General features: G+C 65.2%; 48 protein-coding genes and 1 tRNA gene (2 of these 49 cut by a window edge). 23 read left to right on the forward strand and 26 right to left on the reverse strand.

Translation table 11 applies throughout. The features are described 5' to 3' along the window. From NTH_RS12205 to NTH_RS12230, 6 genes are all read left to right on the forward strand, one after another. On the forward strand, positions 1 to 120 hold the 3' portion of the coding sequence (locus tag NTH_RS12205) for an ABC transporter substrate-binding protein (RefSeq protein WP_338530264.1). 1,101 nt of this gene lie to the left of the window's left edge; 120 of the gene's 1,221 nt are visible here — the last part of the coding sequence; its start codon lies beyond the left edge, outside the window; it ends in the stop codon at positions 118 to 120. A 43-nt stretch (positions 121 to 163) separates the two neighbouring features. Next, positions 164 to 1,843 (forward strand): ABC transporter permease, encoded by a 1,680-nt coding sequence (locus tag NTH_RS12210; protein WP_338530265.1) that lies wholly within the window; start codon positions 164 to 166, stop codon positions 1,841 to 1,843. Between the two features lie 2 nt (positions 1,844 to 1,845). Continuing rightward, a complete protein-coding gene (locus NTH_RS12215) occupies positions 1,846 to 2,499 on the forward strand; it encodes an ATP-binding cassette domain-containing protein (protein WP_338530266.1) in 654 nt (217 codons plus the stop codon). A 400-nt stretch (positions 2,500 to 2,899) separates the two neighbouring features. Beyond that, positions 2,900 to 5,368 (forward strand): ATP-dependent helicase HrpB, encoded by a 2,469-nt coding sequence (gene hrpB / locus NTH_RS12220; RefSeq protein ID WP_338530267.1) that lies wholly within the window; start codon positions 2,900 to 2,902, stop codon positions 5,366 to 5,368. A 47-nt stretch (positions 5,369 to 5,415) separates the two neighbouring features. Continuing rightward, on the forward strand, positions 5,416 to 6,771 hold the full coding sequence (locus NTH_RS12225; RefSeq protein ID WP_338531894.1) for an ActS/PrrB/RegB family redox-sensitive histidine kinase: 1,356 nt from the start codon (positions 5,416 to 5,418) through the stop codon (positions 6,769 to 6,771). A gap of 25 nt (positions 6,772 to 6,796) precedes the next feature. After that, positions 6,797 to 7,363 (forward strand): ActR/PrrA/RegA family redox response regulator transcription factor, encoded by a 567-nt coding sequence (locus tag NTH_RS12230; protein ID WP_422392391.1) that lies wholly within the window; start codon positions 6,797 to 6,799, stop codon positions 7,361 to 7,363. A 177-nt stretch (positions 7,364 to 7,540) separates the two neighbouring features. Here the strand turns inward: NTH_RS12230 and mbfA are convergent, their stop codons facing one another. Next, a complete protein-coding gene (gene mbfA, locus NTH_RS12235) occupies positions 7,541 to 8,524 on the reverse strand; it encodes an iron exporter MbfA (RefSeq protein WP_338530269.1) in 984 nt (327 codons plus the stop codon). 275 nt (positions 8,525 to 8,799) lie between these two features. On the opposite strand from mbfA, the gene NTH_RS12240 reads away from it, so the two are divergent. Together NTH_RS12240 and NTH_RS12245 are read left to right on the forward strand one after the other, a co-directional pair. Then, on the forward strand, positions 8,800 to 9,399 hold the full coding sequence (locus NTH_RS12240; RefSeq protein WP_338530270.1) for a c-type cytochrome: 600 nt from the start codon (positions 8,800 to 8,802) through the stop codon (positions 9,397 to 9,399). 18 nt (positions 9,400 to 9,417) lie between these two features. Beyond that, entirely contained in the window at positions 9,418 to 10,278 is an 861-nt protein-coding gene (locus tag NTH_RS12245; RefSeq protein WP_338530271.1) for a DUF6692 family protein, read from the forward strand. Between the two features lie 273 nt (positions 10,279 to 10,551). Here the strand turns inward: NTH_RS12245 and NTH_RS12250 are convergent, their stop codons facing one another. The 4 genes from NTH_RS12250 to NTH_RS12265 are packed head-to-tail and all read right to left on the reverse strand — an operon-like array spanning position 10,552 to position 14,271. After that, on the reverse strand, positions 10,552 to 11,679 hold the full coding sequence (locus tag NTH_RS12250) for an ABC transporter permease (RefSeq protein ID WP_338530272.1): 1,128 nt from the start codon (positions 11,677 to 11,679) through the stop codon (positions 10,552 to 10,554). Next, entirely contained in the window at positions 11,676 to 12,593 is a 918-nt protein-coding gene (locus NTH_RS12255; RefSeq protein WP_338530273.1) for an ABC transporter ATP-binding protein, read from the reverse strand. Before NTH_RS12255 ends, NTH_RS12250 begins: the two co-directional genes overlap by 4 nt. 2 nt (positions 12,594 to 12,595) lie before the next feature. Next, on the reverse strand, positions 12,596 to 13,546 hold the full coding sequence (locus NTH_RS12260; protein WP_338530274.1) for an HlyD family secretion protein: 951 nt from the start codon (positions 13,544 to 13,546) through the stop codon (positions 12,596 to 12,598). Next, positions 13,543 to 14,271 carry a CerR family C-terminal domain-containing protein gene (locus tag NTH_RS12265; protein ID WP_338530275.1) on the reverse strand — a complete coding sequence of 243 codons (729 nt, stop codon included), beginning with the start codon at positions 14,269 to 14,271 and terminating at the stop codon, positions 13,543 to 13,545. Before NTH_RS12265 ends, NTH_RS12260 begins: the two co-directional genes overlap by 4 nt. A gap of 95 nt (positions 14,272 to 14,366) precedes the next feature. On the opposite strand from NTH_RS12265, the gene NTH_RS12270 reads away from it, so the two are divergent. From NTH_RS12270 to NTH_RS12285, 4 genes are all read left to right on the forward strand, one after another. After that, positions 14,367 to 14,840, forward strand: a complete 474-nt coding sequence (locus NTH_RS12270; protein WP_338530276.1) for a CYTH domain-containing protein — start codon at positions 14,367 to 14,369, stop codon at positions 14,838 to 14,840. Next, positions 14,837 to 15,745 (forward strand): CHAD domain-containing protein, encoded by a 909-nt coding sequence (locus NTH_RS12275; RefSeq protein ID WP_338530277.1) that lies wholly within the window; start codon positions 14,837 to 14,839, stop codon positions 15,743 to 15,745. Before NTH_RS12270 ends, NTH_RS12275 begins: the two co-directional genes overlap by 4 nt. Before the next feature lie 76 nt (positions 15,746 to 15,821). Next, complete coding sequence (locus NTH_RS12280; protein WP_338530278.1) at positions 15,822 to 16,652, forward strand: lipo-like protein; 831 nt, start codon at positions 15,822 to 15,824, stop codon at positions 16,650 to 16,652. 1 nt (position 16,653) lies between these two features. After that, positions 16,654 to 17,868: a cation:proton antiporter gene (locus NTH_RS12285; protein ID WP_338530279.1), complete on the forward strand. Its 1,215-nt coding sequence runs from the start codon at positions 16,654 to 16,656 to the stop codon at positions 17,866 to 17,868. A 128-nt stretch (positions 17,869 to 17,996) separates the two neighbouring features. Here the strand turns inward: NTH_RS12285 and lepA are convergent, their stop codons facing one another. The 4 genes from lepA to NTH_RS12305 all read right to left on the reverse strand — a co-directional run bounded on the left by lepA (position 17,997) and on the right by NTH_RS12305 (position 22,758). Then, the gene (gene lepA, locus NTH_RS12290) at positions 17,997 to 19,805 is read right to left on the reverse strand and encodes a translation elongation factor 4 (RefSeq protein ID WP_338530280.1); all 1,809 of its coding nucleotides are present in this window, start codon (positions 19,803 to 19,805) and stop codon (positions 17,997 to 17,999) included. Positions 19,806 to 19,873: 68 nt separating this feature from the next. Beyond that, a complete protein-coding gene (locus NTH_RS12295; RefSeq protein WP_338530281.1) occupies positions 19,874 to 20,263 on the reverse strand; it encodes a nuclear transport factor 2 family protein in 390 nt (129 codons plus the stop codon). A 58-nt stretch (positions 20,264 to 20,321) separates the two neighbouring features. Next, complete coding sequence (locus NTH_RS12300; protein WP_338530282.1) at positions 20,322 to 21,326, reverse strand: cytochrome d ubiquinol oxidase subunit II; 1,005 nt, start codon at positions 21,324 to 21,326, stop codon at positions 20,322 to 20,324. A gap of 67 nt (positions 21,327 to 21,393) precedes the next feature. Continuing rightward, entirely contained in the window at positions 21,394 to 22,758 is a 1,365-nt protein-coding gene (locus NTH_RS12305) for a cytochrome ubiquinol oxidase subunit I (RefSeq protein WP_338530283.1), read from the reverse strand. Between the two features lie 228 nt (positions 22,759 to 22,986). On the opposite strand from NTH_RS12305, the gene NTH_RS12310 reads away from it, so the two are divergent. Both NTH_RS12310 and NTH_RS12315 read left to right on the forward strand, forming a co-directional pair. Continuing rightward, complete coding sequence (locus tag NTH_RS12310; protein WP_338530284.1) at positions 22,987 to 25,491, forward strand: hybrid sensor histidine kinase/response regulator; 2,505 nt, start codon at positions 22,987 to 22,989, stop codon at positions 25,489 to 25,491. 166 nt (positions 25,492 to 25,657) lie between these two features. Continuing rightward, on the forward strand, positions 25,658 to 26,317 hold the full coding sequence (locus NTH_RS12315; RefSeq protein ID WP_338530285.1) for a hypothetical protein: 660 nt from the start codon (positions 25,658 to 25,660) through the stop codon (positions 26,315 to 26,317). 948 nt (positions 26,318 to 27,265) lie between these two features. Here NTH_RS12315 and NTH_RS12320 read toward each other — a convergent pair. Next, entirely contained in the window at positions 27,266 to 28,216 is a 951-nt protein-coding gene (locus NTH_RS12320; protein ID WP_338530286.1) for a 2-hydroxyacid dehydrogenase, read from the reverse strand. 153 nt (positions 28,217 to 28,369) lie between these two features. Here NTH_RS12320 and NTH_RS12325 point away from each other — a divergent pair, with 153 nt between their 5' ends. The 5 genes from NTH_RS12325 to NTH_RS12345 all read left to right on the forward strand — a co-directional run bounded on the left by NTH_RS12325 (position 28,370) and on the right by NTH_RS12345 (position 34,100). Beyond that, the gene (locus NTH_RS12325; RefSeq protein ID WP_338530287.1) at positions 28,370 to 29,071 is read left to right on the forward strand and encodes an HAD family hydrolase; all 702 of its coding nucleotides are present in this window, start codon (positions 28,370 to 28,372) and stop codon (positions 29,069 to 29,071) included. Positions 29,072 to 29,371: 300 nt separating this feature from the next. Continuing rightward, positions 29,372 to 31,582 (forward strand): S8 family peptidase, encoded by a 2,211-nt coding sequence (locus tag NTH_RS12330; RefSeq protein ID WP_338530288.1) that lies wholly within the window; start codon positions 29,372 to 29,374, stop codon positions 31,580 to 31,582. A gap of 85 nt (positions 31,583 to 31,667) precedes the next feature. Next, positions 31,668 to 32,819, forward strand: coding sequence for an Mrp/NBP35 family ATP-binding protein (locus tag NTH_RS12335; RefSeq protein WP_338530289.1), 1,152 nt, complete (start codon positions 31,668 to 31,670; stop codon positions 32,817 to 32,819). Between the two features lie 75 nt (positions 32,820 to 32,894). Further along, positions 32,895 to 33,704, forward strand: a complete 810-nt coding sequence (paaG, locus tag NTH_RS12340; RefSeq protein ID WP_338530290.1) for a 2-(1,2-epoxy-1,2-dihydrophenyl)acetyl-CoA isomerase PaaG — start codon at positions 32,895 to 32,897, stop codon at positions 33,702 to 33,704. Between the two features lie 24 nt (positions 33,705 to 33,728). After that, positions 33,729 to 34,100, forward strand: a complete 372-nt coding sequence (locus NTH_RS12345) for a glycoside hydrolase (RefSeq protein WP_338530291.1) — start codon at positions 33,729 to 33,731, stop codon at positions 34,098 to 34,100. A 24-nt stretch (positions 34,101 to 34,124) separates the two neighbouring features. On the opposite strand, the gene NTH_RS12350 is transcribed toward NTH_RS12345, so the two are convergent. Both NTH_RS12350 and NTH_RS12355 read right to left on the reverse strand, forming a co-directional pair. Further along, positions 34,125 to 34,595, reverse strand: a complete 471-nt coding sequence (locus NTH_RS12350; RefSeq protein WP_338530292.1) for a CoxG family protein — start codon at positions 34,593 to 34,595, stop codon at positions 34,125 to 34,127. A 223-nt stretch (positions 34,596 to 34,818) separates the two neighbouring features. Next, the gene (locus tag NTH_RS12355; RefSeq protein ID WP_338530293.1) at positions 34,819 to 36,312 is read right to left on the reverse strand and encodes a PLP-dependent aminotransferase family protein; all 1,494 of its coding nucleotides are present in this window, start codon (positions 36,310 to 36,312) and stop codon (positions 34,819 to 34,821) included. Positions 36,313 to 36,483: 171 nt separating this feature from the next. On the opposite strand from NTH_RS12355, the gene pgi reads away from it, so the two are divergent. Next, positions 36,484 to 38,118 (forward strand): glucose-6-phosphate isomerase, encoded by a 1,635-nt coding sequence (gene pgi / locus NTH_RS12360; protein ID WP_338530294.1) that lies wholly within the window; start codon positions 36,484 to 36,486, stop codon positions 38,116 to 38,118. Positions 38,119 to 38,138: 20 nt separating this feature from the next. Here pgi and NTH_RS12365 read toward each other — a convergent pair whose 3' ends face one another. Genes NTH_RS12365 through NTH_RS12385 form a run of 5 tightly spaced genes read right to left on the reverse strand, consistent with a single transcriptional unit; the run spans position 38,139 to position 43,406 of the window. Further along, a complete protein-coding gene (locus tag NTH_RS12365) occupies positions 38,139 to 38,966 on the reverse strand; it encodes an ABC transporter ATP-binding protein (protein ID WP_338530295.1) in 828 nt (275 codons plus the stop codon). After that, entirely contained in the window at positions 38,963 to 39,817 is an 855-nt protein-coding gene (locus NTH_RS12370) for an ABC transporter ATP-binding protein (RefSeq protein ID WP_338530296.1), read from the reverse strand. The genes NTH_RS12365 and NTH_RS12370 overlap by 4 nt, the downstream gene beginning before the upstream one ends. Positions 39,818 to 39,819: 2 nt before the next feature. Then, positions 39,820 to 40,746: an ABC transporter permease subunit gene (locus tag NTH_RS12375; protein ID WP_338530297.1), complete on the reverse strand. Its 927-nt coding sequence runs from the start codon at positions 40,744 to 40,746 to the stop codon at positions 39,820 to 39,822. A 2-nt stretch (positions 40,747 to 40,748) separates the two neighbouring features. Beyond that, the gene (locus NTH_RS12380) at positions 40,749 to 41,753 is read right to left on the reverse strand and encodes an ABC transporter permease subunit (RefSeq protein ID WP_338530298.1); all 1,005 of its coding nucleotides are present in this window, start codon (positions 41,751 to 41,753) and stop codon (positions 40,749 to 40,751) included. A 60-nt stretch (positions 41,754 to 41,813) separates the two neighbouring features. Further along, the gene (locus NTH_RS12385; RefSeq protein WP_338530299.1) at positions 41,814 to 43,406 is read right to left on the reverse strand and encodes an ABC transporter substrate-binding protein; all 1,593 of its coding nucleotides are present in this window, start codon (positions 43,404 to 43,406) and stop codon (positions 41,814 to 41,816) included. A 236-nt stretch (positions 43,407 to 43,642) separates the two neighbouring features. Here NTH_RS12385 and NTH_RS12390 point away from each other — a divergent pair, with 236 nt between their 5' ends. Next, complete coding sequence (locus NTH_RS12390; protein WP_338530300.1) at positions 43,643 to 44,197, forward strand: DUF924 family protein; 555 nt, start codon at positions 43,643 to 43,645, stop codon at positions 44,195 to 44,197. Positions 44,198 to 44,412: 215 nt separating this feature from the next. Beyond that, complete coding sequence (locus NTH_RS12395) at positions 44,413 to 46,509, forward strand: long-chain-fatty-acid--CoA ligase (protein WP_338530301.1); 2,097 nt, start codon at positions 44,413 to 44,415, stop codon at positions 46,507 to 46,509. Positions 46,510 to 46,609: 100 nt separating this feature from the next. On the opposite strand, the gene NTH_RS12400 is transcribed toward NTH_RS12395, so the two are convergent. The 9 genes from NTH_RS12400 to NTH_RS12440 all read right to left on the reverse strand — a co-directional run bounded on the left by NTH_RS12400 (position 46,610) and on the right by NTH_RS12440 (position 56,709). Continuing rightward, on the reverse strand, positions 46,610 to 47,047 hold the full coding sequence (locus NTH_RS12400; RefSeq protein WP_338530302.1) for a universal stress protein: 438 nt from the start codon (positions 47,045 to 47,047) through the stop codon (positions 46,610 to 46,612). 10 nt (positions 47,048 to 47,057) lie between these two features. Beyond that, on the reverse strand, positions 47,058 to 48,341 hold the full coding sequence (locus NTH_RS12405) for a TRAP transporter large permease (RefSeq protein WP_338530303.1): 1,284 nt from the start codon (positions 48,339 to 48,341) through the stop codon (positions 47,058 to 47,060). A 9-nt stretch (positions 48,342 to 48,350) separates the two neighbouring features. Then, complete coding sequence (locus NTH_RS12410; RefSeq protein ID WP_338530304.1) at positions 48,351 to 48,980, reverse strand: TRAP transporter small permease; 630 nt, start codon at positions 48,978 to 48,980, stop codon at positions 48,351 to 48,353. A gap of 62 nt (positions 48,981 to 49,042) precedes the next feature. Beyond that, positions 49,043 to 50,062: a TRAP transporter substrate-binding protein DctP gene (gene dctP, locus NTH_RS12415; protein ID WP_338530305.1), complete on the reverse strand. Its 1,020-nt coding sequence runs from the start codon at positions 50,060 to 50,062 to the stop codon at positions 49,043 to 49,045. 546 nt (positions 50,063 to 50,608) lie between these two features. Beyond that, positions 50,609 to 52,246, reverse strand: coding sequence for an ABC transporter ATP-binding protein (locus NTH_RS12420; protein ID WP_338530306.1), 1,638 nt, complete (start codon positions 52,244 to 52,246; stop codon positions 50,609 to 50,611). A 1-nt stretch (position 52,247) separates the two neighbouring features. Further along, positions 52,248 to 53,387, reverse strand: a complete 1,140-nt coding sequence (locus tag NTH_RS12425; protein WP_338530307.1) for an ABC transporter permease — start codon at positions 53,385 to 53,387, stop codon at positions 52,248 to 52,250. Then, on the reverse strand, positions 53,380 to 54,303 hold the full coding sequence (gene oppB, locus NTH_RS12430; protein ID WP_338530308.1) for an oligopeptide ABC transporter permease OppB: 924 nt from the start codon (positions 54,301 to 54,303) through the stop codon (positions 53,380 to 53,382). Before oppB ends, NTH_RS12425 begins: the two co-directional genes overlap by 8 nt. 189 nt (positions 54,304 to 54,492) lie before the next feature. Beyond that, positions 54,493 to 56,079 carry a peptide ABC transporter substrate-binding protein gene (locus NTH_RS12435; protein ID WP_338531895.1) on the reverse strand — a complete coding sequence of 529 codons (1,587 nt, stop codon included), beginning with the start codon at positions 56,077 to 56,079 and terminating at the stop codon, positions 54,493 to 54,495. A gap of 554 nt (positions 56,080 to 56,633) precedes the next feature. Further along, positions 56,634 to 56,709, reverse strand: a tRNA-Thr gene (locus NTH_RS12440). 225 nt (positions 56,710 to 56,934) lie between these two features. Here NTH_RS12440 and NTH_RS12445 point away from each other — a divergent pair. Continuing rightward, positions 56,935 to 57,108: the 5' portion of a (2Fe-2S)-binding protein gene (locus tag NTH_RS12445; protein ID WP_338530309.1), read on the forward strand. 312 nt of this gene lie beyond the right edge of the window; 174 of the gene's 486 nt are visible here — the first part of the coding sequence; its start codon is at positions 56,935 to 56,937; its stop codon lies beyond the right edge, outside the window.

A 57,108-nucleotide genomic window follows, 5' to 3' on the forward strand; every position in this document is an offset into this window, starting at 1 on the left:
GATCTCGGCATCGCCACCCTGTCCCCCGCCGAGCTCGGCCCCGCTTTGGCCGAGCCTCACCCAAGCTGGATGGAGCGCATCGAGGAAGAATGGAAACGGCGCTACACGGCGGGAAACTGAAGCTGACGCCGCCTGGCCTCGGCTCGCCCCAGTCGCGCCGGCCATGCTGACCCGCCTCGGCCCGCCGCTTACCATCCTTCTGCTCACCGGGCCGCTTCTGTTCGGGCTGGCCGGCACGCTCTTGCCGGCCTTTGGCTTTCTGCCCGTGCTCGGCGGCATGGAGCTCACGCTGCGGCACTTCGAGGCGCTGTTCGATGCGCCCGCGATATGGGCCTCGGCGGGCATCAGCCTTGCCGCCGGCCTCGTCACAGCCGCCATATCGCTGCTTGTCGTCATGGTCTTCGTCGCGGCCTGGGCCGGTACCCCGCTTTTCGCCCGCATCCAGCACATGGTCTCGCCGCTCCTGTCGCTGCCGCACGCGGCGGCGGCATTCGCGCTGGCTTTTCTCATTGCGCCCTCGGGGCTTCTCGCCCGCCTCATCTCGCCGGCATTGACGGGCTGGCACCACCCCCCCGACCTCTTGATTGTGCACGATCCCATGGGGCTTGCCATGATGGCCGGCCTCGTCGCCAAGGAAATCCCTTTCCTGATGCTGATGACCCTGGCCGCCCTGCCCCAGGCGCGGGCGGCGGAAACGCGCCGCCTCACCACGGCGCTGGGCTATGGCCGCGTGGCCGGCTTCGTCTACGGCACCTGGCCCATCGTCTACCGCCAGATCCGCCTGCCGGTCTTCGCCGTCATCGCCTTCGCCACCTCGGTCGTCGACGTCGCCGTCATTCTCGGCCCCACCCGCCCGGCGCCGCTGGCCGTGCGGCTGGTCGAATGGATGTCCGATCCCGAGCTCTCCTTGCGCTATCTGGCCTCCGCCGGGGCGGTGCTGCAGCTGGCGGTGACGGGCTTCGCTCTGGCCTCCTGGCTGGCGCTGGAAAAGCTCGCCGCGGCGCTCACCAGGCGCGCCGCCGGCAGGGGCCGCAGGCTGCGCCGGGACGCGCTGGCGCGCTATGCCGCGTTCATGGGCATGCTGGCTTCGGCATTGGCCGTGTTCGCCGGGCTGGCCGCGCTGGCGGTCTGGTCCTTCGCCGGCCTCTGGCAGTTCCCCGACGTCGTGCCCCAGAGCCTCACGCTGAAATCATGGCTCCGCACGCTGCCGCGCACGGCCGAGCCGCTTCTGACCACCCTTCTCGTCGGCCTCGCTGCCACCTTCATCGCCGCCGTCCTCGCCATCCTTTGCCTGATGCGCGAGGACGAGACGGGCAGGCGGGCGGGGCAGGGCGCTCTGGCCCTCATCTATCTTCCGCTCGTCGTCCCGCAGGTCGCATTCATCTTCGGCCTCCAGTTCCTGCTGATCATGGGCGATCTGCTTGCCACGCTGCCGGCGCTGATCCTTGCCCATCTCGTCTTCGTCATGCCCTACGCCTATCTGTCCCTCAAGGACCCGTGGCGCGCCTTCGACAAGCGCTATGACTGGCTGGCGGCGGGCCTCGGCAAGTCGCGCTGGCAGCGCTTCTTCCACGTCCGCCTGCCGATGATGCTGCGCGCCGTCCTTACCCTTCTCGCCATCGGCTTTTCCGTTTCCGTCGGCCTTTATCTGCCGACCGTGCTCATCGGGGCAGGCCGTCTCACCACGATCACCACCGAGGCGGTGGCGCTCGCCTCCGGCGGCAATCCCCGCATCATCGGCGTCTACGCCTTTTTCCAGATGCTGCTGCCGGCCGCGGGCTTTGCGGTTGCAACGCTCGTGCCGGCCCTGATATTCCGTCGTTTCCACGGGATGCGGGTATAGCGGTGTTGGACAGTTTGCGCGAAAAGGGGCTGGTGCTGGATGGCGTATGCATCCGCCTCGGCGGGCGAGTGCTCGTATCGCTCACGCGGGCCGTTGCCCCCGGCGAGGTGCTCACGGTCATGGGTCCTTCCGGCGCGGGCAAGTCCACCCTGCTTGCCTATATAGGCGGCTTCCTTGACCGGGCTTTCACCGGCGAGGGAAGGGTGCTGATAGACGGCGAGGATATTGCCGGCCAGCCGGCCGAGACCCGCCGCGCCGGCATCCTGTTCCAGGATCCCCTGCTTTTCCCGCATATGAGCGTGGCCGGCAATCTCCTGTTCGCCATTCCAGAAGCCGTCACCGGCCGCGACGAGCGCCGCGCCCGCGCCGAGGAGGCGCTTGCCGGCGTCGGGCTCGCCGGCATGGGTGGCCGCGATCCCGCCACCCTTTCCGGCGGCCAGCGCGCCCGCGTCGCCCTCGCCCGCGTGCTCCTGTCGGGCCCGCGCATGCTGCTGCTCGACGAGCCCTTCTCCAAGCTGGATCAGGAACTGCGCCAGCAAACGCGCGAACTGGTCTTTGCCAAGGCTCGCGAAAGCCGCCTGCCGGTTCTCCTCGTGACCCACGATCCCGCCGACGCTAAAGCCGCCGGCGGCGACGTGATCACCATAGAAGCATGATCCAAAAAATGGACACCGGTTCTTCGAACAAGGCTCCATCGAGGAGATGGATCATCATCAACGTTGGAGGGTGCCCACCTCCGTCGTCCCGGAAGCCCGAAGGGCTATCCGGGACCCATTGGAAGAACGGCATGGAGCACGGCCCGGTCCTCGCCCCGGCGCATGTCAGCGCTGACGGTCCCTTCTGCGGAGTCCGGCCGCGCCAACCCAATGGGTCCCGGCTCTCCCTGCGGTCGGCCGGGATGACGGCAGCGGGCATCCAGTTGATGACGAGGTGGGGTGCCCATCGCCGCCCCCATGCGAAAGATAATCATCCTCCTCAACGCCGGAATCAGGGGCGGGTTCGCCAAACAGGGTCGATAACCAAGCGGGGCCCCCGCCGTCGTCCCGATCTGCAAGCATGAGCGCGCTCGACCTGCCCACCCTGCCGGTCAGCGCCGTGCTGCCGGCGCTGCGGCGTGCGCTGGACGAGAGCCGCCGCGCCGTGCTCGTCGCCCCGCCGGGCGCGGGCAAGACCACGCTTGCTCCGCTCGCCCTGCTCGATGCGCCGTGGGCGCAGGCCGGCCGCATCGTGCTTCTGGAGCCGCGCCGCCTTGCCGCCCGCGCCGCCGCCCGCCGCATGGCCGCCCTTCTGGGCGAGGAGGTGGGCGGCACCGTCGGCTACGCCATGCGCATGGAGCGCAAGCTTTCCGCCCGCACCCGCATCCTCGTCGTCACCGAGGGCGTTCTGGCCCGCATGATCGTCGAGGATCCCTCGCTGGAGGACGTCGCTGCCGTGCTGTTCGACGAGTTCCACGAGCGCTCGCTCGACGGCGATTTCGCCCTGGCGCTGGCCCTCGATGCGCAAGGCGCGCTGCGTCCGGATTTGCGCCTCCTGGTCATGTCCGCCACGCTGGACGGGGCCCGTGTCGCAAGGCTGCTGGATGGCGCGCCGGTCATCGAAAGCGAAGGCCGCAGCTTTCCCGTCGATATTCGCCATCGGGACCGCAAGCCCGACCAGCCGGTCGAGCAGGCCGTCGCCGAGGCCGTCCGCGATCTGGCGGGCGAGACCGGTGGCGGCATCCTCGCCTTCCTGCCCGGCCAGCGCGAGATCGCCCGCACGGCGGAGGCGCTGGCAGGCCGTCTGCCTGAATCCGTCGACATCATCCCCCTGCATGGCGGGCTCGATGGCGCGGCGCAGGATGCCGCCATCCGACCGGCGCCCCCGGGCCGCCGCAAGGTGGTGCTGGCAACCGCAATCGCCGAGACGTCGGTCACCATCGACGGCGTTGCGGCCATCGTCGATTGCGGGCTCTCGCGCCTTCCCAGATACGAGCCGGCCACCGGCCTGACCCGGCTCGAGACCGTGCGCGTCTCCCGTGCCTCGGCGGACCAGCGCGCCGGCCGCGCCGGCCGCACCGCGCCGGGCATCGCGCTGCGCCTGTGGCGCAAGGAGCAGACGGCGGCGCTGCCCGCCTTCACCCCGCCGGAGATCCTCGAAGCCGACCTTTCCGGCCTCCTGCTCGACTGCGCCGCGTTCGGCGTCTCCGACCCGCGCACGCTCGCTTTCCTCGATCCGCCGCCGGAGCCGGCGCTGGCCGAAGCCCGCGCCCTGCTGGGCGCCCTGGACGCGCTGGACGATCGCGGCCGCCTCACCGAGACGGGCGAGGCCATGCGCAGGCTCGCCTTGCCGGTGCGCCTGGCCCATATGGTCGCCATGGCGGCCCGGCAGGGCCATGCCCGCCCCGCCGCGCGCCTCGCCGTGCTGCTGTCGGAGCGCGGGCTGGCCGGCACCGGCGTCGATCTCGACGAGCGCCTTGCCCGCTTTTCCGCCGACAAGTCGCCGCGCGCCCGCGCCGCCCGCGATCTTGCCGAGCGTCTTGCCCGCAATGCCGGCGGCGGCAATACCGGCGCATCCGGGGAAGGTCCCGGCGCCGGCGCGCTGCTCGTCCATGCCTGGCCCGACCGTGTCGCCGGCGCGCGCGGCGAGGCCGGCCGCTACGTGCTTGCCAATGGCCGGGGCGGCCAGCTCGACCCCGCCGACCGGCTCGCGCGCGAGCCTTATCTGGTCGTCGCCGATCTGCAGGGCAAGGCGCAGAATGCCCGCATCGCGGCCGCCGCCGCCATCGCCGAGCCGGACCTTGTCGAAGCCCTCGGCGACCGCATCCGCACCGAGGTCGAAACCATCTTCGACGCCGGCAGCAAGAGCCTGCGCCAGCGCGAAACCCGCCGCCTCGGCGCCATCCGCCTTGCCGAACGCAACCTGCCGCCGCCCACGGGCGAAGCCGCCAACCGGGGCATCGCGGAAACCGTGCGCGCCAACGGCCTCGCCATCCTGCCCTGGGGCAGGGAGGCGCAGGGCCTGCGCGCGCGCCTTGCCTTTCTGCACGCGGCCGAAGGCGCGCCATGGCCGGATGTGGGCGAGGAGGCGCTGCTGTCGTCGCTGGAGGATTGGCTTGTGCCCTTCCTGACCGGCCAGCCGCGCCTTTCCGCCATCTCCCCCGCCATCCTCGTCGAGGCGCTGACGAGCCTCGTGCCCTACGATCTGCAGCGCCGCCTCGGCCAGCTTGCCCCCAGCCATTTCACCGCGCCCACCGGCAGCCGCGTGCCGATCCGTTACGAGAACGGCGAAGCCGTGCTCGCCATCCGCGTGCAGGAGCTTTTCGGCCTTCAAAAGCATCCGGTGATCGGCGGGCGCACGCCGCTGACGCTGGAGTTGCTTTCCCCCGCCCACCGCCCCATCCAGAAGACGAGGGACCTGCCGGGCTTCTGGTCCGGCTCCTGGGCCGATGTCCGCGCTGATATGCGCGGCCGCTATCCCAAGCACCATTGGCCCGAGGACCCGGCCGCCGCCGCACCCACGAGCCGCGCCAAGCCGCGTCAAAAATAGCACTTGGCGAAGAGGACATGCCGGCGCATAAGCCGGTGATGCACGCAATGCAGGAAGAACTCGGCACAAACCAGACCCGCCGCAGCCAGAGCCTGAGGCTCAACACGCTGATCAGGCTGCGCTGGCTCGCCATTGTCGGCCAGAGCGCGGCTGTGCTGGTGGTCGCCTACTGGCTGGAGTTCCCGCTGCCGGTCGGCCCCTGCTTCGTGCTCATCGCCGCTTCCGCCTGGCTCAATCTCTATCTGACGTTCCGCTATCCCGCCGCCCACCGGCTGGCGCCGATGGCGGCGCTGTGGATACTCACCTTCGACGCCTCGCAGCTTGCCGGCCTGCTGTTTCTCACCGGCGGGCTCACCAACCCCTTCTCGCTTCTGATGACGGTGCCGGTGGTCATCTCGGCCACCTCCCTGCCGCTCATGTGGACGGGGGTTCTGGGCCTTTACGTCGTCGTCATGGTCAGCCTGCTCGCCGTGTTCCATCTGCCACTGCCCTGGTATCCGGGCACCGAGCTCGCCATGCCCTTGGTCTATGTGGCGGGCATGTGGATGGCGATCGTCTCCTCCATCGCCTTCACCGCCCTTTACGCCTACCGCGTGGCCGAGGAAGCGCGGCTTCTGGCCAATGCGCTGGCCGCGACGGAGCTGGTGCTCCAGCGCGAGCAGCACATCTCCGCGCTCGATGGCCTGGCCGCCGCCGCCGCCCATGAGCTGGGAACGCCGCTCGCCACCATCTCCCTGGTGGCCCGCGAGATGGAAAAGGCGCTGGGCTCAGACCCGCGCTATGCCGAGGACGTCACGCTGCTGCGCTCCCAGAGCGAGCGCTGCCGCGAGATCCTCAAGCAGCTCACCAGCCTGTCCTCCGAGAGCGAGGCCCATCTGGCGCGCCTGCCGCTCACCTCGCTCATCGAGGAGGTGGCCGCCCCGCATCGCGATTTCGGCATCGAGATCAGGCTGGAGCCGGAGGAGACGCGCGGCCGCGAGCCGGTCGGCCGCCGCAATCCCGGCGTGCTCTACGGCATCGGCAATCTGGTCGAGAACGCCGTCGACTTCGCCCGCGAAACGGTCACCATCCGCTGGCGCTGGAACGCCGAGGAAGTCGGCATCACCATCATCGACGACGGTCCGGGCTTCCCCGCCGAGATCATGGACCGCATCGGCGAGCCCTATATGACCAGGCGCCCGGCGAGCGGGTCCAGCGGCGGGGGGCTGGGCCTCGGCCTGTTCATCGCCAAGACCCTGCTGGAGCGCTCGGGCGCCGTCATTCATTTTTCCAACGCCGGCGGCGAGGGCAAGGGCGCCACCGTCGACGTGCGCTGGCCGCTGGATGCCTTTCTGGCCAATAACAGCTTCCAGCCTTATGCCAATGGTGGCCGCGACGCTGGAAAATCCGGCGATAATGGCTAAATAGGCTGCAGAAAGCGAGACGATGATGAGCGAAGACATCCTTGAACAGGGCGAGCCGATCCCCGGCGACGAGCGCAGCCTTCTTATCGTGGACGACGACCGCCCGTTCCTGGCCCGCCTGGCGCGCGCGATGGAGGGCCGCGGCTTCGAGGTCGAGACCGCCGAATCGGTGCAGGAGGCCGTCGCCAAGGTGAAGGCGACCGCGCCGGCCTTCGCGGTGGTCGACATGCGGCTGGGCGATGGCAACGGCCTCGACGTCGTGCAGGCGATCCGCGACAGGCGCGACGACGCCCGCACCGTCATCCTCACCGGCTACGGCAATATCGCCACCGCCGTCACCGCCGTGAAGCTGGGCGCCGTCGACTATCTGTCGAAGCCCGCCGACGCCGACGACATCTATACCGCGCTCACCCGCCGGCCCAACGAAAGGGCCGAGCCGCCCGAAAATCCCATGTCCGCCGACCGGGTGCGCTGGGAGCATATCCAGCGCGTTTACGAGATGTGCGACCGCAACGTCTCCGAAACCGCCCGCCGCCTCAACATGCACCGCCGCACCCTGCAGCGCATCCTGGCCAAGCGCGCGCCGCGGTAGGGCGCCGGGTTTTCCTTGCCGGCCTCCGGCGATCCCGCGCTCGATCCCTCCCCCTTCGGCAAGCTCAGGATCGGGAGGGGTGGAGGTACTGCGCCGCCATATGCAATTGCCCCGCCCTTGGCTTGAGGTGAGGAGTGCCGGGCAAACCGAACGGTAACCCTCCACGCGCGCGCGCCCTCACGCGTTCCCGATCAGCATCCCCGCGGCGAACACCAGCGCCCCGCCCAGCACCACCTGAAAGGTCGCCCGGCTCCACGGCGTTTCCATGTAGCGGTTCTGGATAAAGGCGATCGCCCACAATTCGATGAAGACGACGATGATGGCGAGGGTGGTCGCGGTCGAGAAGTCCGGGATGAGATAGGGCAGGGCGTGGCCCAGCCCGCCAACCGTCGTCATGATGCCCGTCGTCAGCCCGCGCTTGATCGGCGAGCCGCGCCCCGAGATCACCCCGTCGTCCGAAGCCACCTCGGTAAAGCCCATGGAGATGCCCGCGCCGATGGAGGCGGCAAGCCCCACCAGGAAAGTCTGCCACGTATCCCCCGTGGCGAAGGCGGCGGCGAAGATCGGCGCAAGCGTGGAGACCGAGCCGTCCATCAGCCCGGCCAGCCCCGGCTGCACATAGGTGAGGATGAACTGCCGGCGCTCCGTCTTTTCTTCCTCGGCGCGCGCGCCCTCGGGCAGATGCTCCTCGCCCAGCCGCTGGGCCAGCGTCTCGTGCCCCTTTTCCGCCGCCGCCAGATCGCCCAAAAGCTTGCGCGTCGCCGCGTCCTGCGTCCGCTTGGCGGCCTCCACATAGAAGCGGTGCGCCTGCTCCTCCATCAATTCGGCCTGCGCCCGCACGGTTTCGAGGCCCAGGGGCCGCACCAGCCAGTCCGGCTTGCGCTCGTAATAGCCGCGCACATGCTCGCGCCGTATCAGGGGAATGCGCTCGCCGAAGCGCTTGCGATGCATCTCGATCAGCGCCCCGCGATGCCGGTCCTCCTCCTCCGCCATCGCCTCGAAAACCTTCGCCGAATGCGGATAATCCTCCCGCAGCCCGTCCGCATAAGCCCGATAGATCCGCGCGTCGTCCTCCTCCGAGGAGATCGCCAGCGCCAGCACCTCCTGCTCCGAAAGAGACGAAAAGGCCCGCCGGCTGAAACTGAAAAAACGTGTGAACATGAGGGTCGCAATCCAGATAGTTTAGAATAATTCTAAACTAGAGAGCGGCTGAGGGAAGGTCAAGGAGGGCGGGATAGTGGTGTATCGGCCGGTCGTTCTTCCATTCCCGCATCATTCGCCGAGCCTCGCCTCGCTTCGATAAGCCCGTTCCGTGCTCCAAGGTCTGCAGGAACTTCGGGGGCAGGTTTCGGTTGAGAGGAAAGTACCCCGTAAGGGCGTGAGCGCGGCGTCGCCCTATCAGAACGAGGTTCCTCCACGAACGCGGGAGAGCAGACATGAAAAAGCACCCGGCTATTGTTGGCGTTGTCGGCGGGATTGTTGGCACGATCCTGGTGGCCATCGTCGTGTGGCTGACCGTCGTCTACACGGGAGCCTACAATGTGGCTGCTTCGGATCCGCATTTCGATGCGGTCCGGTGGAGTTTCGACACGACCATGCACCGTTCCGTGGCCAACCGGGCCGGCGGGGCAGACCTTCCCGAAAACGCTTCCGAGGCCCTTCTGGCCGAGGGCGCAGGGCATTACGCGGAAAGCTGCGCCCATTGCCACGGCGGGCCCGGCCAGGAGCCGGCCGCATGGTCCCGGGGGATGCGGCCCGAGCCGCCGCACCTTGTTGAAGCCGCCATCGAATGGACGGGCGAGGAAATCCACTGGATCGTTTCCAACGGCATCAAGATGACGGGCATGCCTGCCTTCGGCGAGCATCACTCGGCAGAGGAAATCACGGCGATTGCCGCCTTCGTCAGCGCTCTCCCTGGCCTCTCCGCCGACGATTATTCAAGATTGACCGGTTCCGCTCATGGACATGCGGAAGAGACGCCGTCGCCCGCCGCAGGCGAGCCGTCAACTGGAGCGGCCGAACCCCATAGCGAATAGCGCGAACAGGAAGGCAAGATGTCCTATATCCGCTTCGGCCTCATGATCCTCACCTCCACGGTGGCGATGTTCATCCTGATGTATCTCAACACCTACGCCTGGGAGCATGTGTTCTTCAGCGAGACCCGCACCTACATGGCGATCCTGATGGGCGCGACGATGGCGGTGATCATGCTCGCCTACATGCTGGGCATGTACTCCAGCAAGCAGCTCAACATCGCGATCTTCGCGGGAGCGGCGATCGTCTTTGCGCTTTCCCTGTGGCTCGTCCGCAGCCAGGCGATGGTCTCCGGGCCGAGCTACATGCGCGCCATGATCCCCCACCACTCGATTGCGATCATGACCTCCGAGCGGGCGCAGATCCGGGACCCGCGCGTCCGCAAGCTCGCCGACGAGATCATCGAGGCGCAGCGGCGCGAGATCGCCGAAATGCGCTACCTCATCGCGCAAACCTCCTCTGGAAATGAGGCGGAGAACATCTACCACGACCCGCCCGCCGAACCGGGCACCGTGGAGGATGCCCTTTCGAACACCCTCATCAGCCGGCTCGACCTTGCCCCGATGCCCGAGGCGGAGGCCGACCGGGTGCTCGATGCGGATGCCCGCTGCACTTTCAGCCGCAGCCCCGAATCCGAGCCGGTGCTCTGGACCGCCCGGGACGGCGGCGGAGCGGCAGTGAAGCTGAACGGGGTCCTCGTCACGCTCCAGGCAGCCGGCGACCCGCAGGCCGGCATCGCAGAATATTCTTCGCCCGGAACCAGGATCATCGTGCGCCCGCTCGGCGAAGAGGCCGATTGGCGCGCGGATGCGGAACTGGTCTTCCAGCTCGACCAGGGCCTGACGGTGGGGTATCGTGGTTTCTACGCTTGCCGGAGCTGATGAGGAAGGAAGCGCGCGCGCCGGAAGTGCGTATGGTCGCGGCTTCACCGGCCCCTTGCCCAACGGGCGTCACGATCCAGGCGCGCGAGTCAAAGTGCAAGCCAACTGCAGTCAAATGCGCGTCGAGCACGGCGCGCAACCGGCCGAAGCACCTCATCAGTCGACAAGGTCGTATCGGCACGCTGATCCTTCGTAAGCAACATCTCCGCCACTGCGTCATGCGCCGCGCCTTTGGATCAAAGGAGTAAGTTCGACCGTCGAGCCGAAACACCCTCAATCCAGCGTCCGCCGGAACCGCAACAACGCGATTCCCGCATAGATGAAGATGAACAGCGCCAGCACCCCCGTCTCGAAGGCCACGGCGGGCAGTTCGGCGCCTTTCAGCATCACCGCGCGGATCACCCTCAGGAAGTGGGTGAGGGGGAATATCTCGCCCAGCCACTGCGCCCATAGCGGCATGCCGCGATAGGGGAACATGAAGCCCGAAAGAAGCAGCGAGGGCAGGAAGAAGAAGAAGGTGAGCTGCATCGCCTGCATCTGCGTTCTGGCCACGGTTGAGATCGTGTAGCCGAGCAGCACCAGCGCCAGCACGAAGATGAGCACGGCGGAAAGCAGCAGCGTGAAGCTGCCGATGAAGGGTACGCCGAAAAGCAGCTTCGCCGCCGAAAGCACCACCGCCACCTGCACCGCGCCCACCACCAGATAGGGCAGCACCTTGCCCAGCATGATTTCGAGCGGACTTGCCGGCATGGCGAGAAGGTTTTCCATGGTGCCGCGTTCGCGCTCGCGGGTCAGCGCGATGGCCGTCATCATCACCATCGTCATCTGCAGGATGACGCCGAGAAGCCCCGGCACGATATTGTATTGCGATATGCCCTCCGGGTTGTAGCGCCGGTGCACCACCACTTCGAGCGCGCCTTGCGGATCCCCCGCCGCCATGCCGCGCTCGCGGGTCAGCGCCTGCTGCGCCACCGTGCCCAGCGTCGAGATCGCGCCGCTGGCCACCGATGGATCGGTGGCGTCCGCCTCGATCAGGATCTGCGCCTTCCCGCCCCGGTCGACCTGCCGCGCGAAATCGGAAGGGATGGTGACGACGAACACCACCTCGCCGCGCGCCATAAGCCTCTCGGCCTCCGCCGCGCTTTCCACCACATGGTCGAAGCGGTAATAGCCCGTGGTCTCCAGCGCCGAGACCATCGCCCGGCTGTAATGGTCCTGGCTCACCGAGACCAGTGCCGAGGGCAGGGCCTTGGGGTCGTTGTTGATCGCATAGCCGAAAAGCACGAGCTGCATCAGCGGCACGCCCAGCATCATGCCGAAGGTGATGCGGTCGCGCCGCATCTGGATGAATTCCTTGATCAGCATGGCGCCCAGCCGGGCGAATGAGAATACGGCGTTCATTGCATATTGTCCGTGGCATCCGCCATGAACTGGATGAAGACGTCCTCGAGGCTCGTCTCGCCCGCCGCAACGCGCACGCCCTCCCGCTTCTCGATCTGCCTGAGCGAGGCCGACAGCGCGGCAGCATTCGCGCCCACCACATGCAGCGTCGCGCCGAAGGGTGCCACCTGCTCGACGCCGGGCAGCGCCGCGATCTCCCGCGCCAGCGCCTCCAGCCTCGGCCCGCTGACGATGAAGGTGGCCAAGCCCGCGTCCCTCACCACCTCGTCGACGGTCCCCGTGGCCAGCATCTTACCGTAGGAGATGTAGGAGATGCGGTGGCAGCGTTCGGCCTCGTCCATGTAGTGGGTCGACACCAGGACGGTCAGCCCGTCCGCCGCCAGCCGGTGTATCTCGTCCCAGAAATCGCGCCTTGCCTTGGGGTCGACGCCCGCCGTCGGCTCGTCGAGCAGCAGCAGCTTCGGCTCGTGCATGATGCAGGCCGCGAGCGCCAGCCGCTGCTTCCACCCGCCCGACAGCGTGCCGGCAAGCTGGTTGCGGCGCGAGGTCAGGCCGAGATCGTCCAGCGTGCGCCGCACATGGTCGCCGGCCGGCTTCAGCTCGTAAAGCCGCGCCACGAAGGACAGGTTCTCCGCGATCGTCAGGTCTTCGTAGAAGGAAAAGCGCTGCGTCATGTAGCCGACCTCGCGCTTGATCTTCAGCCCGTCGCGCGCAAGGTCGTATCCCAGCACCTGGCCGCCGCCGCCATCGGGGGTCAACAGCCCGCACATCAGCCGGATCGTCGTCGTCTTGCCCGATCCGTTGGGGCCCAGGAAGCCGACGATCTCGCCCCGTTCCACCTGCATGGACACATGGTCGACAACGGTCTTGTCGCCGAACCGCTTGACCAGATCGTGGACGTCGATCGCCGGCATGGCTATTCGCCCGCCAGGCTTACGTCGACGATCTGCCCCGGCTGCAGCCGCCCGGTCGCCTCGTTCGCCGGCTTGGCCTCGACGAGGAACACCAGCTTCTGCCGCGTCTCGATGGAGTAGATCACCGGCGGCGTGAATTCGGGGTCCGGCGAGATGTAGGATATGGTGGCCGAAAGGTCGGGCGGGCAGCCGTCGCAGCGCACGTTCAGCCGGTCGCCGACCGCGATCGAGGAAAACGCCACCTCCGGCACGTAGAGCTTCAGCTTCACCGCCCCGTCCGGCAGCATGGAGATCACCGGCGCGGACGGCCCGGCCAGGTCGCCCGCATTGCGCACGATGTCGTCCACGCGGCCGGCCGACGGCGCCTTCAGCATGCGCTCCGACAGCCGCCAGCGCGCCTCGTCGAGCGCCGCCTTCGCCTGGTCGCGCTGCTTTTCGGCCGCTTCGATGGCCTGCTTGCGGGCCGGCAGGCGGGCGACCGCCAGATTGGCCTCGGCCTCCCCCACCCGCGCGCTGGCAAGCTCTGCTTCCGTGCGCGCCTTGTCGCGCTCGGCCTGGGTGGCGATGCCGCGCTGGAACAGGTCCTCCGTCCGCGACTCCACGCGCTCGGCCTCGCTCTGTTGTGCCCTGGCCGAGGCGAGCGCGGCCTCCAGCACCGCGATCTCCTCCTCGCGCTTGCCCTGGCGCAGATCGGCGAGCCGCGCATCCGCCTCCGCCAGGGCCGCTTCGGCCCGGGCGACGGCGATCTCGGCATCCCGTCGTTCCATCTCCGCGACCGGCTGGCCCGCTTCCACCCGCGCGCCGCGGCGGACATTGACGGCCCGCACCTGCCCCGTCTCCAGCGGCGCCAGCAGCACATATTCGCCCTCGACATAGCCCACGGCCAAAGGCGCCGCCGGCCCGCATGCGGTCAGGAAAGAGGCGATCACGGGCAGGGTGCACAGAAAGCTCATGGCCTGCCTCCGCGCGCCTTGAGCATGGCGTCGAGATTGGCGCCCACCACCTCCACGACGCTTCCCGCTTCCCGCCCGCCGATTTCCGGCCAGCCCATGCGGCGGGTGACCGCCTCGCGCGCGATGCGGAAATAGACGATCTGGCCGATCAGCGTGAACACGGTAAGGCGGGTGCGCTCGCTTTCGGCGGGCTCGCCCGTCGCCGCTTCCCACAACTGGCAGAACCGCTTGTGCACCGGCTCGAAGACGCCGGCATAGATGGTATCCAGCGCCGCCGTCGGATGGGCGAATTCGCGGATCAGGAACTGCACGATATCGCCCGGCTCGGGCCGCACCAGAAGAAAGCCGACCATCCGCTCCAGCGCCTGCCGCAGCAGCGCCTCCGCCTCGGCCCGCGATTTCGGCGACGCCGTCTCCAGGCCCGCCGGCCCAAGGGCGCTTTCGGCGGCCCGGCCGATCAGGCTCACGATATAGTCCGCGCAGGCCGCCCGCAGCCCTTCCTTGCCGCCGAAATGATAGGCGATGGAGCCGATATTCGCGTCCGCCGCCGCCGCGATCTGCCGCGTCGACGTCGCCTCGAAACCGTTCTTGCCGAAAAGCCGCAGCGCCGCACGGATCAGCGCCTCCCGCGTCCGCTCAGCGCCGCTCTGGCGGGCGGTGCCGGCGGAGGCGGGCGGGCTGCCGGTGCTGCCGCCGGCGGGTTTTTCTGAGGGTCGTTTTGTCATCATTCGGTGATTTAATCATTCGATTGATTAAAGTCAACCGTTGATCATGGCCCGCTCAGATGGCAATGAGTGATCCACCGGCTGCGGAGAGACCCATGCCAACCGAGAGCGAGCGCAAGTTTTTCGTCGTCGACGACGGCTGGAGGGCGGAAGCCGCCGAGGCTTCCAGGATCCGCCAGCTATATCTGTGCACCGGTCCCGACCGCTCGGTGCGGCTTCGCTTCCGCGCGGGCCGCGCGCCCATGCTCACCTTCAAGTTCGGCGCCCATGCCCGCGACCGCCAGGAATACGAATATCCGGTGCCGGCGCAGGAAGCCGAGGAGATGGCGCGTTTTGCCGTCGGCAATGTCATCGAGAAGACCCGGCATCTCGTCCGCCACCGCGGCTATGTCTACGAGATCGACGAGTTCTCCGGCGCGCTGTCGGGCCTCGTCCTGGCCGAGCTGGAGACCGGCGACGAGGTCGGCGAGGCCGATCTTCCCGCCTGGCTCGGCATGGAAATCACCGGCAATCCCGCCTACTACAACGTCTCGCTCGCCCTCAACGGACTTCCGGAGCCTGGCACATGAGCTATCGCATCGACCCGGCGCTGCCCGTCGCCAGGGAGGTTCATCGCATTGCCGATGAGGAGATCGCCGCCATCATCGCCGGCCTGGAAACCATGCCCGGCGGTCGCCAGATGGCGGTCCATGCCGCCCGCAAGCGGCTCAAGCGGCTGCGCGGCCTGATGAAATTGGTCGGCGGCGGCAATGAAGCGTTCCACGACCGGTACAACAGGCTCTTCCGCGACCTGTCGCGGGCGCTGTCCCATGCCCGCGACGCCGACGCGCTGGTCGAAACCGTCGACCGCTTTCCGGACGAGGGCAAAGCCGGCGGAAGCGATCTGCAGGTCGTCCGCGAGCACCTGGCGAGCCGCCGCGACCGCATCGTTAACGAGACGAGCGCCTTCGACGAAGCCCGCGCCACCACGCTTGCCGGCCTGCGCGCGGCCCGCGAGGCCTTTGCCGGGCTCGATCTCCCGGACGACCCGGACGAGGGCGCGGCCCTGCTCGCCCGCGGCGCGCGCGATATGGTCCGGAAGGCCAAGCGGGCGCTCAGGCGCGCGCGCAAGCGAGGCGGGGCCGACGACTTTCACGAACTGCGCAAGGCGCTGAAATATCACTGGATGCATCTCGGCCTGCTGGACGACATGTGGCCGGGCGCCTCGTCCGTCCGCCGCAAGCGGGCCAACGCCCTGGGCGACCTGCTGGGCGAACTCAACGACATCGCCAACATGTACGAGGTGCTGGACGCCGAGGAGCAGGCCATCGGCGCGCCGGAAACCGTGGCGCGGTTCCGCCGGAAGCTGGAGAAGCGCGAAAAGGTGCTGCGCAAGGCCATTCTCGCCCGCGCCGGCGCACTATTGGAAGGCGAGGGCAAGAAGCTGAGGAAGAAGATAGGGCGCGCCATGGCAAAATCCGGAAAAGCCGCGTGAGCGGGGTTGTGGAGGACGCCCGGCCTTGCCAATGTCGGCGCCGTTGCCTCTCCTGGTGCAAGACCTGGCCTCGTCGATGACACAACAGACCGACAGCCTGCTGGACCGTTTCGGCCGCTTCCTGGCCCGCCGCCTGCAGGTGGAATCCTCCGGCTATCAGCCCTACACGCCGTCCGATCCGCAAACCCTGCACCGCACGCTGCAGCCGGGCGACGTGCTGCTGGTGGAGGGCAATCTGCGCATTTCGGCGGCCATCAAATACCTGACCCAATCGACCTGGAGCCATTCGGCGCTCTATGTCGGCGATGCGCTGGAAGAGCTGGGCGACGGCTCCGAGCGGCCGCGCCTCATCGAGGTCAATCTCGGCGATGGCTGCATCGCCGTTCCCCTGTCCAAATACCGCACCTACAACACCCGCATCTGCCGCCCGAGCGGGCTCACGCCCGACGACCGCAAGGCGATCGTCGATTTCATGGTGGCAAGCCTCGGCCTGCGCTACGACATGCGCAACATCTTCGATCTCCTGCGCTATTTCCTGCCCGCGCCGCCCGTGCCGGTGCGCTGGCGGCGGCGCATGCTCGCGCTGGGCTCTGGCGATCCCACCCGCGCCATCTGCTCCTCGCTCATGGCTCAGGCGTTCCAGGCCGTGCAATACCCCATTCTGCCGGACATAAGGCCCGTCCCCGGCCAGGCCTCGGCCGAATCCACCTATTCCCGCGCCGAGATCCTGCATATCCGGCACCATTCCCTCTTCACCCCCCGCGATTTCGACCTTTCTCCCTATTTCGAGATCGTCAAGCCGACCCTCGTCTACGGTTTCGACTACAAGAAGCTGCAATGGGCCGAGCCCGTGGAGCCAAAGGCGGTGGAGGCCGAGCCGGGAGCCGAAGGCGGGGAAGTGGCCTGACATGGAAAGCCACGGCGCGCTCGCGCTCACCTTCGCCCTGTTCGCCGTCTATGCGCTCTTCGGCAGAAAGCTGGAAGCGTCCGTGCTTTCCGGTCCGCTCATCTTCACCGGCCTCGGCCTTGCCTTCGCCTTTGTCGATTGGGCGCCGTTCTCGATCGCCGGCAACGCCGTCATCCAGTTCCTGGCCACGGTCACCCTGGTCATCATCCTGTTCCGCGACGCGGCCAATATCCGCATATCCGGCATCATCGCCGAGCGCGCCATCGCGGGCCTGTCCATGCGCCTCCTGGTCGTCGGGATCCCGCTGACGATCGCCGCCGGTGCCGCCGCGGCGATGCTCGTCTTTCCGGGCCTGGGGCTTTACGGCGCCATCATCCTCGCCATCGTGCTCACGCCCACCGATGCCGCGCTCGCCCAGCCCGTTTTCGGGAACCGCGACCTGCCGGAAGTCCCGCGCGAGGCGCTGGACGTGGAATCGGGCCTCAACGACGGCCTCTGCCTGCCGCTGCTGCTCGTGGCCCTGGCGCTGGCCACCGGCGCGGAAGGTCAGCCCGGATTTGCCGGCCACGTCTTCTTCTTCGCCGGGGAGTTGGTCTTCGGGCCATTGGCCGGTGGACTGATCGGCCTTGCCGGCGCCTGGGCCACTTTGCGCTACGTGGCGCTGGGCGATTCCGACCCGGCCACCCGCACGCCCATCATGGTCGCGCTCGCCGGGCTGGCCTATTTCACGGCAGAGATGGTCGGCGGCAACGGTTTTCTGGCCGCTTTCACCGCCGGCCTCGCCTTCGGCTGGCGGCTGCCGGACGACCTGGTGGAACGGACCTCGCGCTTTGCGACAACCGAGGGCTCGCTGCTGACCAACGTCACCTTCCTCCTCTTCGGTGCCGCCATCCTGCCGCGCGCATTCGGCGCATCGGCCGGCCCGGCGCTGCTTTACGCTGCGCTCAGCCTGACCGTGGTTCGCATGTTGCCCGTATGGATCGCTGCCATCGGAACTGATATCGGCCCGCGCGCCAGGCTGTTCATGGGCTGGTTCGGTCCGCGTGGCCTGGCATCGGTGCTCTACCTGGTCCTGGTGGTCGACCAGTCGGGCTTTGCCGATGCCGGCACAGTTACCGATATCGCCGTCTTCGCGATTTTCCTGTCCATTCTCCTCCACGGCATCTCGGCACCCTTCGCGGTGCCGATCTTCTTCGGAAGGGGGAAAAGCGGGTAAGCCCCGCTAGCGCTATAACCGCCGCCGCGCCCCGCGCGCCGTGACCGGCTCCGTTTCCAAGCAATTGCGGACGGAAAACCGGTTTCCACTTTTCCCGGAATCGCTCTGTGGCGAAGGCGGCGCGCCGCTCAATCGCTCATCTTCAGCGCCTGGATGAAGGCCTCCTGCGGGATCTCCACCTTGCCGAACTGGCGCATGCGCTTTTTGCCTTCCTTCTGCTTTTCCAGAAGCTTGCGCTTGCGGGTCACGTCGCCGCCGTAGCATTTGGCGGTCACGTCCTTTCTGAGGGCGGAGATGGTTTCGCGGGCGATGACCTTGCCGCCGATGGCGGCCTGGATGGGGATCTTGAAAAGGTGCTGGGGGATGAGGTCCTTCAGCTTCTCGCACATGACGCGGCCGCGCTTGTCGGCCTGGGAGCGGTGGACCAGCATGGACAGCGCGTCGACGGGCTCGCCATTGACGAGGATCGACATCTTTACGAGGTCGCCCTCGCGGTAATCGGTGAGTTGGTAGTCGAAGCTGGCATAGCCGCGGCTGATGGATTTGAGCCTGTCGTAGAAGTCGAACACCACCTCGTTGAGCGGCAGGTCGTAGACCAGCATGGCGCGTGAGCCGGCATAGGAAAGGTCGGCCTGGATGCCGCGGCGGTCCTGGCAGAGCTTGAGGATGGCGCCCAGATGCTCGTCGGGGGTGAGGATGGTGGCGCGGATCCACGGCTCCTCAATGGAGGCGATCTTCATCACGTCCGGCATGTCGGCCGGGTTGTGCAGCTCGATCTGCTCGCCGCTGATCAGGTTCATGCGGTAGACGACGCTGGGGGCGGTGGCGATGAGGTCGAGGTCGAACTCGCGCGAAAGCCGCTCCTGGATGATCTCCAGATGCAGGAGGCCGAGGAAACCGCAGCGGAAGCCGAAGCCGAGGGCGGCGGAGCTTTCCATCTCGTAGGAAAAGCTCGCATCGTTGAGGCGCAGCTTGCCGACGGCGGCGCGCAGATCGTCGAAATCGTCGGCATCGACGGGGAACAGGCCGCAGAAGACGACCGGCTGGGCCGGCTTGAAGCCGGGCAGCGGGCGCGTGGTCTGGCGCTTTTCCTCGGTGATGGTGTCGCCCACGCGGGTGTCGGCGACCTCCTTGATGGAGGCGGTGATGAAGCCGATCTCACCGGGGCCGAGGCTTTCCACCATGACCATCTTGGGCGTGATGACGCCGACGCGGTCGACCTGGTACTTGGCGCCGGTGCCGAGCATGCGCACGGTCTGGCCCTTCTTCAACTCGCCGTCGATGATGCGCACCAGAACGATGACGCCGAGATAGGCGTCGTACCAGCTGTCGACCAGCAGCGCCTTGAGCGGGTCGCCCGCCTCGCCCTCCCGGGGCGGCGGCAGGCGGTTGACGATGGCCTCCAGAACGTCTTCCACGCCAAGGCCGGTCTTGGCGGAAATCATGAGGGCGTTTGAGGCGTCGAGGCCGATGACATCCTCGATCTGCTGCTTGATGCGCTCGGGCTCGGCGGCGGGCAGGTCGACCTTGTTGAGGACGGGGACGATCTCGTGGTCGTTGTCGAGCGCCTGGTAGACATTGGCCAGCGTCTGGGCTTCCACGCCCTGGGAGGCGTCGACGACGAGCAGCGAGCCTTCGCAGGCGGCGAGCGAGCGGGAGACCTCGTAGGCGAAATCGACATGGCCGGGCGTGTCGATGAGGTTCAGCACGTAATGCTGGCCGTCCCTGGCGTCGTATTCGAGGCGCACGGTGTTGGCCTTGATGGTGATGCCGCGCTCGCGCTCGATGTCCATCGCGTCGAGAATCTGCTCCTTCATCTCGCGATGCTCCAGCGATCCCGTCATCTGGATCAGCCGGTCGGCGAGCGTCGACTTGCCATGGTCGATATGGGCGACGATGGAGAAATTGCGGATTCGGGAAAGGGGCGTCTTGGTCATGCCCGCGCGTATAGAGCATTTGGCCAGCGCTTGGGAAGGCGGAATCGAGCCCGCCTTCCCGGCCGCTCTCAGGCGTCTTCCGGCAATTCGTGCGGGTAGGAATGGTGCTCGTGGGCGATGCGCCACTCGCCCTCCTCCCTGCGCAGGCCGAGGGTGAGGCGGACGCGGTTGCCGACGACGCCGACGATGCCGCAGGCATAGGCGATGTCGCCGCCCACCTCGACGCGCATCTCCTCGATGTCGAAGGAGCCGGGGCCGCCGGGGCTGTAGCGGAAGAAGAGCTCCCAGGTCTTGCGGTATTCCTCCATGCCGCGCGCCTGCAGCGGCATCGGCACGTCGAACATCAGGATGTCGGCCGTGTGGCGGGCGAGCACGCCCTCCATGTCGCCCTCGCGCACGGCCTTCGTCCAGTCCTCGATCAGCGCGCGCACGCGCGCCACTTCCTCGTTGCGGTCCATCGGCATCCTCCGAATGTTGATGGACCAAGGACGGCCGACGGGCCGCCCCGCCGACAGCTCAGTCGTAGGAAAGATGCGTCGCCTTGCCGCCGAAGACGCGGTAGGCATAGATCGTGTAGCCGAGGATGATCGGCAGCACGATGACCGTGCCCACCAGGATGAAGCCGAGGCTCTCCGACGCCGCCGCAGCCTGCCAGATGGTGATGCGGTCGGGCACCACATAGGGATAGAAGGAATAGGCAAGGCCGGCAAAGCCCAGCGCGAACACGAATGCGAGGGCCACGAAGGGCTTCAGCGAATGGGCATCGTCGGGCGCCGGCAGGCGGTAGCTCATGCGCCAGAGCCACAGGAACAGGCCGGCGGATATGATCGGCAGCGGCGCCAGCCAGACGATCTCCGGCAGCGAGAACCACTTTTCGAAGATGCGCGGGCTGGTCAGCGGCGTGGCGGCGGAAACGGCGGCCATGCCGCAGGCGGTGAAGACCAGCGCGCGGCGCAGCCAACGCACGGCCTTTTTCTGCAGATCGTCTTCGGTCTTGTAGATCAGCCAGGCGGCGCCCATGGCCGCATAGGCGGCGGCAAGGCACACGGCGACCAGAAGCGCGAAGAGGATGGCGGACAGGCCCTGCTCCAGGCCGAGCACGTAGATGCCGAGCATGTAGCCCTGGGCAAGAGCCGCCAGCGCCGACCCGGCGAAGAAGATGCAATCCCAGCGGCGCTTGCGGTAGGCCGGCACCTTGGCGCGGAAATCGAAGGCGACGCCGCGCAGGATGAGGCCGAAAAGCAGCAGGAAGACGGGAATGTAGAGGGCGGTGAGAATGGTGCCGTGGGCGATCGGGAAGGCCACCAGAAGCAGGCCGACGGCGAGCACCAGCCAGGTCTCGTTGGCGTCCCAGAAGGGACCGATGGCGGCGATCATCACGTCCTTCTCCTCCTTTTCGGCGGCGACGAAGAGGATGCCGATGCCGAGGTCGAAGCCGTCGAGGATGACGTAGAGCAGGATCGACAGGCCCATCAGGCCGGCGAAAATGAGGGGAACCAGCGTCGGCCAGTCGATGTTCATGGGTCTACTCCGGTCCACTGAGGAAGAGGGGTGGCGGCTGTCGCATCCATGCCTTTTCCGGTCATCGTCATTCTCCCGCCCTCATCGGCTGGTCGAGGGCCCTGTCCTGCACGACGGGATCGGGCTGGCGTTCGCCTTCCCGCGCGGCCTTCACCGCCAGATAGATCAGCACGCCGATATAGACGATCAGGAGAACGGCGTAGAGCGCCAGGTAGCCGGCCAGCGTGAAGGCCACCTGGCCGCCGGTGACCGGCCCGACCGCCTGCTCGGTCTTCAAGACGCCATGGACCAGCCAGGGCTGGCGCCCGATCTCGGTCGTATACCAGCCGGCAAGGACCGCTACCCAGCCCGACACGGCCATCGGGACCAGGGCATAGGCGACCGGCCGGGGCAGCCGGTTTCTGCGGAACAGGTACCAGGCGGCGGTCCACGACACGACCAGCATCAGCACGCCGATGCCGACCATGATGCGGAAGGCGAAGAAGACCGGCGCGACGGGCGGGTGCTCGCCCTCGAACTGGTTGAGGCCCGGCACGACGCCTGCCGCGCTGTGCCTGAGAATGAGCGAGGCAAGGTCCGGGATCGCGATCTCGAAGCGGTTTTCGCGCGCAGCCTCGTCGGGCCAGGCGAAAAGAACGAGCGGCCTGTTGGGGCCGGTTTCCCAATTGGCCTCCATGGCGGCGATCTTTGCCGGCTGATGCTCGAGCGTGTTTAGGCCGTGCTGGTCGCCCACGAAAATCTGGATGGGGATGAGGATGGCCCCCAGGGCGACGCCGGTGCGCAGCGTCTTCCACATGGATTCGGAACGGTCGCCCAGGAGATAGCGGAGCGCCGACAGGCCGGCGATCAGGAACGCCGCCGTGAGGCCGGACGCCAGCAGCATGTGGACGAGGCGGTAGGGGAAGGAAGGATTGAAGATGACCGCCCACCAATCAAGCGCGTGGGCCACGCCGTCGCGCATCTCGAAACCGGCAGGCGTCTGCATCCACGAATTGAGCGCCAGTATCCAGAAGGCCGAAAAGGTGGTGCCGGTGGCGACGAGCGCCGTCGCCAGCGTGTGCACACGGTTCGACACGCGGCGGAAGCCGAACAGCATGATGCCGAGGAACACCGCTTCCAGAAAGAATGCGGTCAGCACCTCATAGGCCAGGAGCGGGCCGGCGATATTGCCGACGGTCTCCATGTAGCCCGGCCAATTGGTGCCGAACTGGAAGCTCATGGTCACGCCCGACACCACGCCCAGCGCGAAGGAAAGGGCAAAGACCTTCACCCAGGTGAAATAGGCCTGCATCCAGGCGTGATCGTTGGTGCGGTTGTAGCGGAGCTTGAAATAAAGGAGCACCCAGCCGAGCGAAATGGTGATTGCCGGGAACAGGATATGAAACGAGATATTCGCTGCGAACTGGACGCGGGAGAGCAAAAGCGGGTCCACCGGGACCTCCCTTCGTGATTGTCGCGAGCAAGGGTAGGCTGCCGGGCGGCCAGCGTCAAAGCGGCGCGCGGTCGCTGCGTCATCCCGCCGCCTTGCGCGCGCCGGGCGCCGGCGGCGCACGCCGGCGCCATCGGCTCCTTAACCGAAACTTCACCTCAAGGGCACAAATTCCGACAGCCGGTTTACGCTGGGGAAGGTGGGCGTGTCCGGGACGATTGGGGGACGAGCATGGGTGATTATGAAAGCGCCGCGACCGGATGGTCAGCGCTGGTGGCGCAGGATGGCGGCGCCTCGCCGGGTCTGGTGGCGCTCTTTTCCAGCATTCTGATCCTGGCCTGCCTGGCTGTGATGCAGGTCTGGCGCATGCATGTCGGCACGCGCGGCGCGGGCGCGGAACGCGACGCCGGCGACATGATCGCGGCGGCGGTGCGGGGCCTGCGGCTGCGCTATATCGTGGTGATGGGTGCGCTCATCATACCCGGAGCCTTCTTCATCCTTGGCTCGCATGTCACCAATGCCCGCTTTTCCAACGCCACTTCCTTTGCCGATCTGGTCGCCGAAGCGGCCGAAACGACCAATGTCGCCGTCCGCACCGCGCTTCAGATGGCCGACCCCGCGACCGTGAACTCGGGCTGGACCGAAAAGGCGCTGGCGGTACACGCGCAGCAGCTCGAACGGATCAGCGGGAAGATGGAGGCGGTATGGCCGCGGCTCGACGCCGACATGCAGGAGCGCCTGACCGTGGCTACGCCCTACGGCCCCAGAACGCCTCTGGCCATGCTCAAGGAATTTCACGACCAGGTCCGCGAGGCCTCGCAGGCGAGTGCTGAAGAGCGTGCCCAGGCGGGCAAATACCTCACCGGCGTCACCCACCTGGTAGTCGAGCCGGCGCTCGATCAACTGTCGGCAGCGGTTCGCCAATACAACCGGGAACTGGCCAACCGGGTCAAGCTGACGATCAACATCGTGGCGGTCGTGCTGCTCGCGTTCGCCGCCGGCATCCTGCTCCTCATCTTCCTGCCGATGGAACACTCGATCCGCGACGCGCTTGCCCGGCTCAAGAAGGCGCTGGAGGACGCCAAGTCCGCGGACCGGGCGAAATCGGAATTCCTGGCCAATATGAGCCACGAGATACGCACGCCCATGAACGGCGTGCTGGGCATGTCGGAACTGATGGCAAGCACCGAACTGGATCCGCGCCAGCGGACCTACAACGACGTCATCCTGAAATCCGGCAACGCGCTTTTGACCATCATCAACGACATCCTGGATTTCTCCAAGATCGACGCCGGCCATGCGCATCTGGAGGCAGCGCCCTTCAACCTTGCCGAAACGGTCGAGGATGTGGCGACGCTGGTCTCTTCGCGCGCTTCGGAGAAGGACCTGGAACTGATCGTCCATGTCGACCCGTCGCTGCCCGAGTGGGTGGTCGGCGACATGGGCCGCATCCGGCAGATCCTGACGAACCTTGCCGGCAATGCCGTCAAATTCACCGAGAGGGGCCATGTGCTGATCGACGTGTCGCGCGACGGCGACCAGATCCTGTTTCAGGTGATCGACACCGGCATCGGCATTCCGGAGGAAAAGCTGGCCAGCGTTTTCGAAAAGTTCAGCCAGGTGGACTCGTCCTCGACGCGCCGGCATGAGGGGACGGGCCTCGGCCTTGCCATCGCCTCGCGCCTGGTCGACCTGATGGGCGGCAGCGTCGGCGCCACCAGCACGGTCGGCGAAGGGTCGAATTTCCACTTCCGGCTGCCCCTTGCCGCCCACCAGGGCTGCGACCCGAGGCCGGTGCGCGTGCCTGCCGACATGGAGGGCGCGCGGATCCTGATCGTCGACGACAATGGGATCAACAGAAAGATACTCGCCGAGCAGATGCGCAATTGGAACCTCGACTGCTGCGCGGTGGAAAGCGGCGCGGTGGCCCTGGCGTTCATCGAGGAGGCCGAACGTGGCGGTGCGGGCGTCGACCTGATGGTACTCGACTATCAGATGCCGCAGATGAGCGGGGCGCAGGTGCTGCGCGAAATGCGCGCCCGCGGGCTTCTCGAACGCATCGGCGTCGTGCTGCTCACCTCCGTCGACGATACGATCGCGCTCCGCGAGCTGAAATCGTCCGGGGCGGAGGCCATCCTGACGAAGCCCACCCGCTCGGCGCTGCTGCGCGAAACGATCGAGGAAGTGCTGGCCGGAATGCAGGAGCCGGGCAGGCAGCCGAAGGACCGGCGGCCCCATCCCGAACCGGAAAGGCCCGCTCCCGTGATCCCGCATGGGCCGAAGCTTGTGGAGATGCAGGAAAGGGAGCCGGCGGTGGCGGCGAGGCCTGAGACAGGCGACGTTGAAATACTGGTCGCCGAGGACAATGAGGTGAACCAGCTCGTCTTCGAGCAGATCCTGGGCGGCATGGGGCGCCAGTTCGCCGTGGCCGAGAACGGACGCGAGGCCGTGGACGCCTGGCGCCGGCACCGGCCGGCGCTCATCCTGATGGACGTCTCCATGCCCGAGATGAACGGGCATGAGGCAACGCGCGCGATACGGCGCGCGGAAGAAGCCGAAGGAGTGCCGCGCACGCCCATCATCGGACTGACGGCGCACGCGCTCGAGGGGGACCGGGAGCGCTGCCTGGAAGCGGGGATGGACGACTACATGACCAAGCCGGTGTCGCCGGCGCGGCTGGAAGCCAAGATTCGCGAATGGCTGGCGGACGAGCGCCGTGCGTCCGCGGGCGAATAGGCCCGATCGGGTGCGGGGCGCTCCCACTCGAGGGCGGGCAATTGCATAGGGTCATGGTTCTTGTTGCCCGCTTCGCCGGCGACCCCCACCCACAATCCCGGCGAATCCGGTCCAGCCGGAACCTCGCGCCCGCCCGATTGTTGACTGGGAAAGCGCGGAGGTTCCCATGGCAAGGCCTGCTCAAAAGGACATCGTGAAGGCGCTGATGGCGCGCCACGGCCGCACCTATTGCGAAGAGCTCGGCATCCCGCTGGAAAAGAACACGCCGTCGCCGCTGTTCCAGTGGCTGGTCGCCTCCCTTCTCTTTTCCGCGCGCATTGGCGCCGGCCAGGCGGTGAAGGGCGCCAAAGCGCTCTTCGATGCCGGCTGGCGCACGCCGGAAAAGATGCACGCGGCGACATGGCGCGAGCGCGTGACGGTTCTCAACGAGCACGGCTACGCGCGCTACGACGAGAGCACCTCGCGCATGCTGGAGGACGCTTCCGGCCTGCTGATCGAGCGCTATGGCGGCGACCTGCGCTGCCTGCGCGAGGAAGCGCGGGGCGACGTGAAGAAGGCGCAGAAGCTGCTGACCGCCTTCAAGGGCATCGGCCCCACCGGCGCCGCCATCTTCCTGCGCGAGGCGCAAGGCGCGTGGGACGAATTCCACCCCTTCGCCGACAACAAAGCGCTCAAGGCCGGCAAACAGCTCGGCCTCGGCGCCGACGCCCAGACGCTCTCCCGCCACGTCTCCAGAAACGAATTCCCCACCCTCCTCACCGCCCTCGTCCGCGCCGATCTCGCCGGCGATCTGGATGCCCTGGCGAAAGGCAAGGCGGAAGCGTAGGGCGCCAGGCTTCGGCGCTTGGGGCGGTGGAGTGACCCGCAAGCGCAGGCCCGGCAAGGTGGATGTCTCGCAGGAAGCGTCCGACCCGGCCTGAAGATGAGCGATTGAAAGGCAGCGCCAAGCGCCCTCCCAGTAGCCCTCATGGTGAGCCTGTCGAACGACGAGGGCGCTTGGCGCGGTTGCACCAAATATGAGGTCCTTTCTTCCCTGCGCCTTCGATGGCGTGGATAAATCCGCGCCTCCAACGCCTTTTCCGGCCGGCCAACCCATTGTTTCCACTGCCTTTCCCATCCCTCCACACGCCCGCCCGTCATTTTCTTATCCCCACCCGCCCGGCCTGCCTTATCATGCTCCCCATCGCCCTTGCGGGAACCGGGTCCGGACCGGGGATCAGGGAGGGCGGCGGCAGCCTCCCCCTCCGGGTCGGTACCGGAGGCATGTGAGGGCCTGCAGCAGGCCGGAGTCCTGTGTCCTGAGCGTGTCGAAGGACGCAGGGCGCGGAGAAGCCGCGGGAGGTTCGGTCCAGGCGTCTCAGTGACGAGCCTGGGCGCCCCAAAAGGGCAATGGGAACCTTCCTTGACCGGTCATGCAGGACAGCGGCCGGCGGGGCGCGTTGATCGCGCCACATAAACTACACAGAGAGGCACGGACAACGCGCCCCGCTTCCCACCCTGTCGAAGGGATCAATGGCCAGACGCGAAAGCGGGCGTGGCGGCGATGACGCTTGGCCGTCCTTTCCGTCACCCGGCCGGCGGGAGAGCCGGGCCTATAAAGAGGCGCGGCCGGGCGGCACGGAAGGTGCCGTCGCTACCGAGGATCGATCAGAGGAGGACTAGCCATGCTTTTCCGATTGTCAGCCAAGGGGTCGCCGATAGGCTGCGGCTTCCGGGACGACGTGAATGGACGTGCCGCAACCCCTCCGGCGGTGGAGCGAAAGTGAAGGACCCCTCAATACCCCGCCGCCCGGTCCACCACATTCGTCAACGGCTCGCCCCGCTCGAAGGCCTCCATCTGCGCCAGCATGGGCCGGGCAAGGTGGGCGGGGTCGGAGGTGGCGGCCGCGTGCGGGGTCACGAACACCCGGTCGTGGGTCCACAGCGGGCTTTCGGGCGAAAGCGGTTCGGCCTCGAACACGTCGAGGCTCGCCTCCTTCAACTTGCCCTCGTCAAGCGCCCGCAGGATGTCGGCCTCCCGCTGCAGCTTGCCGCGCCCGGCATTGATCAGGCACGGCCCGCCCAGCGGCCCGTCCTGCCGCAGCCGCGAGATCAGGCCGAAATCGACAATGCCGGCCGTCGCCGGCGTCAGCGGCAGGAGAACGACCAATATGTCGGTGGCGTTCAGGAAAGGCGTCAGCCCGCCCTCGCCGTGAAAGGTGCTGACCCCCTTCATCGCGTGCTCCGTGCGGCTCCAGCCATTCACCTTGAAGCCCAGCGCCAGCAGCGCCTTGGCCGCCGCGCGGCCCAGCTGGCCGAAGCCCATGATGCCCACATTCACTGCGTCGGCCGGCGGCTGCGGGCGCTCATGCCACACTTTGCCGGCCTGCTGGCGGCGGTAGAGCATGCCCTGCCGCTGATGGTCGAGCACGCGCCAGCTCACATATTCGCACATATATTGGGTCAGGTTGTCGGCCACCACCCGCACCACCGGCACGTCCGGCACCTGGTCGTCGGCGAAGATGTGGTCGACGCCCGCGCCGATGGAAAAGATCGCCTTCAGATTGGGCAGATGGGCAAGGACGCCCGGCCGCTGCTTCCAGACCACCGCATAGTCGATGGAGGGATCCTCCGCGCCGTCCGGCTCCAGCACCACCTCGCGCTCCTTCGACAGAGGCTCGTACCAGCGCTGCGGGTTGAACCCGGTCACGGACAGAAGAATGCGGCCCTTGCCGGCTTTGTTCATGGCTCTTTCCTTCCTCGCTGCGCGCGCCGCGCCCGGCCGTGCTGCCTTTATCGCTATTACGCCGCCGCTTTGGCTTCAAGGTCCGGCGGCGAGTGGCCGATTGAGCCAGGGCCCGCCTTGCGCTACAGCTTCGCCGTTTCAGGGGAGGCGCGCATGCGGCTGACGACGATCGGCTTCGACGCAGACGACACGCTCTGGCAGAACGAGCAGTTCTACCGGATGACCGAGCAGCGCTTCGCCGCGCTGCTCGCCGGCCACGCCGATCCGGAAAACCTTTCCGCCCGGCTGCTCGAGGCCGAAAAGCGCAATCTCAAGCTCTACGGCTTCGGCATCAAGGGCTTCATCCTGTCGATGATCGAAACCGCGCTGGAGGTCACCGAGGGCAGGGTGCCGGCCAAGACCATCGCCGATATCATGGAGGCGGGCCGCGAAATGCTGGTCCACCCCATCGAGACGCTGCCCCATGTCAGCGACACGCTGGAGCGGCTGGCCACCGACTACCGGCTGGTGCTGATCACCAAGGGCGACCTGTTCGACCAGGAAAGGAAGCTCGCCCAGTCCGGCCTCGGCGATCATTTCGACGGCGTCGAGATCGTCAGCGACAAGAATCCCGAGACCTACCGCGCCATATTCGCCCGCCACGGCGATGGCCCCGAGCGCGCCATGATGGTCGGCAATTCCCTCAAATCCGATGTGCTGCCGGCGCTCGACGCCGGAAGCTGGGGTGTCTTCGTGCCGCACGAACTGACCTGGGCGGTAGAGCACGCCGAAAGGCCCGGCGGCGCGGCGCGCTTCCATGAGATCGGCCATCTGGGCCACCTGCCGCCGCTGGTCGAGCGCATCGCGCGGGATTGAGCGGGTTGCTGCGGCTCTACCTGCGCTTGCTGGCGCCGGCCGCTGATTTGCCTATAGTGTCTCCCGTGCTTTGGCTGGATTCGGGGCCGGCCGGAGCCACGGGAGAAGCGGCAGGGAATGATCAACCGAAAATCTGCGCACCTGGCTGCCGTCGCGGCGGCATGCCTGTCCGTTGCCGGCTGCGGCGGCGGTTCCGACAGCACAAGCTCCGCCTCTCCGCCGGCATCCAGTCCGCCGCCCGCGTCCAGCCCGCCGCCGGCATCCAGCCCGCCGCCCTCATCGGACTATCCGACCTTCCACATGGCCGCTGCAACGGTTCACGCCGGCACGGCGGAGTTCCAGGCGGTCGATCCTTCGGCAGCGGCTGAAGCCTCGCTGCGTTCGACCCTCGGCGTGCCTCCCTTGTGCAGCGGCGTCGCCAACGCCAACTGCGCGAGCGCCCACAACTATCTTCTGCAGAACATCCACATCGCCCACACCGCCACGCTCCCCAATGGCGACAGGGTTCGCGGCAAGGGTCAGCTGATCGCCGTCGTCGATAACGGCTTCCTCCTCACGCATCAGGAACTGGCCGGCAAGTCCATCAAGACCTATCCCGGCACCGCCATGGGCGTCGACGATCACGGCACCGCCGTCGCGGCCATAGCCGCCGGTCTGGCAAACGGCACGGGCATGATGGGCGTCGCGCCCGAGGCCGACCTGCATTTGTCCTCGTGGGAAGACCACAGCGGGCCCGGCCAGAACGTGTTGACCTTCCTCGCCGCCACCACAGACGACGCCCGCCTTTCCGGCGCGGTGGCGCAGAACAATTCATGGGGCTGGGCGACGGAGAAGGCTGCCTCCCAGGAACTCACGGATTATTCCGGTACGAGCTCGGCGCAGTATGCCCAGCATATCACCGGCCGCCTAGGCGGAACGGCGGCCGAGTGGCAGAACCTCTTTGCCGCCTATGACCGCTTCCAGCAGTCCGGCGTGATCGTCTTCGCCAATTCCAACAATTCGAGCCTCGGCGATGCCTCCGCCTGGGCCTCCCTGCCGCTTTTCGTGCCGGAACTTCGCGAAGCGTGGATCGCCGTCAGCAATGCGCTTTTCGCGGTCGATTCCAGTACGGGCGACATCCTGAAAGCCGACCTCCTGTCGGCCCCATGCGGCTCGGCAGCCCCGTTCTGCCTCACCGCCGACGGTTCCGTCTACAAGCCCACTGCCAGCAGCGACACCGCCTATTCCGTGGCAACGGGCACGTCTTTCGCGGCGCCGCAGATTTCGGGCGATGTCGCGCTTCTGGCGCAGGCTTTTCCCAACCTGTCGCCGGCCGAGATCACCGTGCGGTTGCTGGCGACGGCGCGCAACGATTGGGCCGGTTTCCAGAGCACCAGGGCCGGCACCTCCACCTTCGCGCCCGGCGTCACCCACGACTATTCAAGCGATTTCGGCCACGGCGTGCCCGACATGGAAGCCGCGCTCTCGCCGGTTGGCGGACTTTCCATCGCCAGCGGCAGCAATCTCGCCACCGCCACGATGAGCCCGCTCGACGGCGGCGTCGCCACATCGGGTCCGATGATCGGCAATGCCGTCGCACGGGCGCTGGGCGACCGCGAGATCATGGTGGTCGACCGGCTGGGCACGGATTTCTACGTGCCCGCCACCGCCTTGACCGCCGATGCGCCCGGCTTCGCCGCTACCGACCCCCGGCATCTGGCCCGCAATGTCGACCAGGTCGCGGCCAGTTTCGCCTTTGCGGAAATGCAGGCGCCGGCTCTTTCGATCCTCCACGATGCCGCCGTGCCAAAGCTTTTTTTCTCCCAATCGCTGGCAAATCTGGATGGAAATAGCGCCTTTTCACAGATTTTTCCGCTGGGACAGCGCGATTTCCTCCAGTTTTCAGGCAGTTTCCGCCAATCTGAGGCCGGTTCCGACGCCGGATTCTCCGTCGCGCGCCTTACCCGCCACCAGGGTTTTGCGACCGAACTTTCCTTCGCATTCGGCCACAGCACGAGCAATTTCTTCGGATGGGACGCGCCCGGCCCGTTCCTGTCGGGCGATGCCTCCGGCAATTTCTCAAGCGGCCTTTCGGTCAGCCTTCCGGTGGATGGCCTGTGGACGCTTTCGGCCTATGCGGAGCTCGGCTCCGCCTTCGTCAACGACGATGCTGCGATGCTGGTCGATTACGGCTCGTTCGCCTATGCCGCCGGTGGCGTGACGGCCCGGCGGCGCAGCCTGTTCACGGCCCGCGACACGATCGATTTCTACGCCGGCATGCGCCCAAAGGCGGTTGCCGGAAAGGCGGACTTGCAGGTGCCGGTCGGCCGGGGCACCGACGGCAGTCTCCACTACGAGAATGTCGCCGTCGACCTGGCCGATGCCGACATTCCACTCCGGCTGGGCTTCGTCTATCGCAATATGACCGAGCAGGATTTCGAGCTGCTGCTGGGCTTCAACACCGACTTCACCGCCACCAATGAGGTCGAGCCCGTGTTCTCGCTGTCGGCGGGACTGCGCAAGCAGTTCTGAGACTGCTTCCCGGAATTGCCCTGCGCCTTGGTTATTGCGCAAAACATGCCTATCTGGCAGGCATGCGCAGAATGAGTGAGCAATCATGACCGAAGTCACCCGCCAGGCCGTTCTCGACAAGCTGTCCACGATCAAGGGCCCGGACCTCGAAGGCGACATCGTATCGCGCGGGCTCGTGTCGGAGATCTTCATCGCCGACGGCAAAGTGTTTTTCTCCATCACCGTGCCAGCCAACCGGGCGCGGGAACTGGAGCCGATGCGGCAGGCCGCGGAAAAGGCGGTCAAATCCATCCCCGGTGTCAGTGGCGCCATGGTCGCGCTGACGGCGGAAAGGCAGGGCGGGGGCATGGGTTCGTCCGAAACGTCCAGGCCCGCGCCGCGCGCAGAGCCGCCGCCGCCACGGCTCCAGCCCCAACCGCAGCCGGCGGGCAAGACAGGCGTGCCCGGCGTGGAGGCCATCATCGCCGTGGCCAGCGGCAAGGGCGGCGTCGGCAAGTCGACCACCGCCGTCAATATCGCGCTTGGCCTTGCCGGGCTTGGCAAGAAGGTCGGCATTCTCGATGCGGACATCTACGGCCCGTCAATGCCCCGCCTGCTCGGCCTGAAGGGCAAGCCGGAAACGATGGATGGCAAGACGCTGAAGCCGATGGAGGCGTTCGGCGTCAAGGTCATGTCCATCGGCTTCCTGGTCGAGGAGGAAACGCCGATGATCTGGCGCGGTCCGATGGTCATGTCGGCACTGCGCCAGATGCTGCGGGACGTTGCCTGGGGCGAACTCGATATACTCGTGGTCGACATGCCGCCGGGCACCGGCGACGCCCAGCTTACCATGGCCCAGCAGGTGCCGCTTGCCGGCGCGGTCATCGTGTCGACGCCGCAGGATCTGGCGCTGATCGACGCGCGCAAGGGCCTGAACATGTTCCGGCGGGTCGATGTGCCGCTGCTCGGCATCGTCGAGAACATGAGCTACTTCCTCGCGCCCGATACCGGCAAGAGATACGACATATTCGGTCATGGCGGTGCGCGGACCGAGGCCGGGCGCCTTGGCGTCCCCTTCCTCGGCGAGGTGCCGCTGACGATGGATGTGCGCGAAACCTCCGACGCGGGCACGCCGGTCGTGGCGTCCAACCCCGAAGGGTCGCAGGCGAAGGTCTATCGCGCGATTGCCGAAAAGGTCGCGGCGCGGCTCGAGGAGGAGGGCGCGAGCGCATCCACTCCGGCGATCGTGTTCGAATGAGCCTGGATAAAGCGTTACATTGAATTGAGTTTCGATCTCGTTCATGTAACGTTTTGATCGGCACGGGAGGATCACATGGCCAGCGCGGTGGAAGAATCAGTTCTGGTGGAGCAGCGCGGCAATGTCGCGATCATCACGCTCAACCGGCCCGACAAGCTCAATTCCTTCAACGAGGTGCAACATGCCGCACTGCGCGCCGCACTTGACCGGTGCGCGGATGACGAGGCCTGCCGCGCCATTATTTTGACCGGTGCCGGGCGTGGCTTTTGCGCGGGCCAAGACTTGTCCGACCGCGATCCGGCCATGCTGGGCGAAGCGCCCGACCTCGGCCGCACGCTGGAGACTTTCTACAACCCGCTCGTCCGCCAGTTGCGGGCCCTGCCCAAGCCGGTTGTCTGCGCCGTCAACGGCGTTGCTGCCGGGGCTGGAGCGAACATCGCGCTTGCTTGCGACATCGTGCTTGCCGCCAGGTCGGCAAAATTCATCCAGGCATTCTCGAAGATAGGGCTCGTGCCAGATTCCGGCGGCACATGGTTCCTCACCCGCCACCTCGGCGAGGCCCGCGCCAAGGCGCTGGCGCTAACCGGGGATGCGCTTTCCGCTGAGACGGCTGCCGAATGGGGGCTGATCTGGCGGGCGGTGGATGATGCCGTGCTGATGGAAGAGGCGCTGGCCATCGCCGGGCGACTGGCCGACGGGCCAACCCATGCCTACGGCCTCATTAAACAGGCAATCCAGGCAGCGTCAGGCAACACGCTGGATGCCCAACTCGACCTTGAGCGCGACCTGCAGCGCGAGGCTGGCCGCTCCGACGACTACCGCGAAGGCGTCAGCGCATTTCTGGAAAAGCGCCCGCCCAGGTTCACCGGCCTCAAGAAGCGTTAGACCTGCCAGCAGCATTCCAGCAACTTGATTTGGCCAAGAAGCCTGTCTCTCAAGCTCGGCAATGTCCGTCGCGAGGCGGAGCTCGCACAGCTCCTCTACAACGTCCCGCCGCTCTATCATTTGAGCGAGGGAAGGCTGAAGGAACGGCTGCCGATCATCGTCCGACAGCAGGCCTTCTTCCAGCCGCTGCACGAGCGGCTCGGCACACAGGAACTGACTTCATTTCGCCCGGACGACCGGAAGCTGCAGGAGGCCGTCTTCGCCGACGGCACCCGCCTGATCGGAAACATCTCCGGCGACCTGAGAGAAGTGGAGGCCCGGACCATCGGCGCCTACACGATCATCACCCTAGGCGACGGGAGGCTGATCGGCTCCTACCAGTCGCGCGAGGACTGACCGGCGCCGCCGGGCGCGCGTCTCTCAGGAGGCCGCCGCCTCGGCGCTTCCACTCACGCGGGCGTTGAAATCGGAGAAAAACTGGGCGGCGAGCTTCTTCGACGTAGACTGGATGAGGCGGCTGCCGAGCTGGGCCATCTTGCCGCCGACATCGGCCTTTGCCTTGTAGGAGAGGATGGTTGCGTTTGGACCATCCTCCTTCAGGGTCACGTCGGCCCCGCCCTTCGCAAAACCCGCGACGCCGCCCTTGCCTTCACCCGATATCGTATAGGAATAGGGCGGGTTGAGGTTCTGCAGCTCGACCTCGCCGTTGAACTTCGCCTTGATCGGGCCAATCTTGAGCGAGACGACCGCCGCGAACTCGGTGTCGGATTTCTTTTCGAGCTCCTGACAGCCGGGGATGCAGTCTTTCAACACGGCGGGATCGTTCAGACCTTCCCAAACGGTCTGCACCGGCGCCTCGATCCGTTCCTCGCCCTCGATCAGCATTGCCATCGCCGTTTCCTCCGCATGTGCGCTTTCCAAGGGCTAAACCAGCCCGCCATTTATGTCCATAAGCTCAAAGGCGGTGGTCAAAAACAAGCGCTGCGCCTTGCTTGCCTTTTTCGCCGCCCGCTTCGTTGCGTCATTCGCTACATACTCTGGTATGCGCCGAATGACGCGCCTTTCAGGGCGACGAAAATCCGGCGCTTTCCGCAGCACTTGTTCCGGCCACCGCCTAAGCCGCCGCAGACCGCCTTCCCGCGACCGCCGCCAGCTCGCGGATGCCCGGCTCGATGTGCTGCAGGGCGATGGACGAGATGCCCAGCCGCATGAAAGGAGACGGTCTCTCCGGTCCATCGAAGAAGCGCGGGCCGGGCTCGACCAGCACCCCGCGCTGCGCCGCCGCCTTGGCAAGCTGGGTCGTGTCGGTGCCTGCGGGACCGCGCAGCCAGAGCGATGTGCCGCCCGGCACATCCGCCGACTGCCAATCGGGCATATAGTCCCGGATCGCTCCGACAAGCCGCTCACGGCGTTCCTCGAACGCGGAGGAGAGCCGGCGCACCAGTGCATCGTGATGACCGAGCGACAGGAACAGGGCGACCGCGCGCTGGTTGTTCGCCGGCGGGTGACGCAGCATGAAGCGGCGCAACGCCCGCAACTCGGCCACGAGCTCGGCGGGGGCGACGATATAGCCGAGCCGCAGGCCCGGCGCGAGTGTCTTCGACATGGAGCCGACATAGATGACGCGGCCGGTATGATCGAGACCCTTGAGCGCTTCCTGCGGCGTCTCGTCGGCGAGCTGGCTGTCGTAGTCGTCTTCGATCACGACCCAGTCATTGGCTTCCGCCTTCTGCAGCAACGCCTCGCGACGGGCCCGGCTGAGCGGCATCATGGTCGGGCAATGGTGGCTCGGCGTGGTGAACACGAAATCGGCGTTGTGCGGGATGCGGTCGACGTCGATGCCGTCGCTGTCGACGGGAACGGGCAGTGTTTCGGCGCCGGCCAGCCGGAAGATTGAGCGGGCGTCCGGATAGCCGGGATTCTCCATCGCCACGCGCGCTCCGCGCTGCATCAGCAGCGTCGACAGCATGTAGAGCGCGTGCTGGGCACCCAGCGTGACGATGATCTCGTCGGGATTGGCGAAGATGCCGCGCCGTGGCAGGAGCCGGGCCTGGATTTGCTCGATCAGCAGCGGGTCGTCCTTGTCGACCATGTCGGCTGCCCAGTTGCGGATCTCCAGGACCGCCAGCGCCATGCGGTTGCACTCGCGCCATTCGGCGGTGGGAAAGAGCGTCGGGTCGAACTGGCCGTAGACGAACGGGTAGGACGACTGCATCCAGTTCTCGTTCTTGGGCGCATCCGGCATTTCGCTGGCGAACACCTGGCGCCGCGCTTTCCAGTCAATCTGGTTGGTGTTGCGCGCGCCCTTGCGGGGCGGGCGGGGCGGGGCCGCCAGGACCTCCGGATTGACGAAGTGGCCGCGCCTTTCCCTGGCGATCAGAAACCCCTGGTCGACCAATTGCTGGAAGGCCAGCACGACCGTCCCGCGCGCCACGCCCAGTTTGTCCGCAAGGATGCGGCAGGACGGCAGCGGCATCGACGGAGCGATCTGCCGGTCAAGAATGGCCGATACGATCGCCTGGCGAATCTGCGCCTGGAGTGTCTGGCCCGAATCAGGGGAAATCTTGAAAAGGCCCGCCCAAAGGGCGGTATCGTTGCGTATTGGCATAGGCTTTCCTCTCGCGGCGCGGAGCCTAACGCCACGGAACTTGAACCGCAAGTCTGGCACAAGCCATTGCGCCAAACTCCTTTTCCGGCGCGCCTTTTCTTTTCTTGAGCCAAGCCCTAATTTGCGCCGCAACCAGTGTGAAGTCTTTCGCCACCATGGGGTCTTTTTCAAATGAGCGCATTCACAACCGCGCTGGACGCATTGCGCCGGCATCGCGAGGAACACCGGGATTTCGACCTCCGGGAGGCGTTCCGGGACGAGCCGGCGCGGTTCGAGCGGTTCTCCGCGCGCTTCGACGACATGCTGCTCGACTATTCCAAATGCGCGGTGACCGAAGAGACCTTCCTGCTTCTTGAGAACCTAGCTACGGCAGCCGGGCTGGAGGAGCGGCGCGACGCGATGTTCGAGGGCCGCCGGATCAATGTCACGGAAGACCGCGCGGTTCTGCACACGGCGCTGCGCTCGTCCTCCGGCGCTTCGATCCGCCTGGATGGCCAGGAGATTTCGCGGGACGTGGAGGCCGTTCTGGCGGCAATGGCGCGATTTAGCGAAGGCGTGCGCGGCGGCTCTTTGGAGGGGGCGACCGGCAAGGCTTTCACCGATGTCGTCAATATTGGCATCGGCGGATCGGACCTTGGCCCGGCGATGGCGACGCTTGCGCTCGCGCCCTATCACGATGGTCCGCGGCTGCACTACGTCTCCAATGTTGATGGCGCGCATATCGCCGACACCCTCAAGGGGCTGGCGCCGGAGACGACGCTCTTCATCGTCGCCTCGAAGACCTTCACCACAATCGAGACCATGACCAATGCCGAGACGGCGCGGGGGTGGGTAAAGGAGGCGCTGGGCGCGGAGGCGGTCGGCGCCCATTTCGCCGCCGTTTCGACGGCGCTCGACAAGGTCGCCGCCTTCGGCATCGACAGCGATCGCGTCTTCGGCTTCTGGGACTGGGTGGGTGGACGCTATTCGCTCTGGTCCGCCATCGGTCTGCCGATCATGATCGCCATAGGGTCCGAGGACTTTCGCCGTTTCCTGCAGGGGGCGGAGGCGGTCGACAACCATTTCCGGGTCGAGCCGCTGCGCCAGAACCTGCCGGTTCTGCTCGGCCTCATCGGCTATTGGCACCGCGTTGCCTGCGCCTATCCCGCCCGCGCCGTCATTCCCTACGACCAGCGGCTTGCCCGCCTGCCGGCCTATCTGCAGCAGCTCGACATGGAATCGAACGGCAAGCGCGTAACCCTCGACGGCGCGCCGGTGCAGACGCCCACTGGCCCGCTGGTATGGGGCGAGCCCGGCACCAACGGCCAGCACGCCTTTTTCCAGCTTCTGCATCAGGGCACCGACGTCATCCCGGTGGAGTTCATCCTGGCGGCCAACGGGCACGAGCCGGCGCTGAAGCACCATCACGACCTCCTTGTCGCCAACTGCCTGGCGCAATCGGAAGCCCTGATGAGGGGGCGCACGCTGGAGGAGGCGACGGCGCAGCTTATCGCCCGTGGCATGGATGAGGCGAGGGCGGCCGAACTCGCACCGCACCGCGTCTTCCCCGGCAACCGGCCGAGCGTCACCATAGTCTACGACAAGCTCGACCCCTTCACGCTCGGCCGCCTGATCGCGCTCTACGAGCACCGCGTGTTCGTGGAAGCCACTCTCTACGGCATCAACGCTTTCGACCAATGGGGCGTCGAGCTCGGCAAGGAACTGGCGACGGAGCTACTGCCGGTGGTGCAGGGCGACAAGGAAGCCTCCGGCCGCGATGCGTCGACGGCGGGGTTGGTGGCGCATGTCGCTCGTCTGAGGAAGTAGACGCCGGCGGCGCGCCTCGCTCAAGCCGCCTTCGCCGCCAGCCGTTTCCTTATGCTCTCGACATCGGCGCGCGGCGTCGCCGCGAACAGCGTCTTCGTGTAGTCGTGCTGCGGGTTCTGGAACACCTCGTCCCGCGTGCCGTATTCCACCGCCTCGCCGTAATACATCACCATCACCTCGTCGGCGATGTAGCGAACCACCGAAAGATCGTGACTGATGAAGACGAAGGTCAGGCCGAACTCGTCCTGCAGGTCGGCCAGGAGGTTCAGCACCTGCGCCTGCACCGACAGGTCGAGCGCGGAGACGGGCTCGTCGAGCACGAGCAGGCGCGGGTTGAGCATGAGGGCACGGGCGATGGCGATGCGCTGGCGCTGCCCGCCGGAGAACATGTGCGGGTATCGGTTGAAGTGCTCGGGCTGCAGCCCGACCTTGGTCAGCATCGCCATGGCGCGTTCGCGCCGCTCGGCCTCCGGCACGTTCTCGTTGATGATCAGAGGCTCCATCAGCACGTCGCCGATCCGCTGGCGCGGGTTGAGCGAGCCGTAAGGGTTCTGGAAGACGATCTGCACCTTGCGGCGCATGTCGCTGTCGAGCCGCTTCTTGGTTATGTCGACCTTGGCGCCGTCAATCAACAGCTCGCCCGACGTGGGCGCGTCGATCATGGTGATGATGCGCGCCAAAGTGGACTTGCCGCAGCCCGATTCGCCGACGATCGCCAGCGTCTTGCCCTTCTCCAGCGTCAGATCGATGCCCTTGAGCGCGTGGATCGTGCGGCCGGCGCCGAACAGGCCGCCGCCGATATGATAGTCGCGGGTGATTCCGCGGGTTTCCAACACGATCTCGCTCATGGCCGCGCTCCCGTGTAGGGGGCATCGTCGAGGGAGAAATCGACCATGGTGGGCAGGCGGTCGCCAGTGGCATTCTCAGGCAGGGCCGCAAGCAACGCCTTGGTGTAGGCGCTCTTGGGGTTCTCGAACAGCGAAAGCACGTCGGCCTCCTCCATCTTCCTGCCCTTATACTGCACGACTACCCGGTCGGCTGTCTCGGCCACCACGCCCATGTCGTGGGTGATCATGATCATGCCCATGCCCTTCTCGGCCTGGATCGAGACCAGGAGGTCGAGGATCTGCCGCTGGATCGTCACGTCGAGCGCCGTGGTCGGCTCGTCGGCAATCAGGAGCTTTGGATTGCAGGCGATAGCCATGGCGATCATCACGCGCTGGCACTGGCCGCCCGACATCTGGTGCGGGAAGGCGCGCAGCCGGTCCGAAGCGTTGGGCAGGCCCACCGCCTCGAACAGTTCCACCGTGCGGTCGCGCCGCTGGCGCCTGTTGAGATCGGTGTGCATCTTCAGCGTTTCGTCGATCTGAAAGCCGACCGTGAAGCACGGATTGAGGCTGGCTACCGGCTCCTGAAAGATCATGGCCATGTCCTTGCCGACGATGCGCCTGCGCTCCGCCGGGGGCAGGTTGAGAATGTCCCGGCCGAGGAAGGTAACCGAATCCGCCGTCACCTTGGCCGTCCACGGCAGCAGCCCCATCACCGCCAGCATGGAGACCGACTTGCCGGAGCCCGATTCGCCGACGATGGCCAGCACCTCGCGCTCGTTCACCGACAGCGACACGCGATCGACGGCGCGCAGCGTGCCGCCGGCAGTATCGAATTCCACGGTGAGATTCTTGATGTCCAAAAGGGCCATGGTCACGACCTTTTCAATTTGGGATCGAGCGCGTCGCGCAGCCCGTCGCCCATCAGGTTGATGGCCAGCACGGTGATCAGGATGGCAAGACCCGGGAAGGTGACGACCCACCAGGCGCGCAGGATGAACTCGCGCGCCTCGGCCAGCATTGTGCCCCATTCCGGTGTCGGCGGCTGCGCACCCATGCCGAGGAAGCCGAGCGCCGCCGCATCCAGGATAGCGGTCGAGAAGGAGAGGGCGGCCTGGACGATGAGCGGTGCGGTGCAATTGGGCAGGATGGTCTTGAACATCAGCCGGAGATTGCTCGCGCCCGCCACCCGTGCGGCGGTGACGTATTCCCGGCCCTTTTCGGACATCACGGCAGCGCGCGTCAGCCGCACGTAATGCGGTTGCTGGACCAGCGCGATGGCGATCATCGCGTTGACGAGGCCCGGTCCGAGAATGGCGACGAGCACCAGCGCCAAAAGCAGTGACGGAAACGCCAGGATGATGTCCATCATGCGCATGATCACCGTATCGACGGCGCCGCGGAAATAGCCCGCCACCAAGCCGACGATGATGCCGACAGAGACGGCCACCGATACGACGACGACGCCGATGAACAGCGAGAAGCGTGCGCCATAGATGAGGCGTGAAAGCAGATCGCGGCCCACCGCATCGGTGCCCAGAACGAACGACCAGCTGCCGCCCTCTTGCCAGGCCGGCGGCAGCAGAAAGGCGCCGCGGTTCTGCATGCTGGGACTGTGTGGCGCGATGAGCGGCGCGAGCACCGCGATGACAACGATCGCTGCGAATATGTAGAGCCCGATGACGGCGCCGCGGTTCTGGCTGAAATAATACCAGAACTCCGCAAGCCTGGCCCGCCTTGTAACGGCGATGACCGTGCCGCCTTCCAGGCCGATGGCGGCGTTCGGATCTTTGGTGTTCATGGCTAGTGCCTGATTCTTGGATTGATCAGACCGTAGAGCACGTCCACGATCAAGTTCACGATCATGATGATGGCGGCGATCAGCAAGAGCCCGCCCTGCACCACGGCGTAGTCGCGCTTGAAGACGCTGTCGACCATCCACTTGCCGATGCCCGGCCAGGAGAAGATCGTCTCGGTGAGGATCGCCCCAGCCAAGAGGACGCCGACCTGAAGGCCGATTGTCGTGACCACCGGAATCAGTGCGTTGCGCAGAGCATGCAGCCCCACCACCCGGAGCGGCGGCAGTCCTTTCGAACGCGCGGTGCGCACATAGTCCTCACCTAAAACTTCCAGCATCGCCGAGCGCGTCTGGCGCGCAATGACGGCGAGCGGAATGGTGGCGAGCACCACGGTGGGCAGGACAAGGTGTGAAACGGCCGACTTGAAGGCCCCTTCCTGGCCCGAAAGCAGGCTGTCTATGAGCATGAAGCCTGTGACCGGCTGGAAGTAATAGAGCAGCGAGATGCGCCCGGAGACCGGCGTCCACTGCAAAATGCCGGAGAACAGGATGATCAGCAGCAGGCCCCACCAGAAGATCGGCATGGAATAGCCGACGAGCGCCGTCCCCATGACCGATTGATCGAGCCACGAGCCACGGCGGACGGCGGCGATGATGCCGACGGGAACCCCGATGACGATCGCCAGCATGATGGCGCAGAACGATAGTTCCAGCGTTGCCGGGAAAAGCGTCAGGAACTCCTGGAGGACCGGGCGCTTGGTAACGATCGACGTGCCGAAATCGCCCTGCAGCAGGTCTGTCAGATAGGTGAAATACTGCATGACCAGCGGCTGGTCGAAACCGTAGAGCGCCCGCAATTGCTGGTAGCGCTCTTCGGTCATGCCGCGCTCGCCGGCAAGCAGCATGATGGGATCGCCCGGCAAGAGGCGAATGAACGAGAAGGCGACGATGGAGACCCCGATGAAGGTCGGGATCAGCAGCGCCAGCCGCGACAGAAAGAAGCGGAGCATGAAACGCAATCACCGGCGACAGCTCTCGCTGCCGCCGGTTCCTATACTGGTCGGACGCGCCTATTCGGCGATGTCGACGCCTTCGAAGGCGTGACCGCCGAGCGGGTCCATCTTGTAGCCGGTGACTTCCTTGCGCATGGGCATATGCACGACGGAGTGTGCGATGGTCGCCCACGGCGCCTCGCGCTTGAACACGACCTGAGCCTCTCTGTAGAGCTCCGCGCGCTCTTCCTGCGTGGAAAGCGTCTTGGCCTCCTGGATCAGCGCATCGAACTCCTCGTTGCACCACTGCGCGCGGTTGGCGCCACCCACGGCGTCGCAGCCGAGCAGCACGGCGAGGAAGTTGTCAGGGTCGCCATTGTCGCCGGTCCAGCCCAAGAGCACCGCGCCGTCACGGTCCACTGCCTTGGAGCGCTCCAGATACTCGCCCCACTCATAGGAGACGATCTCGACATCGACACCGACCTTGGAGAAGTCTTCCTGGATGAGCTCGGCCATGCGGCGCGCGTTCGGGTTATACGGACGCTGCACGGGCATTGCCCAGACCTTCATGGAAAGGTCGGTGACGCCGGCTTCCTCGAGCATCGCCCTGGCCGCTTCCGGATCGTACGGATCGTCCTCGATCTCGTCATTATACGACCACATGGTCGGCGGGATCGGGTTCTTGGCCGCCTGTCCCGCGCCCTGGAACACGGCGTCGAGAATGGCTTCCTTGTTGATCGCCATGTTCAGCGCCTTGCGCACTTCCGTCTGGTCGAAGGGCGCCTGCTGCGTGTTGTAGGCGAGATAGCCGACATTCAGGCCTTCCTGCTCCTCTACCTTGATCTCGTCGTTCGCCTTCAGGCTCTCGATATCGGCCGGATTCGGATAGGGCATGATATGGCATTCGCCGGCGAGCAGCTTCTGCTGGCGCACGGAGGCTTCCGTCGTGATGGCGAACACCAAGTCGTCGATCGGCTGCTTGCCGGCCCAGTAGTCGGGATGGGCCTTATAACGGATCACCGCGTCGGGCTGATAGGCCACGAACTGGAAAGGACCGGTGCCGATCGGCTTCTGGTTGAGATCCGACTGATTTGCGTTCTCGGCCAGCTGATCAGCATACTCCTGGGAGAAGATCGAAGCGAAATCCATGGCCAGATTGGCGATGAACGGGGCTTCCGGGCGGTTCAGCACGAACTTGACCGTGTAGTCGTCCACCTTCTCGATGGACTTGATCAGGTCCGGCATGGACATGCCGTTGAAATACTCCCAGCTCGCACCCTCGACATACGCGTGATAGGCGTGGTCCTGATTGAGCTGCCGCTCGAAGGAGAACAGCACGTCGTCGGCGTTGAAATCACGGGTCGGTGTGAAGAAATCGGTGGTATGGAACTTGACGCCTTCGCGCAGCTTGAACGTGATCTCCAGGCCGTCGTCGGAAATCTCCCAGCTCTCGGCAAGGCCGGGAACCGTGTTGGTCGTGCCCGGCTCGAACTGGACGAGCCGGTTGTAGATCGGCTTCGACGAGGCGTCGAAGGTGGTGCCGGCGGTATAGAGCGCCGGGTCGAATCCTTCGGGGCTTCCCTCCGAACAATAAACCAGCGTCTTTGCGCTTGCCGCGCCACTCAAGATCGTGGCGGACAGCAACGCTGCCGCAAACATTTTGCTTTTCATAGGATTTATCTCCCTGGTTCTGCGTCGGGCCGTTCCCAAAGGCCCGTTGAACCCTCATATAAGCAAAGTTCTCTTGGAGAGGGAACTCCCCTTGATGGAATTGGAGCAATAAAATTTCACTCTGGGCGAATATTGTTTCGCCGCGCCGGGAGCCAAGGGCACGCGTTTTGCCGCGTTCATGCGGGGTTCGGGCGGTTCCGTCCGGCCTGAAAAATGTTTAGGGACAGGAGGAAGAAATGGACGATAGCTGGGTCGACGAGGTTCTGGCCTTCTGGTTTGAGGAACTGGAGCCGAAGGACTGGTTCGAAGGCAGCGATGCGCTGGACGACACTATACGCACGCGCTTCGGTGCGCTGCACGAGCGGCTGGCGGGCGGCCAGGTGCCGCCCGAGGTGATGGAGGAGCCGCGCACCGCGCTTGCCGCTGTGATCGTGCTCGATCAATTCTCCCGGAACATTCATCGGCGCAGCGCCAGGGCTTTTGCCGCCGACGACATGGCCCTGCGCATAGCCCGCAACGCGGTCGACAAGAAATTTGACGACGACATGACGCCGGAGGAAAGACAGTTTCTCTACATGCCGTTCCAGCACTCGGAGATTTCGGCCGATCAGGAACATTCCGTGATGCTCTTCAAGAGCCTCGGCGACGAGGAGGCCATCAAATACGCGGTCGAGCACCGCGACATCATCGAGAAGTTCGGCCGTTTCCCGCATCGCAACCGGGCGCTGGGGCGCGAAAGCACGCGGGAGGAGATCGCCTTTCTCGAGGGCCATGTCGGCTTTGGACAATAGCTGCTCCTCGGCACCGGAAGGCGATGCTGGCGCCCAATCCTGCCGGTCGCCGCTTCCACCGATTGCCCTTGCTAGAGGGCATGGGCTGGAAATACACTGCCGTGAAAGTTGCGGTACGACGGCCTGCGCACCCTTGGCAAAGATAGGATGTAGCGCGGCCCAGAAAATTGACGTAAACGTGAACGTTAGACTGCCAGGCATTCAGGGAGGAAGATTTGGCGAACTCAAGCGGCACGGCTGAAAAAGGCGCAAAGCGCAACACTAGGGCGAGCGGCGCCTCCAAGACGGGCACCACCCGCGCCGGCGCGGCGGAAACCAAGCCAAAGGCAGCGGCGAAGTCCGCCAAACCAGCTGGTAGCAAGACCACGGCGAAGCCTGCGGCAAGCAAGACGACGGCCAAGCCCGCTGCGGGCAAAGCGGCTGCGGGCAAAGCGGCGGCGAAGCCGGCCGCCAGCAAGCCGGCGGCGAAATCTGCCGCTACTGGGAGCAAGACAACAGCGGCCGCCGCCAAGCCGGCGGCGAAATCTGCGGCAGGCAAGACAGCGGCAAAGCCGGCTGCCGGCAAAGCCGCCGGCAAGGCGGGCTCTGGCGCCGCGGCGAAAAAGCCGGCCACCGCCAAGCGCGCTGCGGCGGGCAAGGCTGGCGCTGCCGAAAAGCGTATCTGGCTGAAGAGCTATCCTTCCGTGGTTCCCGCCGAAATCGGCCCCTTCGAGCACAAGTCGCTCGGCTCGATGATGGTGGAATCGTGCCGCAAATATGCAGACCGCCCGGCCTTCACCTGCATGGGCAAAACGCTCAGCTTTTCCGAGCTGGAGAAGGCTTCCATAGATTTCGGCGCCTATCTCCAGTCGCTGGGCCTGAAGAAGGGCGCCCGCGTTGCGATCATGATGCCCAATGTCCTGCAATACCCGGTGGTCATGATGGCCATCCTGCGGGCCGGCTACGTGGTGGTGAACGTGAATCCGCTTTATACGCCGCGCGAGCTGGAGCACCAGCTCAAGGATTCCGGCGCCGAAGCCATCATCATCCTGGAGAATTTCGCCAAGACGCTGCAGACGGCCATCGATAAGACACCCGTCAAACATGTCGTCGTGGCCACGATGGGCGACATGATGGGGCTCAAGGGCCATATCGTGAATTTCGTCGTGCGCAGGGTGAAGAAGCTTGTGCCTGCCTGGTCGCTGCCTGATCACGTGCCGTTCAAGACGGCGATGAAGAAGGGCGCCGCCGCCACCTTCAAGCCGGCCGACAACGAGCTCGATGACGTTGCCTTCCTCCAGTATACCGGCGGGACGACCGGCGTATCGAAAGGCGCGACGCTGCTGCACCGCAACGTCATGGCCAATGTCATGCAGAACGAATTGTGGTTGGAGACCGCCTATATCAAGAAGCCGCGCCCGGAACGCTCCATCTATATCTGCGCCCTGCCGCTCTATCACATCTACGCGCTGACGGTGAACGCGCTGATGGGCGTCAAGCTCGGCGCGCAGAATGTGCTGATACCGAACCCGCGCGACATACCGGGCTTCGTGAAGGAGTTGAAGAATTACGAATTCAATGTCTTCCCGGGCTTGAACACGCTCTTCAACGCGCTGCTCAACAACGAGGATTTCCAGAAGCTCGATTTCAGCAAACTGAAGCTGACCTTCGGCGGCGGCATGGCCGTGCAGCGCGCGGTGGCCGAGCGCTGGAAGAAGCTGACCGGCTGCATGATCGCCGAGGGCTACGGGCTGTCGGAGACGTCGCCGGTGGCGACGGCCAACCGCTTCGACAATGAGGAATTCACCGGCACCATCGGCCTGCCTCTTCCTTCCACCGACATCGCGATCCGCGACGAGAACGGCAAGGATGTGAAGCAGGGGGAGGTCGGTGAAATCTGCATTCGCGGTCCGCAGGTCATGGCCGGCTACTGGAACTTGCCCAAGGAAACCGAAAAGGCCATGTCCAAGGATGGCTTCTTCAGATCCGGCGACATGGGCGTGATGGACGAGAACGGCTATGTGAAGATCGTTGACCGCAAGAAGGACATGATCCTGGTTTCCGGCTTCAACGTCTATCCGACCGAGATCGAGGACGTCATCTCCCAGCATCCGGGGGTCCTCGAAGTGGCTGCGGTCGGCGTGCCCGACGAACATTCGGGGGAAGTGCCGAAAGTCTTCGTCGTGCGCAAGGACGACAAGCTGAGCGAGAAGGAAGTCATCGACTTCTGCCGCGACAAGCTCACCGGCTATAAGCGGCCAAAGCATGTCGAGTTCCGCGACGAGCTGCCGAAGTCGAATGTGGGAAAGATTTTGCGGCGTGAGCTGCGGTGAGCTGTCGGTTCGTCGATGACGAGAGGGGCGGTTCCGCCGCCGCCTCTCGTTCTATTTGCGTTCGGTGGCCGCTCTGGCCCCGACTTGGACTCACTTCGATCTAGACGACCATCACCGGACACTCAGCGAGGCTCGTCACCTTGTGGGAGACGCTGCCGAGCAGGTATCCTTCCAGGTCGCCAAGACCGCGGCTGCCCAGCACGATCAGGTCGATCTCCCGTTCCTTTGAGAACTTGACGATCGTGCGCGCCGGTTGCCCGGACTTGACGAAGGCGCGGGGAGCCTCCGCGCCATGTTCCAGCGCGAACTTCTTGGCCTCGTCCGCGACCTCCTTGGCATGACCCCGCAACACATTGTCGAGGTTCTCCGGCTCAGTGGGCCGCACCATCGACATAGAGGCTTCAAGCAGGCTGTGATGCCGGAAGACGGTGAGCAGCATCAGCTCCGCCTTCGTCATCTTGTGCAGGTCGATGGCCATCTTGAGCGCCTTCAGCGCGCCCTCGGAGCCATCGACAGGTACGAGTATGCGTTTGAACATGAATGCGCCTCTATCTAAACGCCAGATCTCGCAGGAACAGGGCGATCTGCGGGAAGAAGATGAGCGCGGCCGAAACGCCCAGCAGGATGACGATGAAAGGCGGCGTGCCGCGCACCACCTCAATGTACGGCCGCTTGAACACGGCAATGGCCGTGAATATGTCGCAGCCAAAGGGCGGCGTGGCCGAGCCGATCGCGACCTGCAGGGTGATGATGGTGCCCACAAGCACTGGATCGAGCCCGACATTTTCGACCACCGGTGCGAATATCGGCACGAGTATGAGGATCACCACGATCGGATCTACGAACATGCAGCCGATGAAGAAGGCAATCGAGATCACCACCAGGACTCCGATCTGGCCCATCTGGTCGATGCCGATGCCGGAGAGAATCTGGTGCGGAATCTGGGCGAAGGAAATAACCCACGAGAACGCCGCGCCAGCGGCGATCAGGATGAATACGACGGCGGTGATCAGTCCGGTGGATTTGGCGGTGTTGTAAAGGCCGCGCAGGTCGAGCTCGCGGAAGACCACCATCTCGAGGAAGACGGCATAGAGCACGCACGCCGCTGCCGCTTCCGTGGGGCTGAAAATGCCGCCATAGATGCCGCCGATGATAATGACGGGAAAGCCGAGCGGCCAGAGCGCCTTGCGCATTGCCGTCAGCCTCTGGCCCCACGGGACCTTCTCTTCGGTCGGCACCTTGTTGCGCACGGCATAGATCCAGGAATAGATCGAGAAGAGCAGCAGGATCAGAAGGCCTGGGCCAACGCCGGCGATGAAGAGTTCCGAGATCGAGGTATTGGACACCACACCATAGATGATCATGCCGATGGACGGCGGGATCAGGAAGGCGATGTCGGAAGAGTTGACGATCAGCGCGAGAACGAAGCTGTCATTGTAGCCGGCCTTGAGCATGCGCGGGCGCAAAGGCGAGCCGACGGCCACGACCGTTGCCTGGGTCGACCCGGATACCGCGCCGAACATCGTGCAGGCGGCGGCGGTGGAGATGGCCAGGCCGCCCCGCAAATGCCCGACAAAGGACATGACCATGTCGATGAGGCGGCCGGCCGACTGGCCGCGTGTCATGATGTCGGCGGCGAATATGAACATGGGCACGGCGATCAGCGAGGCGGGGCGTATGCCGGCCATCATTTGCTGCACCATGGTCTCAAGTTGGCCGAGACCGCCGAAGAGGGTGTAGAAGCCGATGAAGGCGCCGATGATGAGCGGGATCATCATCGGGAACCCGAACAGCAGCAGCACGATCATCGTGGAGAAAATTGCAACGGCCATGGTGCGCCCTCAGACCTCGATCTCGTCGTCGTCATACCCCTCGAGCACGTTGGTCGAGAGATAGATGTCCTTTTCCAGCATGTTCTTGATGGCGGTCAGGATGTATTGGAGGCCGGTCATGAAGAAGCCGACTGGAGCCCACACATAGATCAGCCAGACCGGGATCTGCAGGGAGGGCAGAACGCGCCCGCGACCGTAGAGCGTCATGATATACTGCGTCGAATACCAGGCGAGGCCCAGCATGAAGACCGCGGTAACGAGCGTAATCCCGATCATCAGCGGCTTACGGGCGCTGCTTGGCATGGCATCATAGATGGCCGACATGCGGATATGGCGCCCGTGGCGCGCCGCATAGCTGATGCCGGCGAAGGTTATCAGAATGACGAGAACGCGGTTGAGCTCTTCGGAGAAGAATATGCTACTCTGGAACACGAAACGACCGATGACGTTGGAAATCGTGTTGATAGCCATGAGAAGCACGCCGGTCGCCAAAAGAATGGATTCGAGCCTGCTGATGCCCATATCGATGGAGCCAAGGATCCCGGGCAGTTCCGACCGGTAATCATCGGTCTGGATGTCGTCGACGGAGGTCGTATCGGTCTGTGACTGCGGTTGAGACTCGTGATGCTGTTTCGGCAACGGCGTTATCCCGCAAATGATTGAAGTGAATGAGGCGGGCGCAATGCGCCCGCCTCATGGTCTTAGTTGGTGACCTGGTTCAGGTCTTCCTTCATCTGGTCGAGAATCTCCTTGCCGCTCTCGCCGGTCATCTCGATAAAGGCTTCCTCAACGGTAGCTGCAGCATCCTTGAACGGCTGGCGCTCCTCCTCGGAGAGGATGTTGATGGTCATCTCCGGCTTGGCTTCCTTGATCTTCTCGATCGACTCCTCGTGAAGACCCTGCTGGTACTCGAGAATATGTTCGAAAGCGACGTCGATGGCGCTCTCGATCATCAACTGGTCCTCGTCCGGCAGACCGTCGAAGAAGTCCTTGTTGGCCATTACCGCCGTGGTGAAGTTGTTGTGGCCGGCACAGGTGATGTAATCCGTCACCTCGTACATCTTGGTCGACTCGATGAAGAACATCGGGTTTTCCTGCCCCTGGATGATGTTCGTCTGCAGGCCGCCATAGACCTCACCCCACGGAAGCGGGGTCGGTGTCGCGCCGAATGCCTGGTAGCTTTCCACCAGCAGCGGATTGGTCATCACGCGGAACTTCACCTCGTTGAGGTCTTCCGGAGACGTCACCGGCTCCTTCGTCGTCATGCAGACTTCGCCTTCCGGGAACATCGTCAGAAGCTCGAGCCCCTGATCGGCGTAGAGTTCCGGAAACATCTCGTTGACGGCAACCGAAGTGCGGAAGAATTCAAACAGATCCTCTTCGTCCTGTGGCAGCAGATAGGGCACGAAGAAAACCTGAGCTTCGGGGATCAGCGAGCCGGTGAAGCCGGGGGATTGGTCCACGAACTGCAGGATTCCCGATTGTGCCTGCTCCATGATGTCGGCGGATTCGCCGAGCGTGCCGTAAGGGAAAAGCTGGACCGTGTGATCCGAGTTCGCCTCGACTTCCTCCTTGAACTTCTGGGCGAACACGCCCTGCACTTCGTCGAGCGCTTCTTCGAAGGCATAGCGCCAGGTTTCCGCGGAAGCACTCGTCATGCTCGCGGCCAAAACCGCAGCACCGGCGATGCCTGTCAGCAAATAGGATTTGAGTGAAGTCATTCTGCTCTCCTCTGTTGGTTGTACGTCGCGTTGTTGCTTTATCCGATGACATAGGGCGAAACGGCCCCGGCACCAGCCAGGGCAAGCGCATTCGCAAATGCGGACGGAAAGCGCCGTCCGCTGCACCGGCTAACTGGCGGGGAGCCAGCCCGGGACTGTCGCATAGCCCGGTGTTCGCACCGACATACGGCTGCGCTCCCGTCCAGAATTGCGGCGGCGCGGACCATAGGCAGTGCGTGTCTCATCGACAGGAACGGGATTCGCCACCACCCGCCATACGGGTGCGGAAGCCATCTTGCGCGGCGCCCGCGCAATCGCTTTCCTGATACGAATTCCCGGTGCGGCCAAGCGCCCCTCCTGGTCCCTGCCGTCCAAATTTCCCCGCTAAACGTGAAACACTGCTTCCCTTGTGTCAAATCGATTATGTACAGGTAGGCGCGACTTCAGGCGCCGCCATCGCGTCAAACGATGAACGAATACGCGCAAAAGCCGGGAGAATCGCACCTCCCGGCGCCTTTTCCCGGCCTTTGAAAATGCGGCAGAATATCAGGCGCGCGCCGTCGCCTGGCGCTCCAGAACCGTCTTGAGGTTGAACGCCGCTTCCATCAGTTCCCGGGTGTAGGCGCTGCCGGGACTGTCGAACACCGCATCGGTGGGGCCCTCCTCCACCACCTGACCGGTCTTCATCACGATGGTATAGTCGGCCAGCGCCTTCACCACCGCCAGGTCGTGACTGATGAAGATGAAGGAAAGGCCGTGACGCTCCTGGATGTCGCGCAACAGCGTGATGATCTGCTTCTGGACCGATCTGTCGAGCGCCGAGGTCGGTTCGTCGAGGACGATGACCGTCGGCTTGAGGATGACGGCGCGGGCAATGGCTATGCGCTGGCGCTGCCCGCCGGAAAACTCGTGCGGAAAGCGGTTGCGCGTCGCCGGATCGAGGCCCACTTCCTCCAGCGATCTGACCGCCGCCTTCTCGCGCTCCTTCTGGCTCATCCAGGGCTCGTGGACGAGCAGTCCCTCGGTGATGATCTCGCCCACCGTCATACGCGGGCTCAAGCTGCCATAGGGGTCCTGGAACACCATCTGTAGATTGCGGCGATAAGGGCGCATTGCCGCCCGGTCGAAGCCGTGGATCGGCGTTCCCTGATAGACGACGCGGCCTTCCGAAGGCAGCAATTGCAGTATGGCCCGCCCCAGCGTCGACTTGCCTGAGCCCGATTCGCCCACGATGCCTATCGTCTGGCCCTTGCGCAGCGTCAGGCTGACTTCCTGCACGGCCTTCAGCTCAAAGCCGCTCGAGAAGAACCCGCCTTTTTGCCCGAAGGTGACGGAAAGCTTCATGGCGTCGAGCAGGATGGGCGCGCCGTCCGGCACCGGCGGCTTGTGCCCCTCCGGCTCGGCCGCCAGCAGCATCTTCGTGTAGTCCTCTGCCGGCCGCTGGAAAATGTCCTCGGTGGCGCCCTCCTCGACCACCAGGCCCTGCCGCATGACATAGACACGGTCCGCGAATGCCTCGACGATGGTCAGATCGTGGGTGATGAACAGGATGGCCATGCCCAGCTTCTGCTGGAGTTCGGCCAAAAGCCCGAGAATCTCGGCCTGGATCGTGACGTCGAGCGCCGTTGTCGGCTCGTCGGCGATCAGGAGATCGGGATCGTTGGCGAGCGCCATGGCGATCATCACGCGCTGCCTCTGTCCGCCCGAAAGCTCATGCGGATAGGATTTCAGGCGCCGTTCGGGGTCGGGTATATGCACCAGCTTCAAAAGTTCCAGCGCCCGCTTGCGCGCCTCGCCGGCCGACATGCCGCCATGGACGCGCAGCGGCTCGGAGATCTGCCGCTCGATCGTGTAGAGCGGGTCGAGCGAGGTCATCGGCTCCTGAAAGATCATGGTGATCTTCGCGCCGCGAATGCGGTTCAGCTTCCGCCGCGGCAGTCCGATCAGTTCCTGTCCGCGATAGGTGACGGAGCCGGTCGCACGGCCGTTGGAGGCGAGGAGGCCCATGGCGGCCATCATGACCTGGCTCTTGCCCGAGCCGGATTCGCCCACCACGGCCACGGTCTCGCCAGCGCTGACCTGCATGTCGATCCCGCGGACCGCTTCAACCACGCCGTCGGGCGTGTCGAAGGAGACGCGGATGCCGCGGATGTCGAAGATCGTCTCGGCTTTGTCGTTCTTCATCTCAGCGGTCCTTCGGGTCGAGAGCGTCGCGCAGTCCATCCCCCAGGAAATTGAGCGCGAACAGGAGGGCCGTCAGGGCCAGTGACGGGTAGAGCAGCATGTAGGGGGCGCCGCGCATGTTCTTGGCGCCTTCCGAGATCAGCACGCCAAGACTGGTCAAGGGTTCCTGAACGCCCAGCCCCAGGAAGGACAGGAAGCTCTCCAGCAGGATTACCTTGGGGATGAGCAGCGTCATGTAGACTATGACGGGCCCCAGCGTGTTGGGGATGATGTGGCGGCGCAGGATGCCTGCCGAACTGACGCCCAGCGCCTCGGCCGCCTGCACGAATTCGCGCCGGCGCAGCGAGATCGTCTGCCCCCGCACGATGCGCGCCATGTCCAGCCACTCCACCGCGCCCACGGCGATGAACATGAGGACGACGTTGCGGCCGAAGAACACCACCAGAAGGATCGCGAAGAATGTGAAGGGCAGCGAGTAGAGGATGTCGACCACCCGCATCATGAGGCTGTCGACGCGCCCGCCCAGGAAGCCGGCGGTCGCGCCGTAGAGGACGCCGATGAGGAGGGCGACCCCGGTGGCGAGCGTCCCGATCATCAGCGATATGCGGATCGAGATCAGGATGCGCGAGAAAAGGTCCCGCCCATTGGCGTCGGTGCCGAAGATGAAGCGGTGGCGCTCCACATGGGCTTCGATCGAGACTGCCCTGCCGTCGGCGCTCTCGCCGACGATGCGCGCATTCGAGAACAGATCGGAGCGGTCGAGATAGCGCGTGACGCGCGGATCGATTTCTCTGTCGGACGATGCCTCGACGCGCAGCGTGGCACCGTCAAGCTCGATGGCGTCGACATCCAGCCGAGCCCGCTTCATCAGCGCTTCGGCCGCGGGCACGATTTCATCGACGCGTGGATAAGCCTCCAGGCTCGCCGGCACCTTCACGAAATTGGGATAGACCTTGGAATAGTCGTGCGGCGAGAGTGCGGGACCGAAAATGCCTGCGAAGGCAAAGACGATCAAAAGGACGAGGCTGGCCATGGCCGCCTTGTTCCGGCGCAGCCTGATGAGCGCGGTGGCCCAGAGCGAGCGGCCTGCCGATGCCGTGTCGGCGGCGGCTTCGGGTGTATTGGTCGCAATATCAGTCATAGCGCACTCTCGGGTCCAGCACCGCATAGAGAAGATCAACGATCAGATTGAAGACCACCACGAACACCGCGATGATGATGACCGTGCCCATGACCAAGGTGTAGTCGCGGTTGAGCGCACCCTGCACGAAGTAGCGGCCGATGCCGGGCAGGCCGAAGATCGTCTCCACCACGACCGAGCCTGTCAGCAGCGCCGCCGCTGCCGGTCCGAGATAGGAGACGACGGGAAGGCAGGCAGCGCGCAGCGCGTGAACGACGACGATCATGCGCGAAGGCAGGCCATAGGCCCGTGCCGTGCGCACATGGTCGGAGCGCAGCGCCTCGATCATCGAGCCGCGTATGAGGCGGGCGACGATCGCGATCTGCGGCAGCGCCAGAGTGAGCACCGGCAGGACCATGTTGGCAGGGCTGCCATTGTCCCAGCCGCCGGCGGGCAGCATGGAAAGCCACACGCCGAAGATCAGCGACAGAAGCGGCGCGACCACGAAATTGGGAACGGTGATGCCGAAGGTGGCCACCGCGATGACGCCGTAGTCGATCCACGAGTTTTGCCGCAGCGCGGCGATGCAGCCCAGCAGCGAGCCGAACAAGAGCGCGACCAGCAGCGCCGTTCCGCCAAGCTGTATCGAAATGGGCAAACCGCTGCCCAGAAGCTCCTGGACCGAAAAATCGCGGTAGATGAAGCTCGGGCCGAGATCCCCGCGCAGGAGATTGCCGAGATAGCGCAGATATTGCTCCCAGAGAGGCTTGTCGAGGTGGAACACCTTGTTGATGTTCTCCAGGACCTTGGCTTCCAGCGCCCGCTCGCGGTCGAAGGGGCCGCCCGGCGCGACGCGCATCAGGAAGAACGATGCGGTGACGACGAAAAACAAGGTGGGAATCGCGCCCAGGAGGCGACGCAACACATAGCCGAACATTGGCATGCTCTCATATTCGCAAGGGGCCCGGAGCCTGGCCTGGAGCAACTCGGGGAAAGCGCGGATCGGGCTTCGTCCGTGATCGCGCTGTACCCAGAAGACGGCTAGCCTGCCAAGGGGCGGCCTACTGGCACAGGCACCGCTTCCCGCCTTGCAAGGCGGGAAGCGGCACTCCGGGCAATCGCCTGCCTACTCGGATATGCTCATGAAGCGGGTGGGGTGCACGTTCTGGATATTGTCTTTCCAGCCCTGCAGTTTGTCGGACACGAGCGAGAGCGACGAGTAGAAGAGCAGCGGAATGAACGGCGTATCCCGTAGGAACATCCTCTCCGCCTCGGCCAGAATTTCAGCCCGCTTCTCGAGATCGGTTTCGGCCGCGGCCTTGTCCATCAGCGCATCATATTCGGGATTCTTGTACTTGGCGTAGTTGAAGCCCGTGTTGTCGCTTTCGACGAGGAAGAGGAAGTTCTGCGGGTCGGAATAGTCCCCGATCCAGCCGGCGCGGGCGACCTGATAGTCGTCGCTGTCGCGCAGATGGGCATAGTGGGCGGAGCCGTCGCGCACGTTGAAGGTGACGTTGACGCCGAGCGGACTCCACATGTCGGCGATCGCCGTTGCCGTATTCTTGTGGTTTTCCGACGAGTTGTAGGAAAGCTCCAGCTCGAGCGGCTTATCGGGGCCGTAGCCGGCCTCCGTCATCAGCTCGATCGCCTTGTCCTCGCGGTCGATCAGCGATTCCTCCGCCCACTCATATTGCGGCGGATTGTCGATATAGTTGCCGATGCCGGGCGGCACCTGCGAATAGGCGGGCAGCATGGCTCCCGACCAGATCTCCTCGCCGATGAACTCGCGGTCGATGACCATGGACAGAGCCTGACGCACGCGCGCATCGCTCAACGCTTCGTTCTGCGTGTTGAGGGCATAGTAGTAGGTGCCGAGATAAGGCGGCGTGCGCACCTGGTCGCCGAGACGGTCCCTGATGGATTTGAGCTGCTCGGCCGGCAGATCGGAGCAGCTGTGCACTTCACCCGCTTCGAACCGGCGCACGCAGGAGGCGCGGTCCTCGAAGGGGATCCATTCGATGCGATCGATGCTGACCGTGTCGGCCTCGCGGAAATTCTCGTTCTTCTCCATCACGATCTTATCGTTGGGGGTGATGGATACGAGCGTATAGGCGCCGTTGGTGACGATGTTTTCCGGCTTCACGAAGTCGGAGCCATGCTCCTCGACGGCCGCCTTGTTGAGCGGCAGCCCGGTCTGGTGGGTGAGAAGCTCCAGGAAATAGGGCGTGGGCTGTTCGAGCGTAATCTCCAGCGTCCTGTCGTCGATGGCCTTGACGCCGAGTTCGCCGGGCTCGAGCTCACCCTTGTTGATCTTCTCTGCATTCTTGATGGGATAAAGAATGGTCGCGTATTTCGCACCGGTCTCCGGTTTCTGTATGCGCTGGAAAGAGAAGACGAAATCTTCCGCCGTCACCGGATCGCCATTCGACCAGGTCGCATCGGCGCGCAGCTTGAAGGTGTAGACGGTGCCGTCGTCGGAGACCTCCCAGCTTTCCGCAACACCTGGAATGACATTGGCCTCGGGATCGTAGATCACCAGTCCCTCATAAAGGTCGCGCAGGAGGTTCGCTTCCGAGACCGTCGACGTCTTGTGTTGGTCCAGCGTCTCGGGATCGCTGTCATTGCCGCGCACATAGGTCACGGCCGACGCCGCGCTCACGCTGGCTATAAAGGCTGCGCCTGCAAGCAACCCTCGCATCATCGTCTTGTTCATCATGCTCGTCACTCCCATCATCCGCTTTTGCGGCTTGTCGTTGATTGGCCCGGAAAGGCGCCTTCCCTGCTGCGCTTATGTCAAGCAACGCAAACGCCCGCCATGCGCGCATGGCGTGCAGCGGCCTGTATGAGCTTTGCGGGGGAGGGGCCAGATCTTGCGCTGTTCGGTGCCGGTGAGGCCGGCCATTGAGCCGAAGGACGAACGAGATGCAAACAGCACTTCCTTGCCTCCCAGCCGGTGTGGAACCGGTCAGACTTCCAGCACGGCGACCGGCTGGCCACCGTGAACAAACGCGTACCCGAGCCGGGTCGAGGCCTGATTAGGCATGGAAATGACGTAAGCGTCAAACGGATTCAGCAGGCTCTCTAAAACAGCAAGAAGAGGTCATCCGGCGCCCTTGGAATGCAATATTGTTGCAGCCGCACCCCTCGATCAGGCGCAAAACCTTCCGCGGCCTGTGCACAAGCATGAAGTGCATCCAGCATGTCCCGGTCCCTCGGACGGGCGCCCGGGCCGGCATCTGCATGCTCGTGCGAACCTGTGTGAGAAAATGGTGCCGCTTGTCAGACTCGAACTGACGACCCCATCATTACGAATGATGTGCTCTACCAACTGAGCTAAAGCGGCGTGCGCGGGGAGCCGGCGGACCGGCATCGATTGCGTGCGCGCCTGATACAGGCATCGCGCCGCAAGATCAAGGCCGAACATCCCGCGCTCCATCCAAATCCTGCGCCGCAGCAAAGTTCGGCGAAATGACAATGGACTCTATGTCTTCCTGCGTTAATCTGTCGGCAAGCCGTCTCGCCGGGCGGGGCGCATCTTTGTCTAGGCACACCCTTTGGAGGAGGACCCATGGCAGATTTAACGATGACGGTGAACGGCCGCAGGATATCCGGCACGGTGGAAGACAGGACCCTGCTGGTTCACTTCCTGCGCGAGAACCAGGGCCTGACCGGCACCCATGTGGGGTGCGATACTTCCCAATGCGGCGCCTGCGTCGTGCACGTCGACGGCAAGGCGGTGAAA

The organism is Nitratireductor thuwali, assembly GCF_036621415.1.
GTDB classification, from domain to species: Bacteria; Pseudomonadota; Alphaproteobacteria; order Rhizobiales; family Rhizobiaceae; genus Chelativorans; species Chelativorans thuwali.

What these genes read in the sequence shown, in the direction of transcription:
- NTH_RS12275 (WP_338530277.1), top strand. Translation starts at nt 14,837, where the DNA reads ATGAGCTATCGCATCGACCCGGCGCTGCCCGTCGCCAGGGAGGTTCAT.
- NTH_RS12390 (WP_338530300.1), top strand. Translation starts at nt 43,643, where the DNA reads ATGGACGATAGCTGGGTCGACGAGGTTCTGGCCTTCTGGTTTGAGGAA.
- NTH_RS12230 (WP_422392391.1), top strand. Translation starts at nt 6,797, where the DNA reads ATGAGCGAAGACATCCTTGAACAGGGCGAGCCGATCCCCGGCGACGAG.
- NTH_RS12285 (WP_338530279.1), top strand. Translation starts at nt 16,654, where the DNA reads ATGGAAAGCCACGGCGCGCTCGCGCTCACCTTCGCCCTGTTCGCCGTC.
- NTH_RS12320 (WP_338530286.1), bottom strand. Translation starts at nt 28,216, where the DNA reads ATGAACAAAGCCGGCAAGGGCCGCATTCTTCTGTCCGTGACCGGGTTC.
- NTH_RS12245 (WP_338530271.1), top strand. Translation starts at nt 9,418, where the DNA reads ATGTCCTATATCCGCTTCGGCCTCATGATCCTCACCTCCACGGTGGCG.
- NTH_RS12315 (WP_338530285.1), top strand. Translation starts at nt 25,658, where the DNA reads ATGGCAAGGCCTGCTCAAAAGGACATCGTGAAGGCGCTGATGGCGCGC.
- NTH_RS12310 (WP_338530284.1), top strand. Translation starts at nt 22,987, where the DNA reads ATGGGTGATTATGAAAGCGCCGCGACCGGATGGTCAGCGCTGGTGGCG.
- NTH_RS12265 (WP_338530275.1), bottom strand. Translation starts at nt 14,271, where the DNA reads ATGACAAAACGACCCTCAGAAAAACCCGCCGGCGGCAGCACCGGCAGC.
- NTH_RS12325 (WP_338530287.1), top strand. Translation starts at nt 28,370, where the DNA reads ATGCGGCTGACGACGATCGGCTTCGACGCAGACGACACGCTCTGGCAG.
- NTH_RS12295 (WP_338530281.1), bottom strand. Translation starts at nt 20,263, where the DNA reads ATGGACCGCAACGAGGAAGTGGCGCGCGTGCGCGCGCTGATCGAGGAC.
- NTH_RS12335 (WP_338530289.1), top strand. Translation starts at nt 31,668, where the DNA reads ATGACCGAAGTCACCCGCCAGGCCGTTCTCGACAAGCTGTCCACGATC.
- NTH_RS12330 (WP_338530288.1), top strand. Translation starts at nt 29,372, where the DNA reads ATGGCCGCTGCAACGGTTCACGCCGGCACGGCGGAGTTCCAGGCGGTC.
- NTH_RS12280 (WP_338530278.1), top strand. Translation starts at nt 15,822, where the DNA reads ATGACACAACAGACCGACAGCCTGCTGGACCGTTTCGGCCGCTTCCTG.
- dctP (WP_338530305.1), bottom strand. Translation starts at nt 50,062, where the DNA reads ATGACTTCACTCAAATCCTATTTGCTGACAGGCATCGCCGGTGCTGCG.
- NTH_RS12375 (WP_338530297.1), bottom strand. Translation starts at nt 40,746, where the DNA reads ATGAACACCAAAGATCCGAACGCCGCCATCGGCCTGGAAGGCGGCACG.
- NTH_RS12400 (WP_338530302.1), bottom strand. Translation starts at nt 47,047, where the DNA reads ATGTTCAAACGCATACTCGTACCTGTCGATGGCTCCGAGGGCGCGCTG.
- NTH_RS12425 (WP_338530307.1), bottom strand. Translation starts at nt 53,387, where the DNA reads ATGACTGATATTGCGACCAATACACCCGAAGCCGCCGCCGACACGGCA.
- NTH_RS12385 (WP_338530299.1), bottom strand. Translation starts at nt 43,406, where the DNA reads ATGAAAAGCAAAATGTTTGCGGCAGCGTTGCTGTCCGCCACGATCTTG.
- NTH_RS12380 (WP_338530298.1), bottom strand. Translation starts at nt 41,753, where the DNA reads ATGCTCCGCTTCTTTCTGTCGCGGCTGGCGCTGCTGATCCCGACCTTC.
- NTH_RS12255 (WP_338530273.1), bottom strand. Translation starts at nt 12,593, where the DNA reads ATGCCGGCGATCGACGTCCACGATCTGGTCAAGCGGTTCGGCGACAAG.
- NTH_RS12365 (WP_338530295.1), bottom strand. Translation starts at nt 38,966, where the DNA reads ATGAGCGAGATCGTGTTGGAAACCCGCGGAATCACCCGCGACTATCAT.
- NTH_RS12210 (WP_338530265.1), top strand. Translation starts at nt 164, where the DNA reads ATGCTGACCCGCCTCGGCCCGCCGCTTACCATCCTTCTGCTCACCGGG.
- NTH_RS12370 (WP_338530296.1), bottom strand. Translation starts at nt 39,817, where the DNA reads ATGGCCCTTTTGGACATCAAGAATCTCACCGTGGAATTCGATACTGCC.
- NTH_RS12355 (WP_338530293.1), bottom strand. Translation starts at nt 36,312, where the DNA reads ATGCCAATACGCAACGATACCGCCCTTTGGGCGGGCCTTTTCAAGATT.
- NTH_RS12300 (WP_338530282.1), bottom strand. Translation starts at nt 21,326, where the DNA reads ATGAACATCGACTGGCCGACGCTGGTTCCCCTCATTTTCGCCGGCCTG.
- hrpB (WP_338530267.1), top strand. Translation starts at nt 2,900, where the DNA reads ATGAGCGCGCTCGACCTGCCCACCCTGCCGGTCAGCGCCGTGCTGCCG.
- NTH_RS12350 (WP_338530292.1), bottom strand. Translation starts at nt 34,595, where the DNA reads ATGGCAATGCTGATCGAGGGCGAGGAACGGATCGAGGCGCCGGTGCAG.
- oppB (WP_338530308.1), bottom strand. Translation starts at nt 54,303, where the DNA reads ATGTTCGGCTATGTGTTGCGTCGCCTCCTGGGCGCGATTCCCACCTTG.
- NTH_RS12405 (WP_338530303.1), bottom strand. Translation starts at nt 48,341, where the DNA reads ATGGCCGTTGCAATTTTCTCCACGATGATCGTGCTGCTGCTGTTCGGG.
- NTH_RS12250 (WP_338530272.1), bottom strand. Translation starts at nt 11,679, where the DNA reads ATGAACGCCGTATTCTCATTCGCCCGGCTGGGCGCCATGCTGATCAAG.
- paaG (WP_338530290.1), top strand. Translation starts at nt 32,895, where the DNA reads ATGGCCAGCGCGGTGGAAGAATCAGTTCTGGTGGAGCAGCGCGGCAAT.
- pgi (WP_338530294.1), top strand. Translation starts at nt 36,484, where the DNA reads ATGAGCGCATTCACAACCGCGCTGGACGCATTGCGCCGGCATCGCGAG.
- NTH_RS12270 (WP_338530276.1), top strand. Translation starts at nt 14,367, where the DNA reads ATGCCAACCGAGAGCGAGCGCAAGTTTTTCGTCGTCGACGACGGCTGG.
- NTH_RS12240 (WP_338530270.1), top strand. Translation starts at nt 8,800, where the DNA reads ATGAAAAAGCACCCGGCTATTGTTGGCGTTGTCGGCGGGATTGTTGGC.
- NTH_RS12435 (WP_338531895.1), bottom strand. Translation starts at nt 56,079, where the DNA reads ATGAACAAGACGATGATGCGAGGGTTGCTTGCAGGCGCAGCCTTTATA.
- mbfA (WP_338530269.1), bottom strand. Translation starts at nt 8,524, where the DNA reads ATGTTCACACGTTTTTTCAGTTTCAGCCGGCGGGCCTTTTCGTCTCTT.
- NTH_RS12260 (WP_338530274.1), bottom strand. Translation starts at nt 13,546, where the DNA reads ATGAGCTTTCTGTGCACCCTGCCCGTGATCGCCTCTTTCCTGACCGCA.
- lepA (WP_338530280.1), bottom strand. Translation starts at nt 19,805, where the DNA reads ATGACCAAGACGCCCCTTTCCCGAATCCGCAATTTCTCCATCGTCGCC.
- NTH_RS12225 (WP_338531894.1), top strand. Translation starts at nt 5,416, where the DNA reads ATGCAGGAAGAACTCGGCACAAACCAGACCCGCCGCAGCCAGAGCCTG.
- NTH_RS12420 (WP_338530306.1), bottom strand. Translation starts at nt 52,246, where the DNA reads ATGAAGAACGACAAAGCCGAGACGATCTTCGACATCCGCGGCATCCGC.